This window comes from Streptomyces sp. SS1-1, from assembly GCF_008973465.1.
Classification (GTDB): Bacteria; Actinomycetota; Actinomycetes; order Streptomycetales; family Streptomycetaceae; genus Streptomyces.
In genome coordinates this window covers 5,259,804-5,317,474 of record NZ_WBXN01000004.1, presented here as the reverse complement: position 1 = coordinate 5,317,474, position 57,671 = coordinate 5,259,804, and the positions used below count along the sequence as shown (strand labels likewise).

Here is a 57,671-nt window from a genome sequence, read left to right as displayed (position 1 = left end):
CCCCGCCGTCAGCAACTTCCTCACCCTCAACACCCACAACCTCGCCGGTACCGGGTTCATCGAGCACACATGGGAAGGCACCAAGGACTTCGAAACTCGCGTCGGAGACGGCCCGTTCTATGAACTCGGCACATGGATCGGCGGCGTCCTCCTGCTCGACGGTCCCACCGGCCGCGTACTACGGCAGTCACGGAAGAACGCCGTGGACGGCGACCGGCCCGGCGACCCCCTTGCCAGCACGTCCCTTGCCCAGTTCACCGCCATGATGTGTCTGCAGTGGAAATACATGTGGGCCTACCACACAGGCGGCGGCGTAGACGGAGACGACCTCATCGAAGAACTGAAGGCCTGGCTCGCCGGCATCGACCCCGCCGCCGCAGCCACCCGCAACTGGGGACACGTCACAGAGACCGAAGAGTTCGATTACCTGTACTGAAGCCGCACGCAGCGACCGAGGCAGTATGCGCGAGGGAGTCGGCAGTCGACTGCTGACGGCATCTCAGGCCCGGCATGCCGGTGGCCTGGTGTGGAGCACGAAGTACATCGAAATGAGGAAGGCAGGAGTGACCCCAGACAGGGCCCTGGAGCAGGCGGAGAACTGGCTCGCGACCCCTCATCGCTTGCACCCGGCGCTGGCGATTCGCGGTCCGGCCGGTGCCGGCAAGACCGGCTTGCTGCGGGCACTCGCCGAACGGCTGCCGAACGCCGTCTACGTGGACTGTCAGGGCCTGCATGCCGCTGACATCGCCCGGCACCTCCTCGAGGCATGGGGCATCGCGCACAAGAGGCTGTCCCTACCTGACGCCGCACGGTCGATCCAGCAGGACGGGATAGCCCTGCTGGCGAACGTCCACTGGGCCGACAGTCTCGTGACCTCCAATGAGCCGAGTCGGATCACCCAGGACATGGTCGGCCACTTCCGTCGCTCCGCACGGCCCACGATCCGGTTCGTCATCGAACGTGAGGCGGACCAACCATGGGTCCTTCTGCCGTCCGACAATGAGCTGGTCCTCCAACCGCCCGCCGACGCACAGGCGGACGGCGAAGAATTGCACCGACTGCTCAACGCCCACCCAGCCCTTTGGGCGCTGGCCGCTTCGGAGCTGCGCGTTACGCCGCTCGCAGCCTTGACGGACCTGTGCAGCATTCTCGGCATCGAGTCGTCAGCGGCCCACGGCCTGGTAGGAGCGGCAGAGCGCCTCCCGAACCTACTCGTCACCAGCGCCGACGAGACAGGGGAGATCACGGTCGCCTTCCACGCGGAGTCCCTCCGCCATCGGATCCGACAACTGCGCCCGGTCGATCACGGGACCATCGTCACGGCTCTGACCCCCTCCCTCCGTCGAAGGGCCACCGACGTCGTAAACGTGCCAGGCGCTGTCCAGCACTACGCAGCGAGAACTCTGGGCGTCCATGTCGTCCAAGCCGGCCGACTCGACGAGGTGCTGAGCGACGGCTCCGCCCTCGCGCATCTCACGCCGACCGGACTCCTGCGTGCCCTCGCCGTCCGCTGGCCCGGCGGCATCCCGCAGGGCGGCATCGCGATGGACGTCCACTATCTGGAGGAGTTGGGCCTGGCCTCGGTGCCGCACGAGGAGTGGGCTTCCTGGCTGCACCACTGTGCGTTGAGCCGTGGCGAGGAGCGGCTCGCAGAGGACATTGTCAGAGAAGTCGGAAACCGGATGCCGTGGCGGACGACTTGGTCGAACTGTCGTCCCTTCGGGATGTTCGGCCGCTTCGGGAAATCGAATGTCGGGGCCTTGGGCCACCCCTCCACCGGAGGGACCGAGGAAAGGGTGCGTGCTGCACTGACGGAGGGGAGCCGCGAGGCAGCGGGTCCTGAGTCGCGGCCGCCTGTCCGGCACATCTTCGACCGCGGCCGCGACGACATCAGCCTGTTCGAGTTCCAGCGCTTGCCATGCGGAGATTGGCTGCTTGACGGCGCGTCCGGGCTTTTCGTCATTGAGGCGGGTCTTGATACCCAACAGCGACCCCGTCCGTCTCCGTTGGCGGAGCCGTTCATCGAGGAGCCCATTACTCAAGCCGCCGTATGGGAATGCCCCGCCCCCGCCTTGGCCCCGGATGCCCCGAGCCGCGAGTGGCTGGAGGCGACCTTCGGTCACGGCACCTGCCGAACACTCCGCGAGGATGAACTGCCCACCGGACTCGTACATGCCGACAGCCGCCGATTCCTCACGCGGACCGGACTGCCCTTCCGCCCCCACCACCTGCCGTTCATGAGCACGATCGACGCGGCCGCAACAGGGCTCGTCACCACGCCGTGGTCGGGGTACACGACATCACCCGAAGCCCCGGGCCCGTTCTTCCACCTGGGCCAGTGGACCGGAGGCGACGTCTTCCTCGACGGACGGGCGGGCGCGGTCGTCCAGGACGGCAGTACGGGCTATGACGAGGTGGTCGTAGCCGGCAGCCTGCGCACGTTCCTCATCCTGCTCCGCCTGTGCCACGAGTTCCTGGTCAGCGACTTCGCCACCAACAACGAGCGTGAGGACGCCCTCGAAGGTTTGCAGGAGTGGGCCAAGACCATCGACCCCGCCACGGAGGAGTCGCCGATCTGGGAGGAAGCCCTCGACACGGACCTGTGCGGCTGAGTGGCGATGTGACCATGCGGGGACCTCAGCGCAGGAGTTCTTTTCCAGAGATGATGCCCGCCGCTGCTGAACGCACCGTCAATGACTGGCTGACCGAGTCTCGGAGACGCGGATCGGTGCTGCCCGTGCTGGGACCCGCCGGGGTGGGCAAGACCGCATTTCTGAAAAGGTTGCACGAGCGGTTTCCGTCGTCCATCTACATCGAGTGCAGTGGCCTGACCGTGGACGAAGTGGCCCGTAGGCTCCTCGCGGAATTCTCCATCGACGCGGTCGACCTCTGGAGCAAGGACCCCCTGTTCGACGCCGTCGTGAAGATACGCAGGGACGCGATCATCCTGCTGGCCGACGTGCAATGGGCCGGTCCGTTGTTCACATCACGGGAGCCGGACCGTATCGCGGGCTCGTTGGCCACGACGTTCGCTGCCCACAGCCACGGATGTGTGCGCGTGGTCGTCGAGGCCGACTCGCCCCGTGATCGAGTGAGTGTCCGACGGGCGAACGAGATCATCCTGGATGAGGAGCCCACCACCTCGGATCGCCTGACGACGGCCGCCTCGTCTTCCGAACTACGCGCTCTACGCGCCCTCGCCGCGTCCGAGGTACATGACACCCCGCTGGCGGTCTGGCAGCACCTCTGCTCCGCACTGGGCGAACGTACGGACGCAGCCTCTCTTCGGCGGCTGGCCGAACAACTCCCGGACACCGTGCACCTGCACGAGACCGCAACCGGGGCCGGTGTGCGATTCACGTCACGTTCCCTCAAGTACGACATCAGGTCACACAACCCCCTGACCGCCACCGAACACCTCGCCATCGCCGAAGCCCTGCTCACCTCAGCCCGCGCCGAGGCGACCACGCCGGTCCGTGCCTACGGGGCCCGTGCCGCAGCCCTCCACGCCGCTCTCGGCGGGGCCCTGCCCCGGCTTCTGGACGAGCGCCCGGACTTCGTGGCCCTCTGCGACCGGACCGGGCTGCTCGAGGCGCTCTCCGTGGCGTGGCCGAAGGGTGTGCCCACGGGCGGTACCGCCACTGACGCGCACTACCTGGATGTCGAAGGGGTCGCACCGCGGTCCCATCGCGAGTGGCTGGCGTGGCTGCACTGGGCCGCCGTGAACCGCGGACGTACGGACTGGGCCAACGCCCTCGCCGAGACGGTACGGCTACCCTGGCGCACCGCATGGTCGCGGTGGCGTCCGTACGGCCTCTTCGGGAAGCACCCGGGCACGAGCGGGGCCGTGGACTACGTCGAGCTCGGACTCAGCGACGACGTCCCCGTGGTGACCACCCAGCGCGAGCTCCCGCTGCCGGCGGACGACGAGTCGGAGGAACGAGGGGACGAGCGGTATCGGGAACGGGTATGGCGTCTGACGGACGGTGCCGAGATCGCCGCCCCGTCCGTCGTGGACGTCTACCTCGGTGCCGGCGGCGAAGTCGACCGCGTGGTGGGCCGTACGGTCGACATCCAGCCGCCCGCTCCCGCGCATCCGGACGTCCCGCGGCCGCAAGTGCCCCGTAGCGTCCGGGATATGCAGCGGACCGGCGACAGTCGCTGGGTTCTGGGCGGGTACGGAGGCGTCTTCGCCCTGGACGTCCTCGAACCCGACGAAGTGGCGGAAGCCCCGAAACGCTGGCCCAGCCCACTCGTCGCACCTGTCCGTCGTACGGCGGTCTGGCCGATGCCGGGCGGGCGCCTGGCGGCTGAGGGCCCCGACCGTTCATGGTTCGCGACCGCCTTCGGTGAGGAGATCCTCCGCCGACTGGAGCCGTCCTCCATCCCAGCCGGCGTCGTCCACCTGCAGGCGCGCGCCACCTTGACCAGCATCGGCTTCCCCGCCCTTGCCGGGGGTGAGCCGAGATTCCTGACCACCGTGGACCTGGACCGGGCCGGCCTGGAGCCAGTCGACGTCCCGGCCCACATCGAGCCGACGTACCGTCTGGGGTTCTGGCTGGGCGAAGAAGTCGTACTGGAGGGTGGCTCCGGCCGTGTCCTGTTGGCGTCCGTCACAGGCGTGCACCTCCTCGGCAGCACCCTGCGTCAATTCATGACCCTGGTCAGCCTCTACGTCACACTGCGTCGCAGCGAATTCTCCACGCGCTACGAGGAAGAGGACGCGCGTCGCAGCCTCACAGCCTGGGCCCAGCAGATCGACCAGTCGGCAGGCTCTTCCCCGGCCTGGACGGCAGCCTTCGACGGAGACCTGGATGTCCCAGAATCACTGTGAAGCCGCACGCGGCCGAGGCCAGGTCAAGAGCTGCACAGCTGAAGTTGTCCCGCCTCACGCCCCCTCGAGCACCGCCAGCCCGAGCGACAGCGGCAAGGCGCCCACGGCGAGCACCAAGCCGATCACCGCCAGCCCGGGCCGGATCTCCCGGTGGCCCCGGAACGCCAGGTAGGCGCCGATCGGCGGCAGGATGCAGCAGAGCAACAGGCTGAAGTGCCACCCCTCTTCACGGATGAAGAAGATCATGAGTACGACGCACACCGGGACCAGACCGATACTCATGATCCGGGCACGCCCGAGGAAGAGATCGAGGCCCCCGGTGCCGTTGAAGAAACTCATTCCGCCCGTCCAGTTCCGTGAAAAATCCGCAGCCGACAGCCGGCCAGTGCCCTTGATCTAGACAGCCGCGTGGTCATAGCCGCCGGTACCCACCTGCGGGAATCCGTCCGCGGCGGCGAAGCCGTTCACGGCCGTCGACATGACCAGACCGAGCGCACTCAGCGCCGACGCGAACGTGTCGAACGCCTTCGACGCCTCGGCCCACAGCTGCATGAGCCTGATGGCCTCGGCCGCCGCCAGTGCGAACATGGCCGCGGAGGCGACCTGCCCGCCGACCGGGATGAGGTTGACGGCCTCCGCCGCGAGCAGGTTGACCAGCCAGATGACGAGCAGGTCGCTGAACATCACGAGGAACGACTTCAGGAACTCCGCGAACTGGAACGCCATCTGCGCGGCCTGCGCATAGCAGCGCTGCAGGGACGTGAACGTCTCCTTGATCTCCTCGAGCTTCTTGGTGAACTCGTCGAAGTACACGGTCGCCGCATTCGCCGCGTTGCCGTCCCAGGTCAGACCGACGTTCTGCGTGCCCTTGCGCACATTGGCGGCCACCGCGTCGCAGAAGGACGCGAGGCTGCCCCAGACGTCAGAGCAGTCGTTGTAGCCGTTCCAGTCCCCGAACACCCAGTTCGTCACTTCGGCGAAGGGGTCGAAGTCGAAGAGCAGCTTGGACGCCTCCACGGCCATCGCCGAAGGGCTGCCCAGGTCCAGGAAGCTGCCCAGTGTCTTCTGCACCGGGCTCATCTTGTAGTCGTCCGCGTGCCCGGACAGGTATTTGACGAGGGGGTTGCTGGGGTCCCCGGGCGCCTTCAGCCGGTCCACGGCGTCGCTGGCGTCGGAGAAGTCGTGCGGGTCGCCGCCCGAGTCCCCGCCCGAGACCTTGGAACCCGGGTAGGTGGCGTCGAGCTTGGCCGCCTCGTCCGTGTCGGTGGTCCTGTAGTACTTCGCCGTGCCCGTCAGCTCCTTCTCGGACGCCTCCAGCAGGCTCTTGACCTTCTCCAGTGCCTTCTTGGCTTCGCTGACGTACCGGTCGTGCTCACCCGCGACGAGGTCGAAGGCCGCCCCACCGATCGTCTTGTCGATCTTCGCGTTGTTGCCGACGAACGAGACCGCCTGCGCGCCGCCGTCCGCGGCACGGCCGACGAGCTTCGAGAAGCCGTCGATCGCACCGGGTTCCACCCGAAAGTCCACTACTCCCCCATCGCCGGGATCAGAGCCGCGTACGGCCGCTCAGTTCAGGGCCGGCCACCGCTCAGTACGGGAACCGGCCGGTCGCATCTCTTACAGGGACCGGCCAGTCGCGTTCAGTACAGCGACCAGCCACGCCCGTCGTGACGCCGATTTCCGCTGGAACGGTTCTCCGACTCCGCGCGCCGCTCCTCCTCGAGCTTCCGGCGCTCGTCCTCCAGCCGGCGCTCTCCCTCCGCGGCGAGCGCCTCACGCTCGCTGTCGGACATGGCGGCCCACTTCTCCGCCAGCGGCGCCGACCGCTGCACGGCCTCCTCGGCGTACGCGGAGACGTCGGCGGCCTCACGCAGCCCCATGCGCCCGGACAGGACCTCCTGGGCCATCTCCTTGAGGGCCGGACCGCCCAGTCCCGAGGCGAGGTGTTCCAGGGACTGCCGCAGGATCCTGGCCTGAGCGGGGTCCTGCTGGGTCATCTCCAGAAACTCGGAATCGTCGACGCGTTTGTCGGAACTGTTCTCGGCGCTGTCCAAGGGAAACCTCATCAGGGAGGGAGGGTCGGCGGGTCTCGACCGGCGTGAACCTACCAACGCATCTGCGAACGCTTCAACACACGTTCCCGGGGACATAGCCCACGCGCATACGGACGTGCCCCGAGCGGATTCGGACGGACACCGATCGCTGAACACAACCCTTACTGGCGGACGTGGAGTTGAAGTGACCCGGATCATGTGCGGGGATCATGCGCGGGAAGCCCGTGTGAATTTTCCTGGGAGAAATCGCCACAAGCTCTTGAAGTGCGCCCCGCGCAGGTGTCAGCGGCTCACCCGAACTCGTTCCGCGCCCAGTCGTCGCCGGCCCCCGACGCGGCCGGGGGGCGGGAAGGACGGGAGCCTGCCGTGGACGCCGCACCCGCCGGTGCCGTCCTCGCACTCGTACTTGTACTTGTACTCGAGTCGCCGGAAGAAGCCGAGTCGCCGGACCCCCCACTCCCCTCGCCCTGCCCGCTCGTCCCGCCTTGCCCGCTCAGCGCGTCGACTCCCCGCTGCACGCGGTCACCGGCCGCGCCCGTCACCGCCTCGGTCCCGGCGTCGATGTACGTGTTCGGATCCAGGTAACCGGCGACCGACGAGCCCTCTCCTCCCGTGACCTCCTTCTTCAGGCCGTCCAGGTACTCACCGCCCGCCTTCTTGGCGACGTCGACGGTCTCCCCGACGTCGATGCCGGAGCGGGCGTCGAAGTAGGCCTCGATGCTCTGCTGGCCGACGTTCTGGGCCATGCCGACGGCGGCCTCGCGGGCCTTCTCCTTGGCGGCGTCGACGACCTTCTCCTGGACGATCTGCTTGACCTGGTCCTTGACGACCCGCTTGGCGGCCTTCTTCAAGGCGTCCACGGTGGCGTGCTCCATGGCCTTCGCGGCGGCCTCCAGGACCTCCTTCTTCAGGCGGTCGAGCAGCTCACGGACGATCAGCCGGGTGGCCTGCGTCGCGCCCATCGCCCCGAGTTCGGACAGCCCGAAGGTGAAGGGCGCCGCGGCCTGCGCCGCGATGATCTCGATGGCCAGGGCGATGAGCTGGGCGATGACGGACAGTTTGGCCGTGAGGACGGCGATCGCGGCCGCGTCGAAGGCGAGGGCGATCACCTCGCACGCGAGCTTCGCGTCGGGCAGATACCGGTCCTCGCCGTTCGCGCCGGTGTAGGCGCCCCAGTCCTTGCTGAAGCCCTCGATGGCGGAACCGACGTTGGCGGCGACGACCGTGCGGGCGAAGCCTTCGCCCTGCGCCTCGATCTTCTCGAGTTGGGCTCCGAAGCCGCGCCAGGTCTCGGCGACCTGGTGGAGCGCCTCCTCGTCGGCGTCGGGCCAGCTGTAACCGAGCAGGTCCAGCACCCAGGCCAGCTCGTCGGGCAGAGTGAGCGACATGTGAAGTACCCCCGCCCGACTCAGAGTTGACCGGCGATGCCGCTCAACAGCCCACTGTTCGACGTATCGGAGGCGTCGTACGTACGGGCGTTGTCCTGAAGTGTGTGCCCGATCTGCTGCATCCGCTCGGCGAGACTGTCCAGCGAGGCGAGGATTCCGTCCCGGATCGGCGTGTAGATCTCACCGAAGACATCTCCGAAATCGGCGTCCGACCAGGGCTCTCCAAGCCCTTCCAGAGCACTTGCCAGTTGTTTGGACGCCTTGGCGAAATCGCCTCCGAGGTCGGTGAAATTCTGGCCCTGCTGTCGCAGCACAGCCGTATCCACGTCAAATCCGCCGAACGTCATCGCATCTCCCCCGAACTCCCGCTCCGGCACGTCATATTGCACGACAGGCCGGTAGCTTAGACTCCTCGCGCACGACCCGGAAAGTCGATGGGTCAAGAGATCGTCAAGTTGACCAAAGGACCCCCAAGTGGTGACGTCACCGCCGCATCACCCCAGCTCAGCCAGCCTCTGGACGGGACGGCTCATAGGGCTCGGAGCACTCCTCGCGGCCATCGTGATAGCCGCGGTGGCGATTCCGGAACTGCGGAGTGAACTCGCCGGAGAAGGAACCGAGGGAACCCTCACGGTTTCTTCATGCGAGGCACACACGAAGACCCGTTACGGCGGCGCGCACAGGCGTTCCACCGAACTCCGGTTCAACTGCGCGGGCACCTGGACCGCGCAGCAGAGTGACCTTTCTTACGAAGACGTGAAAGTGGACACTTCCTCGCGTTTCGAGACAGGTTCGAAGATCCCCGTGGTACAGGTCGGCGACACGTTCGAACTCCCCCAGGACCGCGACGCCGGGGACGACGCGGCCGTGGTCGCGCTCTGCCTCTCCCTGCTGGCCGCGGGCGTCTACTGTCTGCTGACCGGCTTCGGCGCCCGCAACGGCCTCGGCTTCGCCGCCTCCTGGCAACGCCTCCCGGCCGCCACCATCACCGGCCCGCTGCTGGGCGGCCTCTTCGGCCTAGGTCTCCTGGCGGCACTGGTCTGCGCGCTGGTCCTGTGACGACGTCCACTTCCGGGGCGGCCCGTCCCGCACAAGGGCTTCAACCCGTGGCCGTGGCCGCCCCCGCCGCCATCCCCACCCCCGTAACCGCACCGTGAGGAGCACCCCCATGGCACAAGCACAAGCGAGCTCCACCTCGTCGGGATCGAGCGCGGGCGGCCCCGGCCGGCTGATCGGCGTCGGGCTGCTCCTGGTGAGCGTGGTCCTCCTGGCCCTGGGTGCCTATCTCGGGCCGTACGCGTACGCCACGTCCACCCCCGGCAAGCTGACGGTCGAGACCTGCACGGTCGACTACAAGTACCGCAGCAGTTCGTCCAGCAGTTCGCGCAAGCGCACCAAGACCAGGTGGTGCTATGGCACGTTCACGGCGAACGACGGCTCGGTCAAGGACCTCAACGCCGAACTGCGCACCCAGTCCCTGCACCAGCGGGGCGAGGTGATCGAGGCCCTGAGGACGGGTGAGACGTCGTACCAGCAGGACCGCGGCTGGGTCGGCTCGATCGCGGTCGGCTGCGCGTGGTGGTTCGGCGCCCTGATCCCGCTCGCCCTGGGCCTCCTGTGCACCGCCACAGGCTTCGCCTTCGGCGGCGCGTCCGACTTCAACCGCGCCAAGCGGGCGATGGGACACGGCCTGCTCAACACGTTCGTCACGCTGATCGCGGTCGGCGTGATCGGCTTCGTCCTCAGCCTGCTGGTGACCTTCCTGGCGTAGCCGGAGTGCCGCTCCGCCCACACCGGAGAAACCTCACTGCCCTCCGTACGGCGGCTGCTGCTGCCCGTAGGGATTGGGCTGCTGGGGCTGGGGGGCGTGTCCCGGCTGGGGCGGATACCCGGGGGCGGGGTTCTGCTGGTACGGGTTCGGCTGATGCGTGTTGGGCGAATACGACTGCTGCCCAGGAGGCGAGTACGGCTGCTCGGGGGGCGGGTAGGCCGACTGCTGGGGCGGATAGCCCATCTGTGGATGGCCGTGCGGGCCGGGGCCGACCTGACCGGCTCCGGCTCCGGCTCCGGCTCCGGCTCCAGAGGAACGCCGGCCACGCACCACGGCGAAGACGACTCCAAGGCCGATCAGCACGACGAGGCCGACCATGAGGGCGATTGCGCCCATGGAACGTTTCCCTTCTTGATTGAACTGATCCCGGTCGCTCCGCCGTCTCAGACCGGTGGCACAGGGCGCTGCCGCGCACCACCGCACTTTCTCATTGCAGCGCAGCGAGAGTCACAAGGCACAACAGCAGGGCGGCGACGTGAATCGTGGCGCCGGACCGCTTCAGCGAACGGCTGTCGCGGCGGTAGCCGACGAGCATGAGGGCCAGACCCACGTGTGTACAGACGAAAGTCAGCACCGTGAGCCACAGGAACTTCCCGGACATGATCGACATGATGAGGAGCAACCAGGGAGCCACCACTGCGATGCCGAGCATCATGTTCGAGAAGTACCGCGCAGTATGCGCTGTCATCTCATCGGTAGCGGACTGCGTGTTCAGATCAGGCAGTTCCGAGCTCACAGGCTCTCCCGTTCGTATTCGTCGACGTCAGTAGACACTCCAGCCGCGGGCACTATGCCGGGTCGACGGCCCGCGCCCAGCCCGGTCATCCGCACGCCCCCTCCGCTCCTCCTCCTGGATCTCCTCTCGCTGCTGGTTCAGGACTCTCGCCCCTTCCGACTCTGCCTGGGACCTGTCCGACTCGGACATCTCGTCCCACTGGCGTCCGAACCTGTCCGCCGCTGCCAGCAGTTCGTGCTCGTAGGGGCCTACGCGAACCGCGTCGCGCAGACTGATCCTTCCGGAGAGGACCTCTTTGGCCATCTCGGCGAGAACAGCGCCTGCTCGCCCGTCTGCCAAGGTTTCCAGTTGCTTGCGGAGCAGTCGAGCTACGGCGGGGTCTCGACCCATACTGATGAATTCCTCATCGCAAGCACGACGTTCACCGTCACGGGTGGTCCCGTCTTCGCTCATCTTGCGCTCACCGTCCATCATCAAGTGAAACAGTTGCCTCACACACCAGGGTGGTCATAACCTGCGCCCGGCAGAGGGAACTTGACCATGTTGGCCTGATGCAGATGTCCGATCTGCTCGACCAACGCGGTCGCACCGCTCACAGTGGTGCCCACTTCCATGATCACGGTCGTCAGTCTCGTCCAAAGATTGATCATCGCCACGACCTCAGCGGCGACGGCGCCGGCTGCGATGACCGGTCCGACCGCCGTCCAGCTGGTGCTGGCGCCGGCGGCCATGGTGATACCGATGATGATGGCCAGATCCAGCATTCCGCCGAGGAGGTCACCGCTGGCTTCAGCCGCATTCCACACGCCGTCCGTGACGATCTCATACTGCCGCGCCAGCTCTTCGAACGAGTCCTTCATGGCCGCGATGTCGTTGGACAACGTCTCCATGTAGACATACGCGGCGTCAGCGGCGTTCCCGGACCATGTTGCGTCCAGCGATTTGTTACCGGCCTTCACGTTCTGCGCGAGATCGTCGCAGAAGGAACCCAGGGCTTGCCAGGCTTTCGCGCACTCGGCGTATTCCTCCCAGTTTCCTCCCAGCGCGTTCTTAGCCTCATCAACGGGATTGACGCCGAGGAACTTTTCGAACACCCAGCTGGCGATGGCTGACGGGCTGAAGACATCGCCGTACGACGTGAGCTCTCGGTACGGCATGCTCGGCTCGTCGCTGTCACCGTTCAACTGCGGCGCCTTGAGACGCTCTACCGGATCAACCACGTCGTGGAACACCACAGTCATCTCCCCCGTGAAGGCCAGGTCAGCGCTTCGACTCCGGATACTGCGCATCCAGCCTCGACGCCTCTCCTCGGTCGGTCGCCCTGTAGTACTCGGCACACCGCGACATCTCGGCCTGCGACGCCTTCAAAATCTCATTCATCTTAACCAGGGCAGCCCGGACGTTTTCCATGACGCCGTCCTGCCCGCCCCCGAACATGCTCGCGATGGCCGAGACGGGCCCCGCGCCAAAAGTGCCTACGGAACATTCGCGCTCCATATAGGACTTGGCCGCGCTCACATCCTCAGCTGCTCGACCGAGTTGCTTGGAGAACGAAGCCAGGTCGTCCGGCGTGACGTGGAACGTCATCCAGTACCTCGATTCTGAAACTGCGAACACAGACCGTCAGCGGATGAGCCGGCCAAGCTCAGCACTGAAGGACTGCGCTGAGCATCTACTGCCGCCACTGCGGTGGCTGCGGCGAACCCGATCCCGGGTAATGCTGTTGGCCGGACGGGTACGTGCCGGGCTGCGACGGGTAGCCGCCTGGGGCAGCACCGCCAGGGCCGGGCCCGCCGTTGTTGCCGTTGTTGCGGCGGTTACGGAGGACGGCGACGAGGATACCGGCGATGACCACTAGTGCGGCGATGCCGCCGAAGAGGAGAATCTTGCCCGAGGAGGACTTCTTCTTCTCCTTCTTGGCATGAGTCGAACTGTCGCTGTCATCCGACCCGGCCGCAGAATTCGTCGAGGTCGACGACGATCCCTTGAGAAGAGGTCCCTGCTTGGGCCCCTTGGGGATATCCATGGTCAGGGCGGTGCCAGGACGGGCGATGCCGTAGCCGAGTTCACGGTCCGGGGCCTTCTTACCTTCATGCTGGAGGAAGGACGCGGACTTGACCAGGCGATTGATGATTTGGCCTGCGGTCAGGTCAGGATACTTGGAGCGGAGGAGGGCGACGATGGCTGATACGTAGGCGGTGGAGCCCGAAGTGCCGTTTGCCACTACGTAGCCACTGGAACTAGTGGGGTCAGCCTGAGGAGTTTCGACACCAGGCGCTGCAACCGTTACGTCACCGGTGTTTGATTTCGACCAGAAATTGAGACCCTGATCTACAGCGGATACGGCGACCACACCCGGGAGAGCAGCAGGATAGTTGACGGTGCCGGCATCATTTCCGGCACCAGCCACTACCACTGCATCATGATCTTGCGCGTACTTGATCGCCTTAGCGGCCTTGGATCCGGGGTAAGCGGCAGAGTCAACCAGTGACAAATTGATCACGGTGGCACCGTGGTCCACCGCGTAGCGAACTCCTGCGACCCAATCCGCAGTATTCAGTTTGTCGCCGTTTGAGCCAGTACGAATCGGCAGAATTTTTGCCTTCGGTGCAAGACCCATGACTCCCGATGAGCCCCTTGCTCCATGTCCGTGCCCGGCAATAAGACTGGCCATGCCAGTCCCATGCCCGTCATCATCCTTGTATGGGTCGTCGGCGTTGGTGAAGTCCTTCCCAGGCAAGACCTGACCAGCGAGATCTGGGTGGCTAGCATCAACCCCCGAGTCGATCACCGCGACCGTGACGCCCTCCCCCTGAGACGTCTTCCACACCTTCTCAGCGTCATAAACGGTCAAAGGCCATTGAGCGTCTCGCACCTGATCAGCCGATGCGATCGGCGCCGAAGTGAGGAGCAAGATACCCGTCAACGCCACGACTCCAGTGGTGAACCGGATTCGTTCAACACCCATTCCCTTGCTCCCTATTGAGCTTCAGCTGTACGGCTTGGACCGGCGGACGACGGCTACTCGTCCATTCCGCTCGCGACGTGTTCGATCATCGCTCTCGGACCGCCCGTAGCTGCCGGCCCTACACCGCCGCTAGGTTCCGCCGCAGCGGCCAGTCGCGCTTCGGCCCTGCAACCTCCGCCACACCAATCGCACTGCCGCGTCATCAGTCTCACCGCCACCTTCACGCAGCCGGTTGAGCACACGGCTGCGCCCCGGGCGTGACTCTGTCCGGGGCGCGAGTCGAGGCACTCCTGTCAGGAGTACGGATTCGGGTTCCGCGGGCTCTCGCCGGGATGGGATGCATATCCCTGCCCTGAGGCAGCGTTGGGATGCGCATGATATCCCGGTCCCTGAGAGGGCGCGCCGCCGCCGGCGCTGGGGCCCCCGCTGTTGCCACCGTTGCGACGGCTGCGGACCACCACGACAACAATCACGCCGATCACCACTACTGCGGCGATGCCGCCAATGAGGACGACGTTGCTGGAGGAGGACTCTTTCTCATCTTGAGTCGCAGAGTCCTTGCCCGGGGACGACTGGTTAGAGACAGAGGCTGCCTCTAGCTGTCCCAGAGGGTTCTTCTTCGAACCGGCCGGAATGTCCATCGTAAGCGCAGAGTACGGTCGAACAATGCCGTAGCCGTACTTCTCGTCAGGCGCGTTCAATCCCTTGTGGTGGGCGAACGTAGCCGTCTTGATCAGGCGGTTAATCACCTGGCCTGCGGTGAGATCAGGGTACTTGGATCGGACCAAAGCGACGGCGGCGGACACATACGCGGTTGCTTCAGAGGTGCCACTCGATACACCATATCCGTTGGACATGGTGTTGTTCGCGCCCACAATTTCGACTCCCGGTGCCGTCAGGGCCAATACCTTTCCAGTATTTGAATCCTCCCAGAGATTCGCCTTCTCATCCACAGCGCCGACAGACACGACTCCCGGGAGTGCTGCCGGCTCAATCACGGCAGCCCCTTCGTTACCAGCCGCCGCGACAACGACTACGTCATGTGCCTGGGCATACGCAATGGCCTCGACACCGTCACTCGAGGTCTTACTGCCTCCGTCGCTACCAAACGACAGATTGATCACCTTGGCGCCGTGATCCACGGCATACCGGACAGCGGGCCCCCAGGTTTCTTCAAGATTTCTGTCTTTTCGGGTCTGAAGTGTGCGCAGCGGAAGAATCTTCACTTTTGGCGCCAACCCGATAACGCCGGAATCATCTCCGGGGCCATGCCCGTGACCGGCGATGATGCTAGCCATCTTTGTGCCATGGCCCACAAGGTCCTCATGCGGGTCTGCACCACCGGTGAAGTCCTTCCCCGCCAGTACTTGACCGCTGAGATCTGGGTGTGCCGCATCAACGCCCGAGTCAACTACAGCCACAGTGACGCCCGCGCCCTGAGACTCCGACCAAACATCCTCTGCAGCAAAAGCTCCCAGGGCCCATTGCTTGTCTCTGATGTAATCCGCAGACGCCGTGTGGGCAGTGGTGAGGAGTAGACCTCCCGTCAGCGTCAGGACTCCCGCCGCAGACCAGACTCGCTTGAAAACCACTACTCCACTCCTCACTCACCCAATCGGGCTCAACAGCCGTCGGCGGCCGCACACCTCGCTGTGCGGCCGCCGCTCGAACCTACTCGATGGTCCGCGGCACGTTGCGGTTGCGATCCTCTTCGGAGATCCAAGTCTCCTCGTCTTCGACCAGGTAGTCGGGACGGTCACCCTGGCTGTTTTCCTTGTCGGACCGGCGTCCGCTACGACCGCCCATACCTCCACCCATACCACCGGCCATACCGCCGCGCTGAGTGCCACCACGGCTCCCGTGCAGGCCAGCGCCACCGCCAGCGCCCTTACCAGCGATCCCCTTTGCTGCCCCTACGACGCCGCCACGAGCCTTCGCCAGGGATCCACGACCACTTCCCGCACCAGCGCCCCGGCCGGCGCCACCAGCTCCAGCGCCGCCCATACCGCCAACGCCAGCTCGACCTCCGGCGCCGCGGCCAGCGGCCGAGCCGCCGCCCGTCATACCCCCGCGGCCGCCAACTGCGCCGATGCCTCCTCGTCCGATGGAGGATCCGCGACCGAAGCCCGGCCCTCCACCAGGTGCAACGATTCCCGTGCCAGACGCCCCGCCCGTGCCTACTCCGCCACCACCGGGGCCTGCGCCCGGGCTTGTTGCAGGGCCGCTTCCAGTCAACCCAGGCGTGATGCTGTCGATCTTTGTCCTGGTTGCGGGAAGCTGCGTACCCCCCGTGATCCCCTGGTCGCGAGGCACACTGGGCGCTGGTTTCACGCTTGCGGTCGGTCCTGCGCTCCAAGGTTTCGGAGCCGGTCCAGCGGTACCAGGACGCGAAGCACCTCCGCTGGGCGGAGTGACGGGTGGAGGGTACTCCACATCACGGTTCGGCTCGCCGATGTGGCCGTCGCCCGAGTCCCTAATGTTGTTGTTCTTGAGGTTCCGAGTTACCCGCATGTACTGAGCGCCGAGGCTTTCCATGACGCTCACGCCATTCAGCTGGGCCTCACGACTTGCACCAATCTTGCCCTCGTTGATCTGCGCGACTTCCGCTGCTGTCAGCTTGCGATCCTTAAGGTCACTAGCTACAGCTTCGCCGTTGTCCCACTGCCAGTCGCTGAGGGCGTCGCCAACCTTCGCCCATCCGCTTGGCTCCTCGATCTCATCCAACTGCGCCTTGTACCTGCGCAGTTGCGAACCAGCGTCTGCCATCTGGCCACTGTTGAGTTCCGCATGCCAAGCCGCGTTACGCAGGCTCTGCGAGATCTTGCGCGCCTCCTTTTCGAAGGCCCGGGCGGCCTCACCTTCCCAGTGCTCCAGCACATTGTCGACCGACTTGTCGAGCAGGCCAGCGATGCCTCCTCCCTGGCCCCCCGCAAGGAGTTCCTGAACCTTGCCCCAGTGCCGACCCGTCTCTTCGATCAGACCGGGGTTGGTTCCCTCAAGCATCTTCTTGAGTTCTTTGAGCGGGTAGTCGATGAATGAGGTTTTGGTCTCAGGTCGACCTGGGTTTGCGACGCAGACGTCGTTTTCGATTACTGGCTTCGGCAGCTCTTTGTCACCGGCCACTTGAACTCTCCCTTAATAGGTGATGCTCGATCGGACTACTTGGCGAAGGAGCCGTCCGAGCCCCCTGTGTTACCACCCATTTGGTGCTTGTTCGCGTATTCCTGCTCGGTGTATTTATCCTTTACCTTGGACGTGCTCTTACCGAACCGGTCGATCAGGTCATGCAGTCCCTTGATCGCGCGCTCGAGGTCATCCTTGGCCTGCTTGTGCGCACCGAAGAGGTCGCCCGCCTCTTTGAACGTGGCAATGTTGCCGAAAGCACTCGCGGGGATCTCCGTGTTATACCGCGACGTCTGCCCCGCCTTGTCCATGTCGTCAAGCAGCGTCCACAGCTTCCGGATGACCTCATCCAGCGCGCTGAGATCGACCCGCATTCCGTTACTCATACCCCGTTGTCCTCTCCCCTGTTGTCCAAGTCCTCGGCATCCCCGGATGCCTGCTCATCGCCCGGTCCGTCGGGTGCGCCAGTCCCGGACGGCCACGCCGCTGCCCGCGATCACGAGGGCCAGGGCCACTCCTGTGCCCAATACGTAGACGGCGGTGCGGCGTTCACGTTCTGCCTCGGTCTCACCCATCGTCACAGCCATGGGCACGACACCGCCAGACCCTGCCTTCACCGGTGGGTCCGGTTCCGGTGTGGTGCCCGGGGTCGAGTCGTCCGAGAGGGCGGCCACCGGGTCGACGACGCCCCAGCCGATGAAGCCGTTGGGGCCGCGGCCCGGGCGCTGGGCGGTCTCCTCGATGCGGGTGGCGATCTGGGCCGCCTTCCACTCCGGGTGCTTCTCCTTCAGCAGGGCCGCCACGCCCGCGACGTACGGCGCCGCGAAGCTCGTGCCGTCGGCGGTGCACTGGCCGCCGCCGGGGACGGTGGAGACCATGCCGACGCCGGGGGCGGCCACGTCCACGAAGTCGCCGGACTGTGAGAAGAAGGCCCGCTCGTCGTTGCGGTCGGAGGCGCCGACGGCCAGGACGCCGTCGTACGCGGCCGGGTAGGTGTCGGCGAACTTGCCGTCCGCCCCGTCGTTGCCGGCGGCCGCGACGATGAGGGCGCCCTTCTGGACGGCGGAGGCGACGGCGGCGCGCAGCTGGTCGTTGTCCTCCCGGTTCGCGGTGTCCGAGGAGATGTTGATGACGTCGGCCCCGGCGGCGACCGCGGCGCCGATCGCCTGGGACATCGTGCGGGAGTTGCCCTGCTTCTCCTGTCCGCCCGTGTAGCGGAAGGAGAGGATGTCGGCGTCGGGGGCGAGGCCCACGAAGCCGGTGCCGTTCAGTGGGCGGGCGGCGATGATGCCCGCCACGCGTGTCCCGTGCCCCTCGATGTCCCGGGCGGCGGCCCCGTCGACGTAGCTCTTGCCACCGGTCACGGCCGCCGTCAGCTGACGGTTCCGCTTGTCCACGCCTGTGTCGATCACGGCGACCTTGACGCCCTTGCCGGTGGAGTGCTCCCACAGCTGGTCCAGGAGGATCCGCTGGAGCGACCAGGGCGTGGACTTGATGACGTCGCCGCCGAACACGCACTCGGTGCTGGCCGACAGACCGAAGTCGACGCCGCCGTCGGACGCCGACGCCGTCGGGGCGAACGGTGTCGCGGTGACGCAGACACCCGTCACCGCGAGCACGCCGAGGACCCGCTTCAGTGCGCGGGTTCCACTCGTGCGGCCACTCGTGCGGCCACTCGTGCCGCTACGCGAACCGGCCTTGTGGCCCTCCACGTTCAGGCCCCTCATGTCCAGGCCCCCAGGGCTTCCTTGTCGACGGTGTCCCGGCCGGCGGCGCGTACGCCGCTCCGTCGGCCGATGTGAAGATTCGGCGGATTTACCGTGTGCAGTCCGTAAGACGGTGTGAACGACCCCGGAGCAGAGGTCGGCCCAGCGGACGCCTTGGCGTCGGCTGGGCCGCATCTCTTCATCCGAGGTCCCCCGGCTCGCCGGCTGGCTCAGCCCCAGGTGGAGGCGTTGCTCTTCTCCGTGGCCTGGTAGTTCTCGGCGGCGCTCTGCAGCGCGGTGGAGATCTTCAGCAGGGTGGCGTGCAGGTCGGCGGCGGTCTGGTCCCACTCGCGCTGCTTGCGCTGGTAACCCTCCTGCGCCTCACCTTCCCAGGTGTTGGCGACACGCTTGACCGCGGCCTCGAGGTCGTCCAGCTGCTGCTTGATGCGGCCGGCCGTCGACTTCACGTCGGTGGACGCGTTGGTGATGGTTGCGTAATTGACGAGGATCGACATCGTCATTCCCTTTCAGGAAGATTCGGAGGAAAGTCGCTGGAAAGAGGGAGGAGCGGACGGGTCATACCGGTGGACGGCACGACACGCGAACCGGTCGGCTCGATCAGCCGAAGTCCGACATGATCTTGCTGATCTCGGAGTTCTGCTGCTCCTCGGACGCGGAGTAGTTGCTCCGCGTGGAGTCCACGGCTTCCTTGATGTCGTTGAGGATGTCGCTCATCTTCTTCGCGTCCGCGTTCCAGCGCTCCTGCAGCTGGCGGTAGGACTGGGCAGCCTGGCCCTTCCAGCCGCCCGCGATCTGGTCGATCACTCCGTTGAGGCGGCGGATCTCGCCCTGCAGCTGACCGTTGGCGGTGCTGATGTCGCTGGAGAGCTTGGTGAGTTCGTCCTCTGTTACCCGGAACTGGCCGGCCATGTGAACCTTCCCCCATGTCGTCGTTGGTCCGGGAACCCTGTTGCCGTTGCCCGGAGCTGCTTCGCACGCTTGAGCGCTGCAAACACTCTATCGTCAGCCTGTCACTCATCCACAGGCGAGGCCAATCAGTTACACGCCTCACACACATGAGCGACGAAGCTGTGACCCGTGCGCCGTCTTAGCTCAAATGGCGTACGACACCGGGTCGTTGAAGCCGGCGGGCCGGCCCCCGTTCCCATTCCCCGTCCCTCGTCACTGGCTTTGCGGCTGCGCCGCGCCCGCCGTGTCGAGCGTCGGTCCCTTGGGGATGAACGTCGCCCACGTCTGCGGCACGACCGCGGGCTGGTTGAGGTCCTCGTACCCCAGCCGGGTACGGGCCTTGTCGGTCTCGCTCGCCTCACCCTGGGACGAGCCGCCGCCGGCCGCCGCGGCCGGGCTCTGCGCCTCGCTGTCGTTGCCCTTGGGCAGGGAGTACCGCAGACCCGTGTCCGTCAGCAGATACGTCGCCCCGCCGCCCGCGGCCGTACCGGAGACCTCCTGGAACAGCAGGCCGGAGCCGGAGGAGACGTACGCGCTCAGCGAGTCGGTGATGACCTTCTTGGGGTAGTCGGCCCCCGCCCAGGCCGCCAGAGTGGGCGTACTGCCGTCGAAGGCGCCCTTGTAGACGCTGCAGGACGTCCTGGCCGCCGCGCCGGTCGCCGGGTTGGCGCTGTTGGCCTGCCGGGGGACGATCTCGGGCCAGCCCTTGTCGGCGTAGAAGCGGTCGGCGCGGCCGCCGTTGGCCTCGATGACGACGCGGGTGTCGACCTTCAGGGCGCCGTTCTCGTCGCGGGCCACGAGCAGGGCGGCGACGAACGGCGAGACGGCGGCGACCTTGTCCTTCAGGACGATGTAGAACTGCTCGCCCTGGGCGTCCCGGGCCCGCAGCACCTGGCCGATCGTGCCCGCCTCGGCGGGGAGCCCCTGGACGGCGGTCCGCCCGCCGGCGCCGGGCACGACGGGGAAGGTGATGTCCCCGCCGTCGTTCAGGGTGTTGAGCCATTCCTGGCTCACCGGCTGCGGGTCGGTGGTGGCGCTGCTGCCGATGACGGCGGACCGCAGCTGCTCCATCGAGGTCTCGTCGAGGCCGGACTTCCCGCCGAGCAGGAAGCGGTTCCCCTTGCTGTCGACCAGGTACTCGGCCTTGGTCCTGCTGTCGGTGACGTACAGGGCCTCGCGGGGGTCGACCTTCCCGGCGCCCTCCAGGGACTTGGCGTCGCTGTCGTCGAAGACGAACACCGCGCGGTCGATGGCCGCCTTGGAGCCAGGCGCCGGACGCTCGCACACCGCCCAGGTCTTGGTCTTCTCGGCGTCCTCCTTGGAGGGGAGGCGGTCGGGCGCGTAGGGGATGCCGATGGTCGCGCCGTGGCGAATGCCGCTCTTGTCGATCTCCTTGCCGGGGACCTCGAGGACGCTTCCCTTGCCCTTGTCCAACAGCAGCTTCGCGGACGCGTAGTTGAGAACCGGGTGGAGGACCTTCTCCACCTTGCTGTCCTTGGGGTTCGGGTCGAGGACCACGTAGCGCGTCGTGGAGTCGCTGTCGACGATGATGTACTCGCCGGGGGTGTCCCAGCCCTTGGGAGCGGTGGGCTTGATCACGCCCCAGGCGATGAAGCCGATGACCAGGACCACTCCGACGGCGAGGCTCGGCATCACCGTGCGCACGGGCCGCGGGGCGCCTTCCTCCGAGCCGCCCGGCGACGGCGCCAGGAAGGCCGCGACGGTGCGCTTGCGAGCGAACGTGTAGGCGGCGAGCTCGTCCCGACGCTTTGCCATGGTCCCCGTATCTCCCGTTTGGTGATGCTTCGATCGCGCTCGAAAAGGCCGCAACGGCCGTGCAGGGACCTACTATGCCTTGCGCCGCGTGCCGACGATCCCTCAGGTGTGGACAGGCCCCGGCATCTTCACAGAGCTTCTCCACAGCCCTCCACCACGCGGGCGCGGACCATGGCAGGCTGGCCGTCCGGGGCTGGGGTGCCGTCCGTGGGTCCGGGTGTCCCCTGTGTCGCCCGGGGTGCCGCAGCGGGTACCGTGAGCCACCCGCATGGATGGTGTGGGCCGATGAAGCCCCTGGCCCGGCGCCGGGATCCGGGACAGCGGTTCCCGCCCGCCCGACGGCCACTACTTCGCGAAAGGGATGTCCCGGGGGATGAGCAGCGCTACGAGCACTCGGCGCGGACGCCGCGCACCGCAGCAACCGGGAGGCCCGGACGGCAGACGTACGCCCGCCCCGTCCCCCGCTCCCTCCGCCGCCTCGCCGCGCACGCTCCCCCGCCCGGGCGGGCTCGGTCCGGTCCGTCTGCAGCAGCTGATCCTGGTGGAGCTGGCCGTGGCCGTCATGGTCGCCGCCTGGGCCGTCGGGACGTCCTGGCTGCTGGCCCCGGCCGGTGCCGTGGCCGCGCTGCTGCTGCTCCTCGCCGTGCTGCGCCGCGGCCGCCGTCCGCTGCCGGAGTGGTACGAGACGACGCGCGCCCTGCGGCAGCGCCGGCGGGACGCCAAACTGCCCGTGCCGCCGGGGACGGACGCCATGCTGGTGCCGGTGGTCGAGTGCGACCCGGCCCTGCGGACCTACTCGTTCGTCTCCCGTGACGATCGCTCGATCGGGATGATCGGCGACGGCACGTTCCTGACGGCCGTGCTCTTCGTGCAGCCCGGCGACCAGCCGCTGCGGCCCGGAGCGGGCGAACGGCAGCTGCCGCTGAGGCTGATCCAGGACGCCCTGGAGGTCGACGGGATCCGGCTGGCCTCCGTGCAGGTCGTGCAGCACACCCAGCCGGCGCCCGCGCCGCACCTTCCGTCGCAGTCGCTCGCCGCGCGCTCCTACGGCCCGCTCCAGGCGCAGTCCGGTTCGCCGGCGCTGCGGCTGACCTGGGTGGCCCTCAAGCTGGACCCGGAGCTGTGCCCGGAGGCGGTGAAGGCGCGCGGGGACGGTGTCCCGGGTACGCAGCGCGCCCTGCTGCGGGTGGCGGACCAGCTGGCGAGCCGGCTGGCCGGCGCGGGCTTCAAGGCGACGATCCTCGACGAGACCGAACTGGTCCAGGCGCTCGCGACGTCGAGCTGCCTGAACCCGCGCGCCAACCAGCAGCACGGCCAGGACGGGCGCACCCAGCGCCGTACCGTCGAGGCGGTGCGGACCTGGCGGGTCGACGACCGGTGGCACACGACGTACTGGGTGTCCCGCTGGCCGCAGTTGGGCCCCGGCGGGGTGGCGCTGCCGGAGCTGGTGACGCGGTTCACGTCGCTGCCGGTGCTGGCGACGACGTTCAGCATGACCCTGAGCAAGGCGGGCAACCGGGGTGTCGCCCTCACCGGGCACATCCGTGTCACCGCGCGCGGTGACGACGAACTCGGCCAGGTGGGCCGGGAGTTGGAGCGGACCGCGAGCGCAGCGAAGGTCGGCCTGGTCCGCCTCGACCGGGAGCAGGTCCCCGGAGCCCTCGCCACTCTGCCGCTCGGAGGTACGTACTGATGTCCCAGCCCGCTCCGACCATGCCCCCGGGACAGCAGGGCCGCGCCCCCGGCACCCCGGCCCATGTGGCCTCCCCGACCGACACCGGCATGATCCCGATCATCCGGCAGCCGGAGGCGCCGCAGCGTCAACGGCGCATCTTCAGCCCGGGGTTCGGGCTGCGCGGCCCGCGCCGCAACCGTCATGTGGTGACGGTCGACGAGCTCGCGGCCATCAGCATGCCGATCGGTGACGACGGCGTACTCATCGGCACCGACGCGGAGTCGCAGCCGGCGGTGCTCGGTCTGGCCCGTCCCACTCCGTTCGACGTCGTGCTCGTGGGCGGTCTGTGGCTGGCGCAGGTGCTGGCGCTACGGGCCGCCGCGACCGGGGCGCGCGTCGGTGTGGAGACCGGACGTCCGCAGGCGTGGCAGCAGTTGGCGCAGGCGGCCGGCGGCGGTCAGCAGTGTGTGACGGTGTATCCGGTGGGCCGGGTGCCCGCGCAGGGCCCGTCCGTGTCCAGTCCGGTCGTGCTGATCCGGGACTGCGGTATCCGTCCGCCGCGCGGGCGGGTGACGTCGGTGCCGTGGCAGTCCGTGGTGACGGTGCTGCCGTTCGTCAGCGAGCACGCGCCGCGCTGGCTGGCGCAGGCGCACCTCGTGGGCATCCAGCGCATCTCGCCGTACGAGACGGAGTCCGTGAAGGACACGCTGGGCATCCCGGAGGAGCACCTCCAGCATCTTCCGACGCTGCACGACGGTGTCGCGCTGTGGTGTACGCGCAAGCACCAGAAGTTCGTGATGACCGAGCCCACCGACGCGGAGACGGGGCTGCTCGGTGTGGCCCGCCGGATGGACTGAGCGGTCGTCGGTGCCGGGCGGGGGGTGAACGGGGCTCAGGCGCGGGGGACTTGTGCCGGGGGCTCGCCGGCCGGGCGCTCCGGGGTCCGGCGGTCACGTCCCGCGGGGGCTCGGCTGCCCGTCCCTCCGGGCCCGGAAACCCCTTCCGTCCACGGTGTCCGGGCTATAGCGTCCGCGCACATGGGGCCTTTTCCGTCCCGCCGAGCGAGTGATTAGGCTTCTGGTGGTGCGGTGACGATCGCAGTCGCGGGGGACTCGCCACTGGGTCCGCCCGGCCGCGACGACGACACGCTCAGCAGCAGTGGCTGACCAGGAGGCAAGCAGTGAACAGGGATCGGTCCGAGTACAACGGCGGGAGCCCTTCCTCGGACGGGGACGATCACGAGGTGGATCTGACGGGCGAGTTCGAGATCGTCTACACACCTCCCGCCTGGTACGCCCAGAGCACGCAGGGTGGCTCCTCGCCGAGCGGTCAGCAGGAGGCCGAGGGGGCGGCACCGCCGCCGCCGACCGGCCCGCCCGTCGGGACGCCCACGGGTCCCCCCGGCACGGTCCCGGCGCCGGCCCCGAGCACCCCGGCCGCGCCGCAGCAGGGACAGACCGCGGGTGGCTACGGCTTCCCCCAGCAGCAGTCCGTCCCGGGCGCGGCCCCGGCGTCCGGCGCGTACGGCTACCCGCAGCAGCAGCCCGGTCCGGCGGCGCCGCAGCAGCAGAGCCAGGACACCTCCGGCGGTTTCGGCACGCCTCAGCCGAACACCCCGGGCGCCTACGGCTACCCCCAGCAGCCCACCACCCCCGCACCCCAGCAGGCCCAGGACACCTCCGGCGGATTCGGCACGCCTCAGCCGAACACCCCAGGCGCCTACGGCTACCCCCAGCAGCCCACCACCCCCGCACCCCAGCAGGCCCAGGACACCTCCGGCGGATTCGGCACGCCTCAGCCGAACACCCCCGGCGCCTACGGCTACCCCCAGCAGCCCACCACCCCCGCACCCCAGCAGGCCCAGGACACCTCCGGCGGTTTCCAGGCGCCCCAGCAGGCGACGCCCGCCGCGCCCGCGACTCCGCCCGCCGCACCGGCCGCTCCCCCGGCCGCCCCCTCCGTTCCCCCGGCCGCCCCCTCCGTTCCCCCGGCCGCGCCCGGCTTCCCGGTGCTGCGCCCGGTCGACGAGAGCGCCCAGGCCCCCGCCGCGCCCGAGCCGCCCGCCCCCGTCCCCCCGGTGGCGGAGGCGCCCGAGCCCGAGCGGTCGGAGCCCGAGCCCGAGCTCAACCACGCCGCCGCCGACGCCGAAGCGGCCCGCCTGTTCGGCGGGGACGACGACGAGCCGGAGCCGGAGCAGAACGCCGAGCCGGAGCCCGCCACCGCGTCCGGCGCGGCCGACGACACCGCCCAGGCCGACCCCGCCCCGCAGCCGCAGCCCGAAGCCGCCCCGGCTCAGCCCGAGCCCGAGGTCCAGACCGACGTCCAGCCCGAGGCCGCGTCGGCCACCACGGAGGCGGCGCCCGCCGCCGAGCCGGAAGCGCAGCCCGCCGCGCCCGCGCCCGAGCAGCCGCAGGCCCAGGCGCCCGGCCAGGCCCCGATGCCGCCGCACGCCCAGCCCGGCGCTCCCGCGCAGCCGCCCGCGGCTCCGGGTGAGCAGCCGCACACCCAGCCCGTCGGACAGCAGCAGCCCGGCCAGCCGCTTCCGCCGCTGCCCCAGGGTTTCGTGCCCGCGCACCCCCAGCCGGGCGCGCCGCAGCAGGGCGTACCGCAGCCGCCCGCCCAGGGCGCCCCGCCGGCCCCCGGCTACGGCTATCCGCAGCAGCCCGGCCAGCCGCAGCCCCAGCCGCAGCAGGCCCCGCCGCAGGGCGGGTTCGGCCCGGCCCAGCCGCAGCCGGGCCAGCCCGGTCAGCCCGTGGACCCCCGCCAGGCGCACCAGCCGGGCCAGCCGCAGCAGCCGTACGGCTACCCGCAGCAGCCCGGACAGCCGCAGCCCCACCCCCAGCAGCAGGCACCGCAGCCGGGTCAGCCCCAGCCCTACGGCTATCCGCAGCAGCCGGGCCAGCCGCAGCCCGGCTACGGCTACCCGCAGCAGCAGCCGGGCTACGGCTACCCCCAGCAGCCCGGCCAGCCCGGCCAGCCCGCGCAGCCCCAGCAGCCGGCCGCGCAGCAGCCCCCGGCCCAGCCGCAGCCCCAGCCGCAGGCTCCGCAGACCCCCGCCGCGTACGGCAGTCAGGGCGGCTGGTCGGCGCCGCCCGGTCCGCAGGCCGGTCCGGGTGCTCCGCAGCAGCAGCAAGCCGCGCCCGGCACCCCGCTCGGCTACAACGCCGCCGTGGAGCTGTCGTCGGACCGTCTGCTGCGCAACCAGCCGAAGGCCCGCAAGAACAACCAGGGCCCGTCCCGGTTCAAGCTCGGCGCCAAGAAGGAGCAGGCGGAGCGCGAGCGCAAGCTCGGTCTGATCCGGACGCCGGTGATGTCCTGCTACCGGATCGCGGTCATCAGCCTCAAGGGCGGTGTCGGCAAGACCACGACGACCATGTCGCTGGGCGCCACGCTGGCCACCGAGCGGCAGGACAAGATCCTCGCGATCGACGCCAACCCGGACGCCGGCACGCTCGGCCGGCGGGTGCGGCGCGAGACGGGTGCGACGATCCGCGACCTGGTCCAGGCGATCCCGCAGCTCAACAGCTACATGGACATCCGCCGCTTCACCTCGCAGGCGCCCTCCGGTCTGGAGATCATCGCCAACGACGTGGACCCGGCCGTCTCCACCACGTTCAACGACCAGGACTACCGCAGCGCGCTGGAGGTGCTGGGGCGGCAGTACCCGATCATCCTCACGGACTCGGGCACCGGTCTGCTCTACAGCGCCATGCGCGGGGTCCTCGACCTCGCCGACCAGCTGATCATCATCTCCACCCCGTCGGTGGACGGCGCGAGCAGCGCCTCGACGACGCTCGACTGGCTGTCGGCGAACGGCTTCGCGGATCTCGTGCAGCGGTCGGTCACCGTGATCTCGGGTGTCCGTGAGACGGGCAAGATGATCAAGGTGGACGACATCGTCGCGCACTTCGAGACGCGCTGCCGCGGTGTCGTCGTGATCCCCTTCGACGAGCACCTCTCCGCGGGTGCCGAGGTGGACCTCGACATGATGCGTCCCAAGACGCGTGAGGCGTACTTCGACCTCGCCGCCCTGATCGCCGAGGACATCGCGCGCACCCAGCAGGGCTTCGGCAACCCGCATCTGCAGTACCAGCACCCGCAGCAGCAGGGCTACCCGCAGCAGCCCGGCCAGCCGCAGCCCCAGCAGCCGTACGCCCAGCCCGGTGGCGCCCCGCAGCCCGGGCAGGGCTGGCAGCAGGCGCCGCAGCAGCCGGCACCGGGTCAGGAGTGGCAGCAGCAGGCCCCGCCGCCGCCGCAGGAACCGCAGCAGGGGCAGCAGCCGGGCGTCGTGCCGCCCGGCTGGACCCAGCAGTAGCGGGCGGGAGCGAGAACGGCGGAGGGCCGGCACCGTACGGGTGCCGGCCCTCCGCCGTCGGAAGCGGTGATCCGGGTCAGGCCGGTCCGTCGGCCGCCGCGATCAGCTCACGGCAGCGCTGCACGTCCCGGGCCATGGCCTCCAGGAGCGCGTCCAGCGAGTCGAACTTCTCCTGGCCGCGCACGAAGGCGAGGAAGTCCACGGCCACGTGCAGCCCGTACAGGTCGAGTCCGACGCGGTCGATGGCGTACGCCTCCACCGTGCGCTCGGTGCCGTCGAACTGCGGGTTGGTGCCGACGGAGACGGCGGCCGGCATCACCTCGCCCTGTGCGTGCAGCCAGCCGGCGTAGACGCCGTCGGCGGGGATGGCGGTGTGCGGCAGGGTCTCCACGTTGGCGGTGGGGAAGCCGAGCTCGCGGCCGCGCTGGGCGCCGCGCACGACGACGCCCTCCACCCGGTGCGGGCGTCCCAGGATCTCGGCGGCCCCGGCGACGTCGCCCTCGGCGACCAGACGGCGGGTCAGGGTCGAGGAGAACGGCTCGCCGCCGCCCGCCTCGCCGCTGACGTACAGGTCGACGACCTCGACCTCGTAGTCGTAGATCTTGCCCTGCTCGGCGAGGAACTCGACGTTCCCGGCGGCGCGGTGCCCGAAGCGGAAGTTGGGGCCCTCGACGACCGCCTTGGCGTGCAGCTTGTCGACGAGGACCTTGACGACGAACTCGGCCGGCGACAGCTTCGAGAACTCGGTGGTGAACGGCAGGACCAGCACCGCGTCGACGCCCAGCTCGGCCATCAGTTCGGCGCGCCGGTGGTGCGGGGCGAGCAGGGGCGGGTGGCTGCCGGGGCGGACGACCTCGCTGGGGTGCGGGTCGAAGGTGACGACGACGGCCGGGACGCCCAGCTCCCGGGCGCGGTCCACGGCGTGCCGGATGATCAGCTGGTGTCCGCGGTGGACTCCGTCGTAGGAACCGATGGTGACGACGCTGCGCCCCCAGTCCTGGGGGATGTCCTCCAAGCCACGCCAGCGCTGCACTGTGCCTGCTCCTTGTCGCAAACTCGTCGAACCGGTGTCCGTCATTGCCCAAACGGTCTTACGCAGGTCTAAGGGTGCCATGCCGACGGCCCCCGGCCCGCATCGGCATGGGCGCTGTGACGGGGTGCACGTGCCGGGGCGGGCTCAGACGGGGACCCGGACGCCCGCCAGGTTCTCGATCATGCGGCGGGTGCTGGGGCCGACGACGGCCGCCCAGTCCCGTGGGGTGCCGGTGAGCCAGCCGGCGACCCGCGCGGCGAAGCCGGGGACCTCCCGGGCGAGGTCGACCAGGCTCCGGTCGAAGCGGGCGGCGCCGTCCGGGGTGCGGACGAGCAGCAGCCCGGTGTGGTGGACGAGGTCGCGCAGGGTGTCGTCCGCCGCCGTGCCCGTGGTGCGGACGGCGGCCCGCAGCAGGGCTTCGAGGACGGTGGGTGCCTGTTCACGGGTGAGCAGGAAGTCGAGGAGTTCCCGGCGCAGTCCGCGGGAGGAGGGGGTGCCGGGGGCGGCGAGCACGGTGGCGAGGGCGGCCCGCACCTGTTCGGGGCCGCCGTCGAGGAGGCCGGTGACGAGCGGGAAGAGGACGGCCCGGGCGCCGGGTCCCTGGTCGAGGGACCGGTCGATGTAGGCGGCGACGTCGGTGGCGGTCTCGGGGTGCCGTTGTACCGCGTCGCGGACGAGGCCGGTGACCTTGCGGGCGAGGCCGGGCGCGGTGACGTCGGCGAGGGAGCGCAGTACGGCGCCGGTGCCGGGCCGTTCGAGGCGGGCGCGGAACGCCTCCAGGACCGGTTCGGGGTGGGTGGCGAGGGCGGCGACGAGGGCGCTGGGCGGGAACTGCGGGTCGGCGGACGTGAAGTGCGCGAGGGCCTGCGGCAGATGGCGGGCGCGGGTGTGCGGGTCGCGGACGAGGAGGGCGAGGGCGCCGCCGTGCAGGGCGCTGTCGGCGGGGCGGGCGAGCAGCGCGAGGGCGGCGTAGCGCAGCAGGGCACGGTCGGCCTCGGTGCGGACGTGGGGTGCGGCGCGCAGCCCGTGGGCGAGGGCGGCGACGCGCCGGGAGGGGCGTTCGTCGTGGGCCCAGCGGTCCACGGCCCGGCAGACGGCGGAGGGCTCCTCCTCGGCGAGGGCGCCGAGGAGTTCGTCGGCGCGGGGGTGGGCGCTGGCCACGAGGGTCTCGGTGAGGTCGTCGAGGGCGCGGTGGCGGTGGGTGTGGAGCAGGGCCTGGGCGGCGAGGGCGACGGTCGCGTGCGGGGTGGCGGGCAGCGGCCGGTCGTCGTCGAACCAGTGGGTGAGCCGGGGCTGTACGGCGGTGGGGTCGGCGGCGAGGAGCCGGGCGACGGCGTCCAGGTAGCGGGGCGGCCGGGGTCCCTCGGTGTCGTCGAGGGGGCCGTCGGCGGGGACGAGGCGGCGCAGGAGGTCGAGGCGTTCGGTGTCGGGGAGGGGCAGCGCGGTCCAGAAGGCGGGGCCGAGGTCGGCGGGCGCGGGGTGGCCCTGCCGTCGCCAGGCCACGATCCGGTCGGCGGTCAGCCGCAGGACGTCCAGATAGGGCGTGGCGTCGGGGACGCGCAGCAGGGTCTCGGTGAGCAGCCGGGCCGCCCACCAGTCGGTGCGGTCGGTGTCGAGGGCGTCGGAGAGCCGCGCGAGCCGGTCGCCGAGCCGGTCGGTGCCGTGGAGGCGTGGGAGGAGCAGGAGGGCCTGGAGGACGGGGCCGATGCGGTGGTGCGGTACGGGCGGGGCGGGGTGGTCCGTGGTGCCGGCGGGTCCGGGGCGGAGCAGTGTGCGCAGGGCGTCGTCGAGGTCGAGGTGGAGGCCCTGGAGCCAGTCGGCGAGTTCCTCGTGGGCGAAGCGGTAGCCGTCGCCGGCGGGGACGAGGAGTCCTTCGGTGAGGACGGCGCCGGCCCAGCCGGTGGTGCCGCCGAGCCAGCTGGGCGTGGGGCCCCAGGGGAAGATCGCCTCGAAGGTGGGCCGGTCCAGTTCGCCGTGGCCGGTGCCGAGGCTGCGGCGGGCGGCTTCGTGGACCTGGCCGGCGACCCGGGCGGCGAGCCGGCGGACGGCGGTGCCGCGCAGGCCGTTCTCGGCGGCGAGACGGACGGCGACGCGCAGGCACATCAGGTCGAGGTGGGCGGAGAGGACGTCGTGCCGGTCGGCCCGGTGGGGTGTGGGCGCGCCGGGCAGGGCGGCGCTCACCTCCGCGAGGAGGCGCAGGGTCAGGGGGTGGCGGGCGTCGGCGTCGGTGAGGGCGTCGTCCGGGATGCCGTGGCGGGCGCGGGCCTGCCGGGCCTCTTCCGGGGTGAGGTCGCCGAGGGTGAGGCAGGGCGGGACGGGTGCATGGGGCGGGTGACCGGCGGGCGTGTGCAGCAGGTCCTGGGGGAAGGCGGCGCCGGCGGTCTCCCAGTACTCGGTCCGGCAGGCCACGACCAGCCGGGCGCCGTGGTCGCGCAGCCAGCGGGCGGTGGCGCCGGTCCAGTCGGCGAGGTGGTCCGCGGCGGCGGGCGGCGTCTCCTCGGGCCCGTCGAGCAGGAGCAGCAGGGGGCGCCCGGCGTCGCGGGCGAGACGGGCGAGGCGCTCGGGGGTGAGGTCGGCGGCGAGGTCGGCGCCGGCGGCGGAGGCGGCGACGATGCGCGCGGCACGGTCGAGCGCCCGGCGGGCGGCGTCGGCGACGGAGGTGTCGCCGCTCGCGAGGTCGGCGCCGCGCAGCCACAGGGTGGGCGCGGGGTCGGGTCCGTGGGTGCGCCGGGCGGCGAGCCCCGCGAGTTCCGTCGTACGGCCGCTGCCGGGCGGTCCGACGAGGCCGAGGACCGGGGCCCGGCCCGCGAGGAAGGCGTCCAACTCGGCGGTCACGGCGTCCCGTTGGACGGGAGGCGCCAGGGTCCCGGAGGGCGGGGCGTCCTGGGCGACCTGGGTGGCGGTCAGCTCCAGTACTCCGGCGAGGTTCAGGTCGGCGCCGTGGGCGGGCACGGTGGCGGCGTTGCCGGCGAGGAGGGCGGCGAGCGGGCCGTCCGGGGCGGGCCGCAGGGGTGCGGCGAGCACGGCGTCGCTGTGGGCGGACCGCAGGGCGGTGCCGAGGACGCCGAGGACGGCGCCGGTCGCGGCGTCGAGCACGGGTCCGCCGGCGGCGCCTCCGCCGAGCCGCAGGGCGTCCCGGCCCGCGGTGCCGATGGCGAGCTCCAGGACGCCGTCGAGGGCGGGGTGGCGGTCGGTCGCCGGGCGGGTGGCGGGAGTGGCGTCGAGCACGCGGGCCTGCCGCCAGCCGCCGGCCGGGATGTGCACGTAGGTGCCGGTCCCGCAGTGGTCCCGCACGGTCACCGGGAGGGGGTCGACGCCCAGCCCCTCGGTGCGGACGAGGGCGAGGCCGCGCTCGGGCAGCGGGGTCACCGCGTCGGCGGTCACCACACAGCTGCGGCTGCCCCCGGCGGTGTGCACGACGAGCCGGGACAGCCCGTCGACGACTTCGTGCGCGGTGACGACGGTGCCCTGGTGGTCGGCGAGGAAGCCGAGGCCGCGGGGCCGTCCGGCCGGGTCGTGGACGCGGACCAGGGCGTCGTCCCGGAGGAGGGGACCCGGCACGTCGGGCTCCGCGTCCGGGCGGCGGCGTGCGTGCCGGGGGCTGCCGTCGTCGTGGGGACGCGCGCGGCGCGCCCGGTGGGACGCGGTGGCCCCGTCGGGCTGCTCCGGGCCGGCGCCCGTCCCCCGTGTCCCGTCCGTGTCCGCCGCCCGCGGGCCCCGTCCCGCCATCGTCGAACCTCCGCCCCGCACCCGCACGCTCGTCGCCCACCCTGTCGCCTCGACGGTAGGCGGCACATGATCAGCGGGACAGGCCTCGTGCCGAACGCGCCCCCTTGCACCCCCTCGGTTCACTCCGAGCGCCTGCCCGGACGGGTGAACAGACGGGGGTGGGTGGATAACCCTAGGGGTGGGGGAACCGAGGGGGGACCGTGGAGCGGCGGGCAGAGGACGACCCCGTGACCGCCGCTCCACGGGCAGGCACCCGTGCGGTGACGGCGGTCAGCCGAACACGGCGAGGCTCTTGGCCTTGCCCTTGTGCTCCTCGACGAGCGCGAGGAAGCGGCCGTCGGTGTCGAAGACCCCGACGGGTCCGGCGCCGGTGTACTCGTCGGGCATGTCGAGGCGCACGCCGTTCGTGAGCAGCCGGGCGCGCCGGGCGTCGATCTCCCAGCGGGGGAAGGCCGCCGTGGCGGCCTCGGCGATCGGCATGACCGTGAGCTCCTGCTGGAGCTGGTCGAGCGTCCGCGCGGCGTCCAGCTTGTACGGCCCGACGCGGGTGCGGCGCAGGGCCGTGAGGTGCCCGCCGACGCCCAGGCCGGCACCGAGGTCGCGGGCGAGGGCCCGGATGTAGGTGCCGGAGGAGCAGACGACGGAGACGACGAGGTCGACGACGGGGGTGCCGTCGTCGGCGACGGCGTCGCGCACGTCGTACACCGAGAAGGACGACACGGTGACCGGGCGGGCCGGGATCTCGAAGTCCTCGCCCTCGCGGGCCCGCTTGTAGGAGCGCACGCCGTCGATCTTGATGGCGCTGACCTTGGACGGGACCTGCATGATGTCGCCGGTCAGCTTGGCGATCCCGGCGTCGACGGCGTCGCGGGTGACCTTCGAGGCGTCCGTGGACCCCGTGATCTCGCCCTCGGCGTCGTCGGTGACCGTGGTCTGGCCCAGGCGGATCGTGCCCAGGTACTCCTTCTCGGTCAGGGCCAGATGACCGAGCAGCTTGGTCGCCTTCTCGACGCCGAGGACGAGCACGCCCGTGGCCATCGGGTCGAGGGTGCCGGCGTGCCCGACCCGGCGGGTGCGGGCGATGCCGCGCATCTTGGCGACCACGTCGTGCGACGTGAAGCCCGACGGCTTGTCGACGATGACAAGGCCGTCGGGCGTGGTGTTCTTCTGCGTCATTCCGCGGTGTCGCCGTCCGTCTCGTCCTCGGTGCCCGGCTTGCGGTACGGGTCGGCCTCACCGGCGTAGCGGGCGCCCGCTGACGCCTCGCGGACCTTCTCGTCGGACTGGCGCGCCTTGTCGAGGAGGTCCTCGATGGTCTTGGCGGTGTCCGGCAGGGCGTCGGCGACGAAGGTGAGGGTCGGGGTGAACTTCACCCCGGCGGCCCGGCCGACCTCGGAGCGCAGGACGCCCTTGGCGCTCTCCAGGCCGGCCGCCGCGGCCGCCCGCTCCTCGTCGTCGCCGTACACCGTGTAGAAGACGGTCGCCTCCCGCAGGTCACCCGTGACGCGGGTGTCCGTGATGGTGACGTGCGAGCCGAGCCGCGGGTCCTTGATCCCGCGCTGCAGCTTCTGGGCCACCACCTCTCGGATGAGGTCCGCCAGCCTCTTGGCACGCGCGTTGTCGGCCACTGGTCCGTCTCCTTAAGTGCTTACGTTGTGCTTCAGTCTTCGTCGCTGTGGAGCCTGCGTCGAACCGAGAGCAGTTCCACCTCGGGGCGTCCGGCGACCAGCCGCTCGCAGCGGTCCAGTACGCCGGTGAGGTGTCCCATGTCCCCGGAGACCACCGCGAGACCGATCCCGGCCCGGCGGTGGAGGTTCTGGTGGTCCGTCTCGGCCACGCTCACGGCGTACTTGCGCTGGAGCTCGGCCACGATGGGACGGACGAGGGAGCGTTTCTCCTTGAGCGAGTGGACGTCGCCGAGGAGCAGGTCGAAGGACAGAGTCCCCACATACATATGTGTCCGGATGTCCCGCCGGTTCGGGGTACGGGCGCCAGGCTCGGCGCCGATACGGGAACCGTACACGCAACGGCCGGGGCCGATCGACGGAGTTTCCCTTCCGGGAACTCGCGCCGACCGGCCCCGATCGCGTGCTGGGATCAGACGCGCGGCTTCTCGCGCATCTCGTACGTCGCGATGACGTCGTCGACCTTGATGTCGTTGAAGTTTCCGAGGTTGATACCACCCTCGTAGCCTTCGCGGATCTCGGTGACGTCGTCCTTGAAGCGACGCAGACCCTCGATGTTGAGGTTCTCCGCGACGACCTTGCCGTCGCGGATGAGGCGCGCCTTGGTGTTGCGCTTGACCTCGCCGGAGCGGATGAGCACACCCGCGATGTTGCCCAGCTTGGACGACTTGAAGACCTCGCGGATCTCCGCCGTGCCGAGCTCGACCTCTTCGTACTCCGGCTTGAGCATGCCCTTGAGGGCCGCCTCGATCTCCTCGATCGCCTGGTAGATGACCGAGTAGTACCGGACGTCCACGCCCTCGCGCTCCGCCATCTGCTGCGCACGGCCGGCTGCCCGGACGTTGAAGCCGATGACGATGGCGTCGGAGCCCATGGCCAGGTCGATGTCGGACTCCGTGACCGCACCGACGCCGCGGTGCAGGACGCGGATGTCGACCTCTTCGCCGACGTCCAGCTGGAGCAGGGAGGACTCGAGGGCCTCGACGGAACCAGAGGCGTCACCCTTGATGATCAGGTTCAGCTGCTGGACCTCGCCGGCCTTGAGCACCTTGTCCAGGTCCTCCAGCGACACGCGGCGCGTGCGCTTGGCGAACGCGGCGTTGCGCTCACGGGCGGCGCGCTTCTCCGCGATCTGGCGGGCCGTACGATCCTCGTCGACGACGAGGAAGTTGTCACCGGCGCCCGGGACGTTGGTGAGGCCGAGGACCTGCACCGGCGTCGAGGGACCGGCCTCGGCGACGTTGTTGCCGTTGTCGTCGAGCATGGCGCGCACACGGCCGTAGGCGTCGCCCACGACCATCGTGTCGCCGACCCGCAGCGTGCCGCGCTGGACGAGGACCGTCGCCACGGCACCGCGGCCGCGGTCGAGACGGGACTCGATCGAGATGCCCTGCGCGTCCTGGTTCGGGTTGGCCCGCAGGTCGAGCGAGGCGTCCGCGGTGAGGACCACGGCCTCCAGCAGGGAGTCGATGTGCAGACCCTGCTTGGCGGAGATGTCGACGAACATCGTGTCGCCGCCGTACTCCTCGGCCACCAGCCCGTACTCGGTGAGCTGACCGCGCACCTTGGTCGGGTCGGCGCCCTCGACGTCGATCTTGTTGACCGCGACGACGATCGGGACCTCGGCCGCCTTGGCGTGGTTGAGCGCCTCGACCGTCTGCGGCATGACGCCGTCGTTGGCCGCGACGACCAGGATCGCGATGTCGGTCGACTTCGCACCACGGGCACGCATGGCGGTGAACGCCTCGTGACCCGGGGTGTCGATGAAGGTGATCTTGCGCTCTTCGTCGTTGACCTCGGTCGCGACCTGGTAGGCACCGATGTGCTGGGTGATGCCGCCGGCCTCGCCCGCGATGACGTTCGTCTTGCGGATGGCGTCGAGCAGTCGGGTCTTTCCGTGGTCGACGTGACCCATGACGGTGACGACCGGCGGGCGGACCACCAGGTCCTCCTCGTCGCCCTCGTCCTCGCCGAACTCGATGTCGAAGGACTCGAGCAGCTCGCGGTCCTCCTCCTCCGGGCTGACGATCTGAACGGTGTAGTTCATCTCGTCCGCGAGGAGCTGGAGCGTCTCGTCGGAGACGGACTGGGTCGCGGTGACCATCTCGCCGAGGTTCATCATGACCGCGACGAGCGACGCCGGGTTGGCGTTGATCTTCTCCGCGAAGTCGGTGAGCGACGCACCGCGCGACAGGCGAATGGACTCGCCGTTGCCGCGAGGCAGCATCACGCCGCCGACCGACGGGGCCTGCATGGCCTCGTACTCCTGGCGCCTCTGCCGCTTCGACTTGCGGCCACGACGCGCGGGACCACCGGGACGACCGAAGGCGCCCTGCGTGCCACCGCGGCCACCGGGACCGCCGGGACGGCCACCGAAGCCGGGACGGCCGCCGCCACCACCGGGACCACCGGGACGGCCGGCGAAGCCGCCGCCACCGCCACCGGGACCACCGGGACGGCCGGCGAAGCCGCCGCCGCCACCCGGACGGCCGGCGAAGCCGCCGCCACCCGGGCGACCGCCGCCGCCACCGGGACGACCGCCGCCACCGGGACCACGGCCACCGGGACCGCCGCCACCGGGACGCGGGCCCGCGGCGGGACGCTGCGGCATCATGCCCGGGTTCGGACGCGGGCCACCGGGACGGGGGCCGCCGCCCTGCGGACGGGGCATGCCGCCCGGCGTGGGACGCGGACCGCCCGGAGCCTGCGGACGGGGACCGCCCGCCGCGCCCTGGGGACGGGGACCGCCCTGACCCTGGCCCTGCGGACGCGGGGCGCCGCCGGGGGCACCGGGGCCACCCGGACGCGGGGCGCCGCCGGGACGGGGCGTCTGGGGACGCGCCATGCCGGTGGAGCCGCCGGAGGTGAAGGGGTTGTTGCCCGGACGGGGACCGGCCGGACGGGCGCCGGGACGCGGCGCCTGGCCACCCGGACGCGGGGCGCCGGAACGCTCACCGCGGCCCTGGCCACCCTGCTGGCCGCCGGGACGCGGAGCGCCCGGACGCGGGGCCTGGCCGCCGGGACGCGGGGCGCCCGGACGCGTGCCGGAACCCTGGCCCTGGCCCTGCGAGGCCGCCGGAGCGGCGGGTGCCGCCGGGGGGGCCGTGAACTCGGGCGTGGTCGGAGCCGGGGACGCCGGGGCGGGCCGCGGCGCGGGCTTCGGGCCCGGGGTGGGACGGGGGCCGGAGGAGGCCGGCGCGGCGGGAGCCGCGGGCTTCTCGGCAGCCGGCTTCGGGGCCGGCGGGCGCGGGGCAGCCGGACGGGCGGCCTGCGCGGGAGAGGGGGCGCCCGGCTTCGCCGGGGCAGCCTTGCGGGCGGGGGCGGGCTTGCCGCCGCCGTTGCCCTGCTGGAGGGCGTCCGTCAGTTTGCGGACTACGGGCGCTTCGATGGTCGAAGACGCCGAACGGACGAATTCACCGAGTTCTTGGAGCTTGGCCATGACGACCTTGCTCTCGACGCCGAACTCCTTGGCGAGTTCGTATACCCGGACCTTAGCCACTTCGCTCCTTTTAGGTCCGGGTTGCGGCCGGACCGTCGCTACTTCATGGGCGTACTCATCGCGTACTCATCGAGTGCTCATCGCAATCTCGACCTACTTCCGACTCGCGAGGTACCAGGGCCGCACGGGGTTCCGCGCGACGCTTCTTACGGTGTTGCCTGCTCGGCAACTGTCGTCTGCTCGACGTACCGGCGCAACGCCTTTGTGTCGAGCGCTCCCGGGGCGCGCAACGCCCTCGTGAACGCCCGGCGGCGTACCGCCTGGTCGAGACAGACCAGGGCGGGGTGTACATACGCACCCCGGCCGGGCAGCGTACCGCGAGGATCGGGGACGCACTCGTCCTCGATCGCCACGATCCGCAGCAGATCAGCCTTGGCCGCTCGCTCCCGGCACCCCACACAGGTGCGCTCAGGGCATGCGCGGACGCGTGTCCGGCCAGACACAGTTAAGTCTACCTCCCCGTACCGACCTCACCCCTTTGGGGCAGGATTCGAACAGTTGCCGGGCGATAACCTGACGTGATCTGAGCGACCTGAGGTCTGGATCTATTCCCCGGCCTGCTCGGTGTCCGGCCGGATGTCGATGCGCCAGCCGGTGAGCCGGGCGGCGAGCCGGGCGTTCTGCCCTTCCTTGCCGATCGCCAGCGACAGCTGGTAGTCGGGCACGGTCACCCGGGCCGACCGGGTCGCCATGTCCACGACCTCCACCTTGGAGACACGGGCCGGGGAGAGCGCGTTCGCCACCATCTCGGCCGGGTCGTCCGACCAGTCGACGATGTCGATCTTCTCACCGTTGAGCTCGCCCATGACGTTGCGCACCCGGCCGCCCATGGGGCCGATGCAGGCGCCCTTGGCGTTCAGGCCGCTGCGGGTGGAGCGCACGGCGATCTTGGTGCGGTGACCGGCCTCACGCGCGATGGCGGCGATCTCGACGGATCCGTCGGCGATCTCCGGCACCTCCAGCGCGAAGAGCTTCTTCACCAGGTTCGGGTGGGTGCGCGACAGGGTCACGGAGGGCCCGCGGACCCCCTTGGCGACCCGCACCACGTACGACCGCAGCCGCATGCCGTGCGGGTAGGTCTCGCCGGGGACCTGCTCCTGCACCGGCAGGATGGCCTCCAGCTTGCCGATGTCCACGAGCACGTTCTTCGGGTCGCGGCCCTGCTGGACCACGCCGGTGACGATGTCGCCCTCGCGGCCGGCGTACTCGCCGAGCGTCGCGTCGTCCTCGGCGTCGCGCAGCCGCTGCAGGATGACCTGCTTGGCGGTGGTGGCGGCGATACGGCCGAACCCGGACGGGGTGTCGTCGAACTCGCGGGCCTCCTGGCCCTCGTCGAGGTCCTCGGGGTCCTCCTTCGCCCACACGGTCACATGCCCGGTCTCCCGGTTGAGCTCCACGCGCGCGTGTCGGCGGCTTCCCTCGGTGCGGTGGTAGGCGATGAGGAGGGCCGACTCGATCGCCTCGACCAGCAGGTCGAAGGAGATCTCCTTCTCCCGAACCAAGCCCCGCAGGGCACTCATGTCGATGTCCACGGCTACGCCTCCTCTTCCTTCTTGTCCTTGCGGTTGAACTCGACCTGCACGCGCGCCTTCTCGATCTCCGGGAACGCGAGTCTGCGGCTGGTCGCCTTGCGGCCCTTGACCCCGGGCACTTCCAGGTCGAGACCGTCGTCGTCGACCTCGAGGATGCGGGCCACCAGTTCGCCGCCCTCGGCCAGCTGGAACTTCACCAGGCGGTCGACGGCACGCACGTAGTGGCGGTGCTCCTTGAGGAGGCGTTCCGCGCCGGGGGTGCCGACCTCGAGGGTGTACTCGCCCTCGCCCATCGCGTCCGTCTCGTCCAGCTTCGCCGAGAGCGCGCGGCTCACATCGGCGATCCGGTCCAGGTCGGCGCCGGTGTCGGAGTCGACGACGACGCGCAGCACACGCTTGCGTCCGACCGAGTCCACTTCGATCTCTTCGAGGTCCAGTCCCTGGGAGCTGACGAGGGGTTCCAGGAGTGCTCGCAGCCTCTCGCTCTGGGTGGTGCTCATCCGGGTGACTCCTCGGCCGCGTGTGCTGTTGTGGGATGGGTCGCGTGTCAGGTCAAAGGGTATCCGGTCGCAGGGTGTGTTGCCGTCCACCTGTGTGTGACCGGTGCCGATGACTGGCACGTTCGTGTGGCGCGGGTACGGTGATCACGGGCACGCGGCCCGCTGACCGGGCAGCCGCCGTCGCAAGTGCTTTCGTACGAACTCCCCTGAGGAAGTCGCCCGTGCCGTACCCCCCGTCTCCGCGCGTCCTCCCGGGACCGCGCAGAAGAACCCTGCTCGCGTCGGCCGCGGGAGCCGCGCTGCTGGCGGGCTGCTCCTCCGCTCCCGGTGACCCGGACGGCGGTACGGGCGGCAGTCCGTCGCTCGCCGAGCGGGCACGCGCGCGTGCGGCCCGGGACAGCGAGGGCCTGGTCGGACGGTACGACGCCGTCCTCGCCGCGCATCCGGCGCTGGCGCCGCTGCTGACCCCGCTGCGCGCGGAGGCCGTACGGCACAGGGAGGCGTTCGGCGGAGGCGCGTCCGGTTCGTCGGCGTCGCCCTCCCCCACCCCCTCGGGCTCCGCCTCCCCGTCGCCCTCGGCCTCGGTCTCGGCCCCGGCGGTGCCCGCGGACGAGCGGGACGCGCTGGCCGAACTGGCGGCCGTCGAACGGACGCTCGCGGACCAGCGGGCCAAGACCCTGCTGGAGATGCCCGGTGAACTGGCCCGGCTGCTCGCCTCGGTGGCGGCGGCCGGCGCCGCGCACGCGTTCCTGCTGACGGAGGGTGCGAAGTGAGCGACACCGGCAAGGCGGACGAGGCGGGCAAGGCGACGGTGACGGCGCTTCAGGCGGCGCTGGCCGCCGAGCACGCGGCGGTCTACGGGTACGGCGTGGTCGGCGGGCGGATCGGCGAGGAGCGGCGCTCCGACGCGCGGGCCGCGTACGACGCCCACCGGGCGCGGCGGGACGCGCTGGCGCGCGCGGTGCGCGACCTGGGCGCCGACCCGGTCGCCGCGAGCGCCGGGTACGCGCTGCCGTTCCCGGTGACGGACCGGGCCACGGCGGTGCTGTTCGCGGCCGAACTGGAGAGCCGGCTGGCCGGGGTGTACGCGGACCTGGTGCGCGCGGCCCGGGGCGAGACGCGGGGCACGGCCGCCGAGGCGCTGCGGGAGGCGGCGGTCCGGGCGGTGCGCTGGCGGGGCGAGAGCGTAGCCTTCCCTGGGCTCGCCGAGCGGGCGGACACGTCGTCCGCGCCGGGGGCGCCCACCGCGTGACGCGGGCGGCAGGACACCGACGGCAGGACGGAAGGGACGACTCGCGCATGGCTTTCGAACCGCCGCAGCGTCTGGTCAGGGCGCTCGGTGAGACGGCGCCGGAAGGCGACGCCTGGCTGGAGGAGCTGCCGCGGGCGGCCCGGCAGGCCGTCGAGGCCCGCGAGTTGACGGTGGAGCGGGTGCAGCTGCCGGGTGGCCGCAGCAGCCTCGTGGTGCTGGTCCGGCGGGCCGACGGCACCCCGGCGGTGCTGAAGCTGGCGCCGCCCCGTGCGCGTCCGGAGAGCGAGCGGGCCGCGCTCGCGCACTGGGGCGGCACCGGTGCCGTCCAGCTGGTCGAGCCGTTCGTGACGGAGGGCGTGCTGCTGCTGGAGCGGCTGCGCCCGGACCGGTCGGTGCGGTCGCTGCCGGAGGCGAAGGCGCTGCTGGAGGCGGCGGGGACGCTGCGCCGGCTGTGGGTGGCGCCTCCGGAGGGGCACCCCTTCGAGACGGTCGAGGAGCGGACGGGGCGGCAGGCGGAGGCGATGCGGGCGACCGCGTCGGAGCACACCGAGGTGGCGGTGCTGGTCGACGCCGCGCTGGCGGCCCGGGACGAGCTGCTGGCGGCCCCGCCGGAACGGCAGCTGCTGCACGGCACGTTCCGGCAGAGCAAGGTGCTCGCCGGGGAGCGGATGCCGTGGCTGGCGGTGGGCCCGGACCCGGTGGTCGGTGAGTGCGCGTTCGATCTGGCGCGGCTCGTGCGGGACCGGGTGGAGGACCTGATCGCCTCGCCGTCGGGTGCCTCGACGACGCGCCGCAGGGTCAAGCGCCTCGCGGAGTCCCTGGAGGTCGACCAGGAACGGCTGCGCGGGTGGACGCTGTTCCGGGCCGTGGAGTCGGGGGTGCGGGCGCTGCGGGTGGGGCGGCCGCAGGACGCCGAGCTGCTCCTGGAATTCGCGAGCTGGCTGTAGGCCGGGAGCCGCGCCCCCCTGCGGGGAGCTCTCGCAGGGGGGCGCGGTGGGTCCGGCCGACGTGCCTCCCGAGCCTGCCGGCCGGAGTCCGGCGGGGTGTTCAGCGGTCGTCGGGGGCCGTCGCGAAGAGCATGCCCTCCATGGCCAGCAGCCGTGTGTGGCGCCGTAGATGGGCCGCCTGGTCCCCGCCCTCGCGGCCGTGCGTGCCCGCGGTGTGCGGGGCGTACGGGATGTGCGCGAACTGCGCCAGGTCGGCCGGGTGCAGGGGCCAGGACAGCTGCCGGCCGCCCGCCTCGATACCGAGCTGGTGGATGCCGTCGGCGCCCCGGGTGAGGACGGCGCTCGCCGGGTGCAGGGCGGCCAGCCAGGCCAGCAGTTGGGCGCGTTCCAGCCGTACGCGGGTCAGGTCCCGCTCATAGGAGTCGGCGTGCCGCTGCCAGCGGTCCCGCTCCTGCCGGCACAGCTCCAACTCCCGCTCACACGGCCGCCGGGGCGAACCGTCCGGCCGGCGCCGCCGCCACACCACGGCGACCGCCCGGCGCAGACGCCCCGGCGACCGGGGATCGCCCTCCGCGAGCTCGTCGGACGGCGGGGGCGGAGAGGGTGGCGTGGGCATCATCGGATACTCCGTGACGATGGACGAACGGCCGCGGCCCGAACCGCCGGCCCCTGTGGCGCGGCACGCGTCCGGGGGAAGGCGACGGCGCGGAAGGGGTGCGCGGGGCGGGGGCGGGGAGGGCCTGGACATGCGGTTCCTCGGAGACGGTCGGTGAACGGGGGGTGGTGCGGGTCAGGCGGGTGGGCGAGGCGGACGGGGAAGGGAGACGGCGCGGGAGGGGCGCGGGGGGCGGGGCACGCGGGGCCTGGGCATGCGGGCCCCCGGGAACGGGCGGCGGGCCGGGCCGCCGGGCACCGTGGCGCCGCACGCGGACCGAGGAAGACGGCGGCGCACCAGGGGCACGCGGGGCGGGGGCATGCGGTTCTCCCGGAACGGGCGGCGAACGGGCTGCCGGCCGGGCCGCCGACGCCGGCGCGGCACGCGGACCGTGGAAGGCCGCGATGCGGCAGGGGCGCGCGGGGACGGCCCACGCAGGGCCTGGAACATGCGGGTCTCCAAGAACGGGCGGCGAACGGACGGCAGGTCCGGCCACCGGGCACTCCGGCGCGGCACGCGGACCGTGGAACGCGACGGCGCTGCAGGGGCGCGCCGGGAGGGGGCGCGGAAGGCCGGGACATGCGGGTCTCCAAGAACGGGCGGCGGCGCGGGTCAGTCGGGTGGGCGCGGAGGGCGGGCGCGGGTGGAGCCGGTGCGGCGGTAGCGGCCGGCCTCATAGGTGTTGGCGGCCCGGCATGCCGCGTCGACGGGTTCGCCCCGTCGCAGATGCCGCTGGTAGGCGGCGCGCGTGCCACAGGGCGCCGGGCGGGTGCGCGGGGGCGCGTCGCCCCGCTCGGGCGTCCGCCGCTCGTGCGGGGCCGTGTCGTCGGACCTGGGGTGCGACGCCTCGGTCGCGCACCGGCCGGGGGCCGGCGGGGTCTCCTCCCGCGAGGCCGGCGGCGGCGTGGGCTCGGACCGAGCCACGGATGGGGACGGACGCCGGCCGGGGGCGGGCCGGGTCTCCTCCCCCGCCGCGGTGAACGGCACCGGGTGGGGCTGGGTGTCCGCGACCCGGGGCGCCGCAGGCTCGGTCGAGGCCGTCTCTCCCGGGCGCGAGGGCGCGTGCTCGGGTGGGGCGGTCGGTGTGAGCCGGGGCGCCGGCGTGGGGGGTGCCGCCAGGCCGCCTTGTTCCAGGGCGTGCCGCTGGGGGCCCGTGAGGCCCGCGACGACGCCCTGCCGGCGGCATCGGGGCAGGCCCCGCTCCCGTCGCAGCACGGCGTCCCGGCATGGTTCGAGCACGGGGCAGAGCGCGCAGATCGCGACCGCGAGGGGCCACGTGCGGCGGGTGAACCACAGATCGGCGTCCCACTCCCGGCAGGCCGCGCGCAGTTCCCAGATCCGTGATCCGCCGTCGGGTACCGCCGGGGTCATCCGGCCGGCTCGGGCGGGGACGTGCGGTCCCCGGCGCGGCGGGTGTCGCACACCGGGGACAGGGGGCCCAGATGAGCCGCCACGTTGGCCAGGGAGCACCGTTCGGGACGCCCGTCCAGGGACAGCAGCGGCATCCCGTCGGGCCGCCGGCAGCCCTGGAAGTACCAGACGTCGCCGTGGGCGTCGCGCAGCGGGGCCGCGAGGTCGTAGGTGGCGTCGCCGACGCGGAAGGGGCGGCGCCCCCGCCGCCGGGGCGCGGCGCCGTGGGCCACCACGGTGACGCGGACGCCGTCGCGCTCGCCGTCGCCGACGAGGGTGTGGGGGCGGCTTCCCTCCCCGACGGCGGTGATGTGGAAGTAGGCGCGCCAGCGGGTCCAGCACTCGGCGCCGTCCACGCGCAGCGCGACCCGGACCCGGTCGCCGTCGACGCGGACGTCGGAGGGGCCGGCGTGCCCGGCGAGGTGGCGCTCGACCGCGCGGGCGACGGAGCGCGCGCGGGCGCACGAGGCGTCCCAGGCGAGGGCCCTGCGCTCCAGATCCGTGAGCGGGCGGGGCCCGCGGGACCAGCGCCCGTCCGCGGTGCGGTGCAGCACGGTGACCGGGGGCCGGCCGGGGCCGAGGGGGAGGGCGACGGCGACGGGTTCGGGGTCCACGGACCGCAGGACCGCGCGGACCGCGCCCCCGGCGGCGGGGCTGTTGCCGTTCACGCGGACACCGCCTCCGTCGTCCAGCGCAGTTTGCGCAGCGCCCGGTAGGTGAGCGTCTTGACCGCGCCGACGCTGCGTCCCATGGCCAACGCGGTCTCCTGCGCGCTCAGTTCGTCCAGGAAGCGCAGCTCCAGGCAGTGCCGTTGGTGGGGGTTGAGCCGGTGCAGGGCGGTGTGGACGGTCTCCTGGGCCTCGACGGCGTCCAGTTCGCGCAGGACGAGCGCCTCGGTGCCGCGCTGGGCGTCCCGGGGGTCGTCGAACTCGGCGACGGGGGTCTCCCATCGCGTGCGGCCGCGTCCGAGTTCGTCGAGCCAGAGGTTCTTGGCGATCGTGGTGAGCCAGCCGGCGAAGGCGGTGCCCTGCCAGTGGAAGGTGCCGATGCGGCGCAGGGCGCGGACGAACACCTCCTGGGTGAGGTCCTCGGCGAGATGTCTGTTGCGGGTGCGAACCAGGAGGAACGCGTAGACGACGCGGTAGTGCTCGAAATACAGGGCGGCGAACGCCTCCCGGTCGCCGGCGCGGGCCCGGGCGACCAGTTCGGGCTCCGGACCGGCCGGGGCGGTGGTGACGTTGTCCGGATGGGACACGACGGCTCCTCCTCTGCAATACGCATGTAGATGTAGATTCCTTGGACGGACGCGCGCAGGCCACGGCGGAAACCCGCGATCCCCTCCCAGGGCGCCTACAGTCTTCATGTAGATGCATATCGTGTCAAGAAGCCTACGGAGCGTGAGACTTGAGGGCGCGGACGGGGCGCACAGGAGCATCGGCACCCCCGGAACGCTCCGGCGTGCTCCCGAAGCCCGTTCGCCGATCTGCGATCTACTTGCGCTTGTAGATATTGATGACCGATCCTCTGAGTCGTGACGAACCAGCGGAGCCATCCCCCAGCCGATCCCGAAGCCGCCCCGCACGCCCAGCGGCGGGACGAGGATCTGGCGGCCCTGCTCGAACGCCTGCTGGCCCAGGTGCCCGACCGGACCCAGAAGGACCTGGCGGCGGAGTCCGGCATCTCGTACCCGACGCTCAACGCCTGGATGAACCGCACGCGCGGCACCTCGCGCATCGACCCGGAGAAGCTGCGGGCCATGGTCGACGTGTTCCGGCGCTGGGGCGTGCGCACCACACCGCGCGAGTTCTTCGAGGCGGTGGGCCGGCCGGTGCCGGGACCCAGCGGCGACGAGCGCGAGGCCCGGCTCCTCAAGCTGTACCGGCAATTGCCGGAGTCACGGCAGCGCGCGCTGCTCAAGGACGCCGAGGCGATGCTCCAGGTCAGCCGTATCGTCTGAGGTCAGCGGCGGGCGAGCGTCACGCGCGGAGCGGGCCGCCGGTCATCCCCGGTGCCTAACGTATACAAGGCGCGCTCCGGGAGAATATGACGAAAGTCCTCACGAACCCCACACACATCGGTACCATCAGTCAGCCGCTGACCTCCCGGAGCGGAACGCTCGTGCCGTAGGCATTCCTGGGGAGGCAGTTGTGTGCGTGCGCATTGCCGTGACGGACGGTCTGGCGAGCATCGCGGTCTGGGACCCCGACGAAGTCAGCATCAGGGTGGCTCGCAGTGCCCCGGCGGGTGACGTGCTCAGAGAAGTGGCGGACATCCTCATCATCGACCTGGGGGCTCCCGCTTCCCGGGGCGGACCGCTGCGCTGCTTCTGCGGCATGGGCGTCGAACTCCCCCAGCAACTGCTGCCCCGCCTGCACGCGGCCGAGGCCGGCTGACCCGGCCGCCGGACCGCGGACGACGTCCGGCCGCCCCTCCTGCGAGGGACGGCCGGACGTCGCAGAGGTGTGCCGGTCAGGCGGTCAGGCGGTCAGGCGGTCAGGCGGGCGATCGCCTCGTCCACCGTCAGCTCCTCGCGCTCACCGGTCCTGCGGTCCTTCAGCTCGACGACGCCCTCGGCCGAGCGGCGCCCGGCCACCAGGATCCGCGGGACGCCGATCAGCTCGGAGTCCGTGAACTTCACGCCCGGCGAGACACCGGCGCGGTCGTCGCACAGCACCCGCAGCCCGGCCGCGGACAGCTTCTCGGAGACGTCGAGGGCCAGCTCGGTCTGCAGGGCCTTGCCGGCGGCGACCACGTGCACGTCGGCCGGGGCGACCTCGGCGGGCCAGCACAGCCCCTTGTCGTCGGCGGTCTGCTCGGCGAGCGCGGCCACCGCACGGGAGACGCCGATGCCGTAGGAGCCCATGGTGACGCGGACCGGCTTGCCGTTCTGGCCGAGGACGTCGAGCTTGAGGGCGTCGGCGTACTTGCGGCCGAGCTGGAAGATGTGGCCGATCTCGATGGCGCGGTCGAGCTTGAGGCCGGTGCCGCACTTCGGGCAGGGGTCGCCCTCCTGCACGACCACGACGTCGACGTAGGTGTCGACCTCGAAGTCACGGCCCGCGACGACGTTCTTCGCGTGCGTGCCCTCCTTGTTGGCGCCGGTGATCCAGGAGGTGCCGGGGGCCACGCGCGGGTCGGCGAGGTAGGTGACCTTCTCGCCCAGGCCCTGCGGGCCGACGTAGCCGCGCACCAGGTCGGGGCGTGCGGCGAAGTCCGCCTCGGTGACCATCTCGACGACGGCCGGGGCGAAGTGCGCCTCGACCTTGTCGATGTCGACCTCGCGGTCGCCGGGGACACCGACGGCGACGATCTCGCCGTCGACCTTGACCAGCAGGTTCTTCAGGGTGGCCGAGGCCGGGACGCCGAGGTGGGCGGCGAGGGTCTCGATGGTGGGGGTGTCCGGGGTGGGGATCTCCTCGAGCGCGGGCACGTCCGCGGCCTCGACCGGCTTCAGCTCGTAGGTGATCGCCTCGGTGTTCGCCGCGAAGTCGCAGTTCGGGCAGTCGGCGAAGGTGTCCTCGCCGGCCTCGGCGGGGGCCAGGAACTCCTCGGACTTCGAGCCGCCCATCGCGCCGGCGGTCGCCGCGCAGATGCGGTAGTCCAGGCCGAGGCGCTCGAAGACGCGCTGGTAGGCCTGGCGGTGCAGGGCGTACGACTGGGCCAGGCCCTCGTCGTCCGTGTCGAAGGAGTAGGAGTCCTTCATCAGGAACTCGCGGCCGCGCAGGATGCCGGCCCGGGGACGGGCCTCGTCGCGGTACTTGTGCTGGATCTGGTAGAGGATGACCGGCAGGTCCTTGTAGGAGGACGCCTGGTCCTTCACCAGCAGGGTGAAGATCTCCTCGTGGGTCGGGCCGAGCAGGTAGTCGCCGCCCTTGCGGTCCTTGAGCCGGAACAGCTCCTGGCCGTACTCGTCCCAGCGGCCCGTGGCGTCGTACGGCTCACGCGGCAGCAGCGCGGGCAGCAGCACCTCCTGGGCGCCGATGGCGTCCATCTCCTCACGGACGATGCGCTCCACGTTGGCCAGGACCCGCTTGCCGAGGGGCAGCCAGGACCAGATGCCGGCCGCCGTGCGACGGACGTATCCAGCGCGGACCAGCAGCTTGTGGCTGAGGACCTCGGCGTCCGCCGGGTCGTCGCGCAGCGTCTTCGCCATCAACTGGGACATGCGCTGGACCGGTGCTTTCGCCATGGTTCTCGTACTCCTGCCGGATGTGGTTGATGGCAGGAGGTTAGCCGGGCGGGACGGGACGGTGGAAATCGGTTATGGCCTTCGCTTGGATCAGGCCGGATCACGGAGCGGGGTCTGATCGAGACGAAGGGCCTAGCGGCGTAGCGGCAGCGGGGCGCCCATCACGGCGTACGGCTTCGGGGCGCTGGGGAACAGGACCCGGCGTGCGAGGTCCTGGTAGCCGAGGGAGTGGTAGAGGCCGCGGGCCGGGCTGTCCATGTCGATCGCGGAGAGGATCGAGCGCGGCTCGTCGGCGCTGTCGGTGATGGTGGTGATCAGGGCGCGGCCCACGCCCCGGTTCTGGTAGGCGGGGTGGACGTGCAGCTCGGTGATGACGAAGGAGTCGTCGAGCCAGTCGTCGAGGCCCTGGGCGCGCAGGTACGGCTCCACCACCGTGGACCACCAGTGGCCGCGGCTGTTGGGCATGCCGTAGACGAAGCCGGCGAGGCGGTCGCCGTCGGTGGCGCCGAGGGCGCGGGCGCCGGGGTAGGTCATGTGCCGCAGGACGATCTGGCGGCGGACGGCGACTTCGTCGGGGCCGAGTCCGAACGCCACCGCCTGGACGGCGAGGGCCTCGTCGACCCGGGCCGTCAGGTCGAGCGGGCCGATCACGATGTCGTCGGGGTGGCGGCGGTGTGCGTGACCGGGAAGGCGCATGGTGGGGAGCCTACAAGCATTGCCGTGCGAAGGTGCTGGTACGGCCTGGCGGGGACCCTTCCCGCCCGCGCGGGCGGGCCGCCCTCAGAACAGGACGCTCATGAAGGCGCCGACCTCCTGGAAGCCCACCCTGCGGTAGGTCCTGCGGGCCGCGGTGTTGAAGTCGTTGACGTAGAGGCTGGCGACCGGGGCCACGTCCGCGAGGGCGTAGCGCAGGACCGCCGCCATCCCGGGCGCCGCGAGGCCCTGGCCGCGGTACTCGGGGGCCACCCAGACGCCCTGGATCTGACAAGCGCGGTCGGTGGCGGCGCCGATCTCCGCCTTGAAGACGACCTTGCCGTTCTGGTCGAGGCGGGCGAAGGAGCGGCCGGAGCCGACGAGTTCCGCGACCCGGGCCTGGTAGAGGAGGCCGCCGTCGCCGGCGAGCGGCGAGACGCCGACCTCCTCGGTGAACATGGCCACGCACGCCGGGAGGATCGTCTCCATCTCGTCCTTGCGGATGCGGCGGACGTACGGGTCGGGGGCGATGTCGGCCGGCATGTGGTCGGTGACCATGAGCGGCTGGTGGGCGCGGACCTCGCGGGCCGGGCCCCAGGTGGGTTCGAGCAGCCGCCACAGCTGGGCGGTGGGCTCGGCGGGCCCGACGATGGAGGAGCAGCGGCGGCCGGCCCGGCGGGCGCGGTCCGCGAAGGCGCGCACGGCGCGCGGGGTGGCGCAGATGGGGACGAGGTTGGCGCCCGCGTAGCACAGGGACGTCAGCATGCCGTCCTCGTACCAGCCCCACATCTCGCCGCCGAGGCGCCAGGGGTCGAGGCCCGCGACCTGGACGCGGGACGTCACGAAGGCGTTGGCGACCGGCTCGCGGTCGAGGACGGCGAGCGCGGCGTCCAGGTCACTCGGTTCGAGCACCCGTGAGGTGGTCTGGGTCAACACGTGCGGGGCCTCACGCTGGGGTTCTGCTGGTCCCCGCACTGTACCCGCGGAAGTCGGGGCGTGCCGCCCCGCGGTCGTGACCGGTGGTCCCGGCCGGGGGCGGTCGGAGTGCGGGCGGGTCAGCCGGCGACCGCGACGGAGGGCTCGCCGCTCGTCACGCCGTCGGCCTCCATCTGCTCGGCCAGCTTCATGGCCTCCTCGATGAGGGTCTCGACGATCTTGGACTCGGGGACGGTCTTGATGACCTCGCCCTTGACGAAGATCTGGCCCTTGCCGTTGCCGGAGGCGACGCCGAGGTCGGCCTCGCGGGCCTCGCCGGGGCCGTTGACGACGCAGCCCATGACGGCGACGCGCAGCGGGACCTCCATGCCGGTCAGGCCGGCGGTGACCTCTTCGGCGAGCTTGTAGACGTCGACCTGGGCGCGGCCGCAGGACGGGCAGGAGACGATCTCCAGGCCGCGCTGCTTGAGGTTCAGGGACTCCAGGATCTGGATGCCGACCTTGACCTCCTCGGCGGGCGGGGCCGACAGGGAGACGCGGATGGTGTCGCCGATGCCCTGGGAAAGGAGCGCGCCGAAGGCGACGGCGGACTTGATGGTGCCCTGGAAGGCGGGGCCGGCCTCGGTCACGCCGAGGTGCAGCGGGTAGTCGCACTGGGCGGCGAGCTGCTTGTACGCCTCGATCATGATCACCGGGTCGTTGTGCTTCACGGAGATCTTGATGTCCCGGAAGTCGTGCTCCTCGAAGAGGGACGCCTCCCACAGCGCCGACTCGACCAGGGCCTCGGGCGTCGCCTTGCCGTACTTCTGCAGCAGGCGCCGGTCCAGCGACCCGGCGTTCACGCCGATGCGGATCGGGGTGCCGTGGTCCTTCGCGGCCCGCGCGATCTCCTTGACCTTGTCGTCGAACTGCTTGATGTTGCCCGGGTTCACCCGGACCGCCGCACAGCCCGCCTCGATCGCCGCGAACACGTACTTCGGCTGGAAGTGGATGTCCGCGATCACCGGGATCTGCGACTTCCGCGCGATCGTCGCCAGCGCGTCCGCGTCGTCCTGCGTCGGGCAGGCCACCCGCACGATCTGGCAGCCCGACGCCGTCAGCTCCGCGATCTGCTGCAGCGTCGCACCGATGTCGGAGGTACGCGTCGTGGTCATCGACTGCACCGACACGGGGGCGTCCCCGCCGACCGCGACGGATCCGACCTGGATCTGCCGGCTCTTGCGGCGCTCGGCGAGCTTGGTCGGAACGGACGGCATGCCGAGAGAAATCGCAGTCATCTGCTGTGCAACCCCAAGTCGTGGATCAAGGTCCGGTCCCGTCAGCAGCGGGCTCCAGGCTTCGAGATTACGGCACGCACGCTCAGCCCCTCACCTCACGCCCCGTAAACCCACTCGATGGAAGGCGGCCCGGGGCACAGGGCCCCGGGCCGCCTCGACGCCCGTACGACTTCCGTACGGCTAGGAGATTCGGACGGGGTTGACGACGTCCGCGACCAGTACCAGCAGCGTGAAGCAGACGAAGACCCCGGCGACGACGTACGCCACCGGCATGAGCTTGGCCACGTCGAACGGGCCGGGGTCCGGCCGGCGCAGCACCCTCGCCAGGTTCCGGCGCAGCGACTCCCACAGGGCGCCCGCGATGTGACCGCCGTCGAGCGGCAGCAGCGGGAGCATGTTGAACAGGAACAGGGAGAGGTTGAACCCGGCCAGCAGGAAGACGAACGTGGCCAGCTGCTGGGACGCCGGGATGTCGAGCGTGGCGATCTCCCCGCTGACCCGGGCCGCGCCGACGATGCCCATCGGCGAGTCCGGCTCGCGGGGGCCGTCGCCGAAGGCCGCGTCCCACAGGGCGGGGACCTTGGAGGGCAGGGCCACCAGGGAGTCGACGGCGTCGCCGACCCGGTCCGACATCCAGGTCACCGACTCGCCGAAGTCCTGCTTGACGACGCCGTTGGCCGCGCTGAAGCCGAGGAAGCCGGCCTTGATGTACTCGCCCTCGACGTACGCCCCGCTCGCGTCCTTCTTGACGACCCGGTTGGTGGCGATCTTCGCCTGGAGGGTGACCTCGCGGCCGTCCCGGTCGACGACGATCGGCACCTGCTTGCCGGCGCTGTCACGGATGAGGTCGGAGAGGGTGTTCCAGTCCTCGGTGCGCACGCCGCCGAAGGCGACGATCTTGTCGCCGGCCTTCATGCCCGCGGCCGCGGCCGGGGAGCGCGGGTCGGACGCCTTGCAGGTGTCGCGGTTCTCGGTCTGCGCGATGACGCACGGGGAGACCGAGCTGACCGTGGTGGTCTGCTGCTGGATGCCGAAGCCCATCAGCACGGTGAGGAACAGGACGACCGCGAGGATCAGGTTCATGAACGGGCCCGCGAACATCACGATGACCCGTTTCCACGGCTTGCGCGTGTAGAACAGGCGGTTCTCGTCGCCCGGCTTCAGCTCCTCGAAGGCCGCCGAGCGCGCGTCCTCGATCATGCCGCGCCACGGCGAGGTGGAGCGGGCCTCCAGCCGGCCGTCGGGGCCGGGCGGGAACATGCCGATCATCCGGATGTAGCCGCCGAACGGGATCGCCTTGATGCCGTACTCGGTCTCGCCCTTGTTCCGCGACCAGATGGTCGGGCCGAAGCCGACCATGTACTGCGGCACACGGATGCCGAACAGCTTGGCCGTGGACAGGTGCCCCAGCTCGTGCCAGGCGATCGAGAAGAGCAGCCCGACCGCGAACAGCACTATGCCGAGGATGAACATCAGGAGTGTCATGCACGGGCCTCCGCCGTGTGTGCCGCCAGTTCCCGGGCGCGTGCGCGGGCCCAGGTCTCCGCTTCGAGGACGTCCGCGACGGTCAGCGAAGTTCCCGAGCGCGGGGTGCCGTGCTCCTCCACCACCCGCGTGACGGTCTCCATGATGCCGTTGAACGGCAGCGCGCCGGCCCGGAACGCCTCGACGCACTCCTCGTTGGCGGCATTGAACACCGCCGGGGCCGTGCCCGCGAGCTCACCGACGTGCCGCGCCAGGTTCACCGACGGGAAGGCGTCGTTGTCGAGCGGGAAGAACTCCCACGTCGACGCCTTGCTCCAGTCGAAGGTGGGGGCGGCGTCCGGGACGCGCTCGGGCCAGCCCAGTCCGATGGCGATCGGGCCGCGCATGTCGGGCGGCGTCGCCTGGGCGATCGTGGAACCGTCGGTGAACTCGACCATCGAGTGGACATACGACTGGGGATGCACGACCACCTCAATGCGGTCGAAGGAAATGTCGTAGAGCAGGTGCGCCTCGATGACCTCGAGCCCCTTGTTGACGAGGGTCGCCGAGTTGATCGTGATGACCGGGCCCATCGCCCAGGTGGGGTGCGCGAGGGCGTCGTCGACGGTGACGTGCGCCAGCTCGGCCTTGGTCCGGCCGCGGAAGGGGCCGCCGGACGCGGTGACGACGAGCTTGCGCACGTCGGCGCGCGAGCCGGACGCCAGCGCCTGGAAGAGGGCGGCGTGCTCGGAGTCGACCGGGATGATCTGCCCGGGCTTGGCCAGCGCCTTGACCAGGGGGCCGCCGACGATCAGCGACTCCTTGTTGGCGAGGGCGAGGGTGCGGCCGGCCTCCAGCGCGGCGAGCGTGGGGGCCAGGCCGATGGAGCCGGTGATGCCGTTGAGGACGGTGTGGCAGTCGGAGGCGGCGACCTGGGTGGCCGCGTCCGGTCCCGCGAGGATCTCGGGCAGCGGCTCCCCCGCGCCGTACCGGTCGCGCAGAGCGTCGCGCAGGGCCGGGACGGCGTCCTCGCGGGCGACGGCGACGGTCCGGACCTTCAGCCGGTGCGCCTGCTCGGCGAGGAGCGCGACCCGGCCGCCGTTCGCGGACAGCGCCGTGACCCGGAACCGGCCGGGGTTGCGCAGCACGAGGTCGATGGCCTGGGTGCCGATCGAGCCGGTGGAGCCGAGGATCACCACGTCCTTGGGACCGCCGCCCGCCACGGGGTCGTAGACGAGGTGCGGGTCGGCGAGGGGGGAGGCTGGACTGTCGCTCATCCCCCCATTGTGGCCGCAGCGGTCGGCGGGCAGGACCGCGTGTCCCCATCGGGTGGGTAACAGGATGGTGAGGGGCCGCCGCGGGCGGTGACCCCTCACGGGACGGTCAGCGGATCGGGCGGTGGACGTTCTCGTGCGTGCTCGGGCCCGGGGTGGCGTCGGCGATCCAGACGCCGCCGTCGTCGGACGGGTCGACGATGCCCTGCTCCAGCCACGTGTACGTGCCGGACATCACGCCCTTGACGACCTTGCGGTCCAGGTCGTCGGTGTTGGACCAGAGCCGGCCGAACAGTTCCTCGACGCGCAGCCGGGACTGCCGGCAGAACGCGTCGGCGAGTTGGTACGCCTCGCGGCCGTGCTCGCCGCGGGCCCGCAGGTGCTCGGCGCGGACGCAGGCGGCGCTCATGGCGAACAGCTCGGCGCCGATGTCGACGATCCGGCCGAGGAAGCCCTGCTTGCTCTCCATGCGGCCCTGCCAGCGGGACATGCCGTAGAAGGTGGAGCGGGCGAGCTTGCGGGCGGTGCGCTCGACGTACCGCAGATGTCCGGAGAGGTCGACGCCCTGCTTGAACTCGCTGTACGTGTAGGGCAGTTGCCCCTGTCCGGCGACCAGCTTCGGCAGCCACTTGGCGTAGAAGACACCGGCGTTCGCGCCCGCCTTCGCCTTGTCCTGGAGGGACTTGTCGGGGTCGATGAGGTCCCCGGCGACGGAGAGGTGGGCGTCGACGGCCTCGCGGGCGATCAGGAGGTGCATGATCTCCGTCGAGCCCTCGAAGATGCGGTTGATGCGCAGGTCGCGCAGGACCTGTTCGGCGGGGACGCCGCGCTCGCCGCGCGCCCGGAGCGAGTCGGCCGTCTCGAAGCCGCGGCCGCCGCGGATCTGGACGAGCTCGTCGGCGATGAGCCAGCCCATCTCGGAGGCGAACAGCTTGGCGAGGGCGCCTTCGATCCGGATGTCGTTGCGGTCCTCGTCGGCCATCTGGGAGGCGAGGTCGGTGACGGCCTCCAGGGCGAAGGTGGTGGCCGCGATGAAGGAGATCTTCGCGCCGACGGCCTCGTGGTGGGCGATGGGCTTGCCCCACTGCTCACGGGCCGCCGACCACTCGCGGGCGATCTTCAGGCACCACTTGCCGGCGGCCACGCAGGACGCGGGCAGCGAGAGCCGGCCGGTGTTCAGCGTGGTCAGCGCGATCTTCAGGCCGGCGCCCTCGGGGCCGATGCGGTGGGAGGCGGGGACGCGCACCTGGTGGAAGCGGGTGACGCCGTTCTCGATGCCGCGCAGGCCCATGAACGCGTTGCGGTTCTCGACGGTGATGCCGGGCGAGTTGGTCTCGACGACGAAGGCGGTGATGCCGCCCTTGTGGCCCTCCGACTTCGGCACCCGGGCCATGACGACGAGGAGGTCGGCGACGACGCCGTTGGTGGTCCACAGCTTCACGCCGTCGAGGACGTAGTCGTCCCCATCGGGCACGGCGGTGGTGGCGAGGCGCGCGGGGTCGGAGCCGACGTCGGGCTCGGTCAGCAGGAAGGCGCTGATGTCGGTGCGGGCGCAGCGCGGGAGGAAGCGTTCCTTCTGCTCGGGGCTGCCGAACAGCTTCAGCGGCTGCGGTACGCCGATCGACTGGTGGGCGGACAGCAGCACGCCGATCGCCGGGGAGGCCGAGCCGACCAGGGTGAGGGCCTTGTTGTAGTAGACCTGCCCGAGGCCGAGACCGCCGTACTTGGTGTCGATCTTCATGCCGAAGGCGCCGAGCTCCTTGAGCCCGTCGATCACGTCGTCGGGGATGCGCGCCTCGCGTTCGATGAGGGCGCCGTCGACCTTGGTCTCGACGAAGTCGCGCAGTTTGGCGAGGAACTCCTCGCCGCGCTGGGTGGCCTCGTCCGTGGGCAGCGGGTGGGGGTGGATGAGGTCGAGGCGGAACCGCCCGAGGAACAGCTCCTTGGCGAAGCTGGGCTTGCGCCACTCCTGCTGGCGGGCGGCCTCGGCCACCTGCCGTGCCTCACGTTCGGTGACGGTGGGTTTGGGGGGTGCTGCGGACATGAGGCTCACCTCGCCGCGAATCGGGATCATGGGCCAATTGGCTACCGACGGGTGCTACCCGATCGTATCTACCCGATTACGGACGCGGCCACCACCCCGCGCGCAGCCGTTGTCCGGCTTCCACGGGTCCGCGGCGGGCGTCCGGGCCGGTGGGCCCCTGGGCGCGGTCCGGCGGGCCGTCTGCGCCGGACGGGTGGCCCGGCGGGCCGTGGACGCCGACGGCCGGAGCCCCCGCACAGCGGGCTCCGGCCGTCGGACCGAGGGTGGCGTCAGAGAGCGAGGCCGGTGAGGACCAGGACCCGCTCGTAGGTGTAGTCGTCCATCGCGAACTTCACGCCCTCGCGGCCCACGCCGGACTGCTTGGCGCCGCCGTACGGCATCTGGTCGGCGCGGTAGGAGGGGACGTCACCGATGACGACACCGCCGACCTCCAGCGCGCGGTGGGCGCGGAAGGCGGCCTGCAGGTCGTGGGTGAACACGCCCGCCTGGAGGCCGTACTTGGAGTCGTTGACGGCGGCGAACGCCTCCGCCTCGCCGTTCACCTTCTGCACCGTGAGCACCGGTCCGAAGACCTCCTCGCAGGCGAGGGTGACGTCCGAGGGCACGTCGGTGAGGACGGTCGGCGCGTAGGAGGCGCCGTCGCGCTTGCCGCCGGTCAGCAGGGAGGCGCCGGCGGCGACGGCCTCGTCCACCCAGGTCTCGACGCGCTTGGCGGCGTCCTCGCTGACCAGCGGGCCGACGTCGGTGGCGTCGTCGTCGGGGTCACCGGTGACCTGGGCCTCGACGGCGGCGACGACGCGGGGCAGCAGCCGGTCGTACACGGAGGCGTCCGCGATGACCCGCTGCACGGAGATGCAGGACTGGCCGCCCTGGTAGTTGGAGAAGGTGGCGATACGGGTCGCGGCCCAGTCCAGGTCCTCGTCGGACGCGAAGTCGGCGAGGACGACCGCCGCGCCGTTGCCGCCGAGCTCCAGGGTGCAGTGCTTGCGCGGCACCGAGTCCATGATCGCGTAGCCGACCTTCTCGGACCCGGTGAAGGAGATGACCGGCAGGCGCTCGTCCTGCACCAGGGCGGGCATCTTCTCGTTCGGGACCGGCAGGATGCTCCAGGAGCCCGCGGGGAGGTCGGTCTCGGCGAGCAGCTCACCGAGGATCAGGCCGGACAGCGGGGTGGCCGGGGCCGGCTTGAGGATGATCGGGGCGCCGGCGGCGATGGCCGGGGCGATCTTGTGGGCGCACAGGTTCAGCGGGAAGTTGAAGGGCGCGATGCCGAGGACGACGCCCTTCGGGAAGCGCCGGGTGAGGGCGAGCCGGCCCTGGCCGCCCGCGTCGGTGTCGAGCCGCTGGGCCTCGCCGCCGTTGAACCGGCGGGCCTCCTCGGCCGCGAAGCGGAACACGGACACGGCACGGCCGACCTCGCCGCGGGCCCACTTGATCGGCTTGCCGTTCTCGGCGGAGATCAGCCGGGCGATCTCCGCCGTGCGCTCCACGAGCCGCTTGCTGACGTGGTCGAGGGCGGCGGCGCGCACATGGGCCGGGGTGGCGGCGAACTCGTCGCGGACGGCGTAGGCGGCGGCCACGGCCTCCTCGGTCTGCGCGTCCGTGGGCACGCTCACCGTGCCGACGACACGGCCGTCCCACGGCGAGGTGACGTCGAAGCTGTCCTCGCCGCTGACCTGGCGGCCGGCGAGCCAGAAGGCGTGGGTGGAAGTCATTGGGGTTCCCGGCCCTTCCGCGTTGGGGGTGTCCTGGTCTGTCGAGACCCACGGTAGGGGCGCCGGGGCGTCCGGGTGTTTGGCCGGGGTGTACTGGTGGGGTGCCGGGCTTCGACGGATTGGCGCAGCCCGGCCGGTCCCGCGCTGTGCCTCGTCGGGCGCCTACTCCTCGGTGGAGGTCGCCTTCAGGGCGAGCCACAGCTCCATGCGCACGTCCGCGTCGTCCAGCGAGCGCCCGAGGATCTCCTCGACGCGCCGCATCCGGTAGCGCAGGGTGTGCCGGTGCACGCCCAGGTCGGCGGCGGCCGCGTCCCACTGGCCGTGCCGGGACAGCCAGGCCCGCAGCGAGGCCACCAGGTCGCCCCGGCCGGTCGCGTCGTGCTCGTGCAGGGCCCGCAGCAGCCCGTCGGCGAACGCGCGCACCGCGTCGTCCGCGAGCAGCGGCAGCACCGAACCGGACGC

Annotated in this window: 52 protein-coding genes (2 of these 52 cut by a window edge); 13 read left to right on the top strand and 39 right to left on the bottom strand. The window is 71.0% G+C overall.

The annotated features are described in order from the left end of the window. The 3 genes from F8R89_RS25915 to F8R89_RS25905 all read left to right on the top strand — a co-directional run. Window positions 1-436 carry the 3' portion of an SUKH-4 family immunity protein gene (locus tag F8R89_RS25915; protein ID WP_192806230.1) on the top strand. The gene continues 1,664 nt to the left of window position 1, outside the view, so the window shows 436 of its 2,100 coding nt (coding positions 1,665-2,100); the start codon falls outside the window, past its left edge; the stop codon is at window positions 434-436. Window positions 437-524: 88 nt separating this feature from the next. Further along, entirely contained in the window at window positions 525-2,612 is a 2,088-nt protein-coding gene (locus F8R89_RS25910) for an SUKH-4 family immunity protein (protein ID WP_192806229.1), read from the top strand. Window positions 2,613-2,662: 50 nt separating this feature from the next. Continuing rightward, window positions 2,663-4,834, top strand: a complete 2,172-nt coding sequence (locus F8R89_RS25905; RefSeq protein WP_151786187.1) for an ATP-binding protein — start codon at window positions 2,663-2,665, stop codon at window positions 4,832-4,834. 54 nt (window positions 4,835-4,888) lie between these two features. Here F8R89_RS25905 and F8R89_RS25900 read toward each other — a convergent pair whose 3' ends face one another. From F8R89_RS25900 to F8R89_RS25880, 5 genes are all read right to left on the bottom strand, one after another. After that, a complete protein-coding gene (locus tag F8R89_RS25900; RefSeq protein ID WP_151786186.1) occupies window positions 4,889-5,173 on the bottom strand; it encodes a hypothetical protein in 285 nt (94 codons plus the stop codon). Between the two features lie 57 nt (window positions 5,174-5,230). Then, window positions 5,231-6,349, bottom strand: a complete 1,119-nt coding sequence (locus F8R89_RS25895; RefSeq protein ID WP_225994491.1) for a hypothetical protein — start codon at window positions 6,347-6,349, stop codon at window positions 5,231-5,233. 125 nt (window positions 6,350-6,474) lie between these two features. Next, entirely contained in the window at window positions 6,475-6,888 is a 414-nt protein-coding gene (locus F8R89_RS25890) for a hypothetical protein (protein WP_151786184.1), read from the bottom strand. Between the two features lie 290 nt (window positions 6,889-7,178). Continuing rightward, a complete protein-coding gene (locus tag F8R89_RS25885; protein ID WP_151786183.1) occupies window positions 7,179-8,276 on the bottom strand; it encodes a PE-PGRS family protein in 1,098 nt (365 codons plus the stop codon). A gap of 20 nt (window positions 8,277-8,296) precedes the next feature. Continuing rightward, the gene (locus F8R89_RS25880; protein ID WP_225994490.1) at window positions 8,297-8,665 is read right to left on the bottom strand and encodes a WXG100 family type VII secretion target; all 369 of its coding nucleotides are present in this window, start codon (window positions 8,663-8,665) and stop codon (window positions 8,297-8,299) included. 415 nt (window positions 8,666-9,080) lie between these two features. Here F8R89_RS25880 and F8R89_RS25875 point away from each other — a divergent pair, with 415 nt between their 5' ends. Together F8R89_RS25875 and F8R89_RS25870 are read left to right on the top strand one after the other, a co-directional pair. After that, window positions 9,081-9,335: a hypothetical protein gene (locus F8R89_RS25875; RefSeq protein ID WP_151786182.1), complete on the top strand. Its 255-nt coding sequence runs from the start codon at window positions 9,081-9,083 to the stop codon at window positions 9,333-9,335. Between the two features lie 109 nt (window positions 9,336-9,444). Next, entirely contained in the window at window positions 9,445-10,047 is a 603-nt protein-coding gene (locus F8R89_RS25870) for a hypothetical protein (RefSeq protein ID WP_151786181.1), read from the top strand. A gap of 33 nt (window positions 10,048-10,080) precedes the next feature. Here the strand turns inward: F8R89_RS25870 and F8R89_RS25865 are convergent, their stop codons facing one another. From F8R89_RS25865 to eccB, 12 genes are all read right to left on the bottom strand, one after another. Next, a complete protein-coding gene (locus F8R89_RS25865; RefSeq protein ID WP_151786180.1) occupies window positions 10,081-10,443 on the bottom strand; it encodes a hypothetical protein in 363 nt (120 codons plus the stop codon). A gap of 91 nt (window positions 10,444-10,534) precedes the next feature. Next, window positions 10,535-10,843 carry a hypothetical protein gene (locus tag F8R89_RS25860; protein ID WP_151786179.1) on the bottom strand — a complete coding sequence of 103 codons (309 nt, stop codon included), beginning with the start codon at window positions 10,841-10,843 and terminating at the stop codon, window positions 10,535-10,537. Between the two features lie 491 nt (window positions 10,844-11,334). Beyond that, a complete protein-coding gene (locus F8R89_RS25855) occupies window positions 11,335-12,078 on the bottom strand; it encodes a hypothetical protein (protein WP_151786178.1) in 744 nt (247 codons plus the stop codon). A 25-nt stretch (window positions 12,079-12,103) separates the two neighbouring features. Continuing rightward, complete coding sequence (locus tag F8R89_RS25850; RefSeq protein ID WP_151786177.1) at window positions 12,104-12,430, bottom strand: WXG100 family type VII secretion target; 327 nt, start codon at window positions 12,428-12,430, stop codon at window positions 12,104-12,106. Window positions 12,431-12,515: 85 nt separating this feature from the next. After that, the gene (locus F8R89_RS25845; RefSeq protein WP_225994489.1) at window positions 12,516-13,811 is read right to left on the bottom strand and encodes a S8 family serine peptidase; all 1,296 of its coding nucleotides are present in this window, start codon (window positions 13,809-13,811) and stop codon (window positions 12,516-12,518) included. A gap of 293 nt (window positions 13,812-14,104) precedes the next feature. Then, window positions 14,105-15,403 (bottom strand): type VII secretion-associated serine protease mycosin, encoded by a 1,299-nt coding sequence (gene mycP / locus F8R89_RS25840; RefSeq protein ID WP_225994488.1) that lies wholly within the window; start codon window positions 15,401-15,403, stop codon window positions 14,105-14,107. 79 nt (window positions 15,404-15,482) lie between these two features. Beyond that, window positions 15,483-16,934, bottom strand: a complete 1,452-nt coding sequence (locus tag F8R89_RS37125) for a hypothetical protein (RefSeq protein WP_151786175.1) — start codon at window positions 16,932-16,934, stop codon at window positions 15,483-15,485. Between the two features lie 35 nt (window positions 16,935-16,969). Continuing rightward, the gene (locus tag F8R89_RS25830; protein WP_151786174.1) at window positions 16,970-17,320 is read right to left on the bottom strand and encodes a hypothetical protein; all 351 of its coding nucleotides are present in this window, start codon (window positions 17,318-17,320) and stop codon (window positions 16,970-16,972) included. A gap of 54 nt (window positions 17,321-17,374) precedes the next feature. After that, window positions 17,375-18,661 carry a type VII secretion-associated serine protease mycosin gene (mycP, locus tag F8R89_RS25825; protein ID WP_151786173.1) on the bottom strand — a complete coding sequence of 429 codons (1,287 nt, stop codon included), beginning with the start codon at window positions 18,659-18,661 and terminating at the stop codon, window positions 17,375-17,377. 209 nt (window positions 18,662-18,870) lie between these two features. Further along, complete coding sequence (locus F8R89_RS25820) at window positions 18,871-19,161, bottom strand: WXG100 family type VII secretion target (RefSeq protein ID WP_151786172.1); 291 nt, start codon at window positions 19,159-19,161, stop codon at window positions 18,871-18,873. A gap of 97 nt (window positions 19,162-19,258) precedes the next feature. Next, the gene (locus F8R89_RS25815) at window positions 19,259-19,570 is read right to left on the bottom strand and encodes a WXG100 family type VII secretion target (protein WP_055623214.1); all 312 of its coding nucleotides are present in this window, start codon (window positions 19,568-19,570) and stop codon (window positions 19,259-19,261) included. 252 nt (window positions 19,571-19,822) lie between these two features. Then, complete coding sequence (eccB, locus tag F8R89_RS25810) at window positions 19,823-21,385, bottom strand: type VII secretion protein EccB (RefSeq protein ID WP_151786171.1); 1,563 nt, start codon at window positions 21,383-21,385, stop codon at window positions 19,823-19,825. 373 nt (window positions 21,386-21,758) lie between these two features. Here eccB and eccE point away from each other — a divergent pair, with 373 nt between their 5' ends. The 3 genes from eccE to F8R89_RS36280 all read left to right on the top strand — a co-directional run bounded on the left by eccE (window position 21,759) and on the right by F8R89_RS36280 (window position 27,375). Continuing rightward, window positions 21,759-23,078, top strand: coding sequence for a type VII secretion protein EccE (eccE, locus tag F8R89_RS25805; protein ID WP_151786170.1), 1,320 nt, complete (start codon window positions 21,759-21,761; stop codon window positions 23,076-23,078). After that, a complete protein-coding gene (locus tag F8R89_RS25800; protein WP_151786169.1) occupies window positions 23,078-23,917 on the top strand; it encodes a hypothetical protein in 840 nt (279 codons plus the stop codon). Before eccE ends, F8R89_RS25800 begins: the two co-directional genes overlap by 1 nt. 323 nt (window positions 23,918-24,240) lie before the next feature. Next, a complete protein-coding gene (locus tag F8R89_RS36280; protein ID WP_264158891.1) occupies window positions 24,241-27,375 on the top strand; it encodes an SCO5717 family growth-regulating ATPase in 3,135 nt (1,044 codons plus the stop codon). 76 nt (window positions 27,376-27,451) lie between these two features. Here the strand turns inward: F8R89_RS36280 and F8R89_RS25790 are convergent, their stop codons facing one another. The 9 genes from F8R89_RS25790 to rimP all read right to left on the bottom strand — a co-directional run bounded on the left by F8R89_RS25790 (window position 27,452) and on the right by rimP (window position 39,353). Beyond that, a complete protein-coding gene (locus F8R89_RS25790; protein ID WP_151786168.1) occupies window positions 27,452-28,408 on the bottom strand; it encodes a bifunctional riboflavin kinase/FAD synthetase in 957 nt (318 codons plus the stop codon). Window positions 28,409-28,552: 144 nt separating this feature from the next. Next, window positions 28,553-32,137, bottom strand: a complete 3,585-nt coding sequence (locus F8R89_RS25785) for a serine protease (protein ID WP_225994486.1) — start codon at window positions 32,135-32,137, stop codon at window positions 28,553-28,555. A gap of 270 nt (window positions 32,138-32,407) precedes the next feature. Then, window positions 32,408-33,313 (bottom strand): tRNA pseudouridine(55) synthase TruB, encoded by a 906-nt coding sequence (gene truB / locus F8R89_RS25780; protein ID WP_151786167.1) that lies wholly within the window; start codon window positions 33,311-33,313, stop codon window positions 32,408-32,410. Next, window positions 33,310-33,765: a 30S ribosome-binding factor RbfA gene (rbfA, locus tag F8R89_RS25775; RefSeq protein ID WP_062669223.1), complete on the bottom strand. Its 456-nt coding sequence runs from the start codon at window positions 33,763-33,765 to the stop codon at window positions 33,310-33,312. The genes truB and rbfA overlap by 4 nt, the downstream gene beginning before the upstream one ends. Before the next feature lie 32 nt (window positions 33,766-33,797). Further along, entirely contained in the window at window positions 33,798-34,091 is a 294-nt protein-coding gene (locus F8R89_RS25770) for a DUF503 domain-containing protein (RefSeq protein ID WP_062669224.1), read from the bottom strand. Window positions 34,092-34,234: 143 nt separating this feature from the next. Continuing rightward, entirely contained in the window at window positions 34,235-37,321 is a 3,087-nt protein-coding gene (infB, locus tag F8R89_RS25765) for a translation initiation factor IF-2 (RefSeq protein ID WP_151786166.1), read from the bottom strand. Window positions 37,322-37,467: 146 nt separating this feature from the next. After that, window positions 37,468-37,764: a YlxR family protein gene (locus tag F8R89_RS25760; protein WP_079033744.1), complete on the bottom strand. Its 297-nt coding sequence runs from the start codon at window positions 37,762-37,764 to the stop codon at window positions 37,468-37,470. Window positions 37,765-37,866: 102 nt separating this feature from the next. Continuing rightward, a complete protein-coding gene (gene nusA / locus F8R89_RS25755) occupies window positions 37,867-38,853 on the bottom strand; it encodes a transcription termination factor NusA (RefSeq protein WP_151786165.1) in 987 nt (328 codons plus the stop codon). Window positions 38,854-38,855: 2 nt separating this feature from the next. Beyond that, entirely contained in the window at window positions 38,856-39,353 is a 498-nt protein-coding gene (gene rimP / locus F8R89_RS25750; protein ID WP_151786164.1) for a ribosome maturation factor RimP, read from the bottom strand. Window positions 39,354-39,574: 221 nt separating this feature from the next. Between rimP and F8R89_RS25745 the strand changes: the two genes are divergently transcribed. From F8R89_RS25745 to F8R89_RS25735, 3 genes are read left to right on the top strand one after another with little or no spacing between them, the layout of a single operon-like run. Further along, window positions 39,575-40,126 (top strand): hypothetical protein, encoded by a 552-nt coding sequence (locus tag F8R89_RS25745; protein WP_151786163.1) that lies wholly within the window; start codon window positions 39,575-39,577, stop codon window positions 40,124-40,126. Then, entirely contained in the window at window positions 40,123-40,605 is a 483-nt protein-coding gene (locus F8R89_RS25740) for a ferritin-like domain-containing protein (RefSeq protein WP_192806227.1), read from the top strand. The genes F8R89_RS25745 and F8R89_RS25740 overlap by 4 nt, the downstream gene beginning before the upstream one ends. A gap of 47 nt (window positions 40,606-40,652) precedes the next feature. Then, window positions 40,653-41,552 carry an aminoglycoside phosphotransferase family protein gene (locus F8R89_RS25735; protein WP_151786162.1) on the top strand — a complete coding sequence of 300 codons (900 nt, stop codon included), beginning with the start codon at window positions 40,653-40,655 and terminating at the stop codon, window positions 41,550-41,552. A 100-nt stretch (window positions 41,553-41,652) separates the two neighbouring features. Here F8R89_RS25735 and F8R89_RS25730 read toward each other — a convergent pair whose 3' ends face one another. From F8R89_RS25730 to F8R89_RS25715, 4 genes are all read right to left on the bottom strand, one after another. After that, window positions 41,653-42,171, bottom strand: a complete 519-nt coding sequence (locus F8R89_RS25730; protein WP_225994485.1) for a hypothetical protein — start codon at window positions 42,169-42,171, stop codon at window positions 41,653-41,655. A 648-nt stretch (window positions 42,172-42,819) separates the two neighbouring features. Beyond that, complete coding sequence (locus tag F8R89_RS25725; protein WP_151786161.1) at window positions 42,820-43,578, bottom strand: WhiB family transcriptional regulator; 759 nt, start codon at window positions 43,576-43,578, stop codon at window positions 42,820-42,822. Then, on the bottom strand, window positions 43,575-44,285 hold the full coding sequence (locus tag F8R89_RS25720; RefSeq protein ID WP_151786160.1) for a BN159_2729 family protein: 711 nt from the start codon (window positions 44,283-44,285) through the stop codon (window positions 43,575-43,577). Before F8R89_RS25720 ends, F8R89_RS25725 begins: the two co-directional genes overlap by 4 nt. Next, entirely contained in the window at window positions 44,282-44,872 is a 591-nt protein-coding gene (locus F8R89_RS25715) for an RNA polymerase sigma factor (protein WP_225994484.1), read from the bottom strand. The genes F8R89_RS25720 and F8R89_RS25715 overlap by 4 nt, the downstream gene beginning before the upstream one ends. 276 nt (window positions 44,873-45,148) lie before the next feature. On the opposite strand from F8R89_RS25715, the gene F8R89_RS25710 reads away from it, so the two are divergent. Together F8R89_RS25710 and F8R89_RS25705 are read left to right on the top strand one after the other, a co-directional pair. Further along, entirely contained in the window at window positions 45,149-45,574 is a 426-nt protein-coding gene (locus F8R89_RS25710; protein ID WP_151786158.1) for a helix-turn-helix domain-containing protein, read from the top strand. A gap of 196 nt (window positions 45,575-45,770) precedes the next feature. Then, window positions 45,771-46,010 (top strand): hypothetical protein, encoded by a 240-nt coding sequence (locus F8R89_RS25705; protein ID WP_225994483.1) that lies wholly within the window; start codon window positions 45,771-45,773, stop codon window positions 46,008-46,010. A gap of 92 nt (window positions 46,011-46,102) precedes the next feature. Here the strand turns inward: F8R89_RS25705 and F8R89_RS25700 are convergent, their stop codons facing one another. The 9 genes from F8R89_RS25700 to F8R89_RS25660 all read right to left on the bottom strand — a co-directional run. After that, complete coding sequence (locus tag F8R89_RS25700) at window positions 46,103-47,806, bottom strand: proline--tRNA ligase (protein WP_151786156.1); 1,704 nt, start codon at window positions 47,804-47,806, stop codon at window positions 46,103-46,105. Window positions 47,807-47,938: 132 nt separating this feature from the next. After that, complete coding sequence (locus tag F8R89_RS25695) at window positions 47,939-48,502, bottom strand: GNAT family N-acetyltransferase (protein ID WP_151786155.1); 564 nt, start codon at window positions 48,500-48,502, stop codon at window positions 47,939-47,941. 84 nt (window positions 48,503-48,586) lie between these two features. Beyond that, window positions 48,587-49,435 (bottom strand): GNAT family N-acetyltransferase, encoded by an 849-nt coding sequence (locus F8R89_RS25690; RefSeq protein ID WP_151786154.1) that lies wholly within the window; start codon window positions 49,433-49,435, stop codon window positions 48,587-48,589. Between the two features lie 119 nt (window positions 49,436-49,554). Beyond that, window positions 49,555-50,712, bottom strand: a complete 1,158-nt coding sequence (gene ispG / locus F8R89_RS25685) for a flavodoxin-dependent (E)-4-hydroxy-3-methylbut-2-enyl-diphosphate synthase (protein ID WP_151786153.1) — start codon at window positions 50,710-50,712, stop codon at window positions 49,555-49,557. A 180-nt stretch (window positions 50,713-50,892) separates the two neighbouring features. After that, window positions 50,893-52,185, bottom strand: coding sequence for a M50 family metallopeptidase (locus tag F8R89_RS25680; RefSeq protein WP_192806390.1), 1,293 nt, complete (start codon window positions 52,183-52,185; stop codon window positions 50,893-50,895). An 8-nt stretch (window positions 52,186-52,193) separates the two neighbouring features. Continuing rightward, window positions 52,194-53,453, bottom strand: coding sequence for a 1-deoxy-D-xylulose-5-phosphate reductoisomerase (gene dxr / locus F8R89_RS25675; protein WP_151786151.1), 1,260 nt, complete (start codon window positions 53,451-53,453; stop codon window positions 52,194-52,196). 106 nt (window positions 53,454-53,559) lie between these two features. Then, window positions 53,560-55,494: an acyl-CoA dehydrogenase family protein gene (locus tag F8R89_RS25670; RefSeq protein ID WP_151786150.1), complete on the bottom strand. Its 1,935-nt coding sequence runs from the start codon at window positions 55,492-55,494 to the stop codon at window positions 53,560-53,562. 269 nt (window positions 55,495-55,763) lie between these two features. After that, a complete protein-coding gene (locus F8R89_RS25665) occupies window positions 55,764-57,209 on the bottom strand; it encodes an aldehyde dehydrogenase family protein (protein WP_151786149.1) in 1,446 nt (481 codons plus the stop codon). A 162-nt stretch (window positions 57,210-57,371) separates the two neighbouring features. After that, window positions 57,372-57,671 carry the 3' end of a PucR family transcriptional regulator gene (locus F8R89_RS25660; RefSeq protein WP_151786148.1) on the bottom strand. It continues 1,365 nt past the right edge of the window, so 300 of the gene's 1,665 nt are visible here — the last part of the coding sequence; the start codon falls outside the window, past its right edge; the stop codon is at window positions 57,372-57,374.

Coding starts and splice junctions, on each gene's coding strand:
- F8R89_RS25830 (WP_151786174.1), bottom strand. CDS start 17,320: ATGAGTAACGGAATGCGGGTCGATCTCAGCGCGCTGGATGAGGTCATC.
- eccE (WP_151786170.1), top strand. CDS start 21,759: ATGAGCAGCGCTACGAGCACTCGGCGCGGACGCCGCGCACCGCAGCAA.
- F8R89_RS25800 (WP_151786169.1), top strand. CDS start 23,078: ATGTCCCAGCCCGCTCCGACCATGCCCCCGGGACAGCAGGGCCGCGCC.
- F8R89_RS25885 (WP_151786183.1), bottom strand. CDS start 8,276: ATGTCGCTCACTCTGCCCGACGAGCTGGCCTGGGTGCTGGACCTGCTC.
- F8R89_RS25905 (WP_151786187.1), top strand. CDS start 2,663: ATGATGCCCGCCGCTGCTGAACGCACCGTCAATGACTGGCTGACCGAG.
- F8R89_RS25730 (WP_225994485.1), bottom strand. CDS start 42,171: ATGATGCCCACGCCACCCTCTCCGCCCCCGCCGTCCGACGAGCTCGCG.
- eccB (WP_151786171.1), bottom strand. CDS start 21,385: ATGGCAAAGCGTCGGGACGAGCTCGCCGCCTACACGTTCGCTCGCAAG.
- F8R89_RS25850 (WP_151786177.1), bottom strand. CDS start 12,430: ATGACGTTCCACGTCACGCCGGACGACCTGGCTTCGTTCTCCAAGCAA.
- rimP (WP_151786164.1), bottom strand. CDS start 39,353: ATGAGCACCACCCAGAGCGAGAGGCTGCGAGCACTCCTGGAACCCCTC.
- F8R89_RS25665 (WP_151786149.1), bottom strand. CDS start 57,209: ATGACTTCCACCCACGCCTTCTGGCTCGCCGGCCGCCAGGTCAGCGGC.
- truB (WP_151786167.1), bottom strand. CDS start 33,313: ATGACGCAGAAGAACACCACGCCCGACGGCCTTGTCATCGTCGACAAG.
- F8R89_RS25680 (WP_192806390.1), bottom strand. CDS start 52,185: ATGTTCATCCTCGGCATAGTGCTGTTCGCGGTCGGGCTGCTCTTCTCG.
- F8R89_RS25700 (WP_151786156.1), bottom strand. CDS start 47,806: ATGGCGAAAGCACCGGTCCAGCGCATGTCCCAGTTGATGGCGAAGACG.
- F8R89_RS25845 (WP_225994489.1), bottom strand. CDS start 13,811: ATGGGTGTTGAACGAATCCGGTTCACCACTGGAGTCGTGGCGTTGACG.
- F8R89_RS25865 (WP_151786180.1), bottom strand. CDS start 10,443: ATGGGCGCAATCGCCCTCATGGTCGGCCTCGTCGTGCTGATCGGCCTT.
- F8R89_RS25725 (WP_151786161.1), bottom strand. CDS start 43,578: ATGACCCCGGCGGTACCCGACGGCGGATCACGGATCTGGGAACTGCGC.
- mycP (WP_151786173.1), bottom strand. CDS start 18,661: ATGAGGGGCCTGAACGTGGAGGGCCACAAGGCCGGTTCGCGTAGCGGC.
- F8R89_RS25870 (WP_151786181.1), top strand. CDS start 9,445: ATGGCACAAGCACAAGCGAGCTCCACCTCGTCGGGATCGAGCGCGGGC.
- F8R89_RS25900 (WP_151786186.1), bottom strand. CDS start 5,173: ATGAGTTTCTTCAACGGCACCGGGGGCCTCGATCTCTTCCTCGGGCGT.
- F8R89_RS25820 (WP_151786172.1), bottom strand. CDS start 19,161: ATGACGATGTCGATCCTCGTCAATTACGCAACCATCACCAACGCGTCC.
- ispG (WP_151786153.1), bottom strand. CDS start 50,712: ATGACTGCGATTTCTCTCGGCATGCCGTCCGTTCCGACCAAGCTCGCC.
- F8R89_RS25735 (WP_151786162.1), top strand. CDS start 40,653: ATGGCTTTCGAACCGCCGCAGCGTCTGGTCAGGGCGCTCGGTGAGACG.
- F8R89_RS25695 (WP_151786155.1), bottom strand. CDS start 48,502: ATGCGCCTTCCCGGTCACGCACACCGCCGCCACCCCGACGACATCGTG.
- dxr (WP_151786151.1), bottom strand. CDS start 53,453: ATGAGCGACAGTCCAGCCTCCCCCCTCGCCGACCCGCACCTCGTCTAC.
- F8R89_RS25815 (WP_055623214.1), bottom strand. CDS start 19,570: ATGGCCGGCCAGTTCCGGGTAACAGAGGACGAACTCACCAAGCTCTCC.
- F8R89_RS25770 (WP_062669224.1), bottom strand. CDS start 34,091: ATGTATGTGGGGACTCTGTCCTTCGACCTGCTCCTCGGCGACGTCCAC.
- F8R89_RS25670 (WP_151786150.1), bottom strand. CDS start 55,494: ATGTCCGCAGCACCCCCCAAACCCACCGTCACCGAACGTGAGGCACGG.
- F8R89_RS25785 (WP_225994486.1), bottom strand. CDS start 32,137: ATGGCGGGACGGGGCCCGCGGGCGGCGGACACGGACGGGACACGGGGG.